This is a genomic window from Escherichia sp. KTE159 (assembly GCF_000408805.1).
In the GTDB taxonomy this organism is placed as follows: Bacteria; Pseudomonadota; Gammaproteobacteria; order Enterobacterales; family Enterobacteriaceae; genus Escherichia; species Escherichia marmotae.
This window is the reverse complement of the sequence record NZ_KE137295.1, coordinates 417,055-474,725: the sequence shown is the minus strand read 5'-3', so window position 1 is coordinate 474,725 and position 57,671 is coordinate 417,055. Positions and strand designations below refer to the sequence as shown.

General features: G+C 51.9%; 52 protein-coding genes, 3 pseudogenes and 1 other annotated feature (2 of these 56 only partly in view). Of the genes and pseudogenes, 17 read left to right on the top strand and 38 right to left on the bottom strand.

What is annotated here, in order from left to right; all coding sequences use genetic code 11:
- Both caiD and caiE read left to right on the top strand, forming a co-directional pair.
- Positions 1–782 carry the 3' portion of a crotonobetainyl-CoA hydratase gene (gene caiD / locus A31E_RS00860; protein WP_016249597.1) on the top strand. It extends 4 nt beyond the left edge of the window, so only the last 782 of its 786 coding nucleotides appear in the window; its start codon lies off the left edge, out of view; the stop codon is at positions 780–782.
- A 5-nt stretch (positions 783–787) separates the two neighbouring features.
- Positions 788–1,378, top strand: coding sequence for a carnitine operon protein CaiE (caiE, locus tag A31E_RS00865; protein WP_016249596.1), 591 nt, complete (start codon positions 788–790; stop codon positions 1,376–1,378).
- Positions 1,379–1,496: 118 nt separating this feature from the next.
- Here caiE and caiF read toward each other — a convergent pair whose 3' ends face one another.
- The 11 genes and pseudogenes from caiF to A31E_RS25985 all read right to left on the bottom strand — a co-directional run bounded on the left by caiF (position 1,497) and on the right by A31E_RS25985 (position 14,991).
- Positions 1,497–1,892: a carnitine metabolism transcriptional regulator CaiF gene (gene caiF, locus A31E_RS00870; protein WP_000333133.1), complete on the bottom strand. Its 396-nt coding sequence runs from the start codon at positions 1,890–1,892 to the stop codon at positions 1,497–1,499.
- 260 nt (positions 1,893–2,152) lie between these two features.
- Positions 2,153–5,371 (bottom strand): carbamoyl-phosphate synthase large subunit, encoded by a 3,219-nt coding sequence (gene carB, locus A31E_RS00875; RefSeq protein WP_001126327.1) that lies wholly within the window; start codon positions 5,369–5,371, stop codon positions 2,153–2,155.
- Positions 5,372–5,388: 17 nt separating this feature from the next.
- Positions 5,389–6,537 carry a glutamine-hydrolyzing carbamoyl-phosphate synthase small subunit gene (carA, locus tag A31E_RS00880; RefSeq protein ID WP_001517722.1) on the bottom strand — a complete coding sequence of 383 codons (1,149 nt, stop codon included), beginning with the start codon at positions 6,535–6,537 and terminating at the stop codon, positions 5,389–5,391.
- Positions 6,538–6,993: 456 nt separating this feature from the next.
- Complete coding sequence (gene dapB / locus A31E_RS00885) at positions 6,994–7,815, bottom strand: 4-hydroxy-tetrahydrodipicolinate reductase (protein ID WP_016249595.1); 822 nt, start codon at positions 7,813–7,815, stop codon at positions 6,994–6,996.
- A gap of 166 nt (positions 7,816–7,981) precedes the next feature.
- Positions 7,982–8,896: a ribonucleoside hydrolase RihC gene (gene rihC / locus A31E_RS00890; RefSeq protein WP_016249594.1), complete on the bottom strand. Its 915-nt coding sequence runs from the start codon at positions 8,894–8,896 to the stop codon at positions 7,982–7,984.
- A 65-nt stretch (positions 8,897–8,961) separates the two neighbouring features.
- Positions 8,962–9,912, bottom strand: coding sequence for a 4-hydroxy-3-methylbut-2-enyl diphosphate reductase (ispH, locus tag A31E_RS00895; protein WP_016249593.1), 951 nt, complete (start codon positions 9,910–9,912; stop codon positions 8,962–8,964).
- Position 9,913: 1 nt separating this feature from the next.
- A complete protein-coding gene (fkpB, locus tag A31E_RS00900; protein ID WP_000004655.1) occupies positions 9,914–10,363 on the bottom strand; it encodes an FKBP-type peptidyl-prolyl cis-trans isomerase in 450 nt (149 codons plus the stop codon).
- A 107-nt stretch (positions 10,364–10,470) separates the two neighbouring features.
- Positions 10,471–10,965 (bottom strand): signal peptidase II, encoded by a 495-nt coding sequence (gene lspA, locus A31E_RS00905; RefSeq protein WP_000083379.1) that lies wholly within the window; start codon positions 10,963–10,965, stop codon positions 10,471–10,473.
- Positions 10,965–13,781, bottom strand: coding sequence for an isoleucine--tRNA ligase (ileS, locus tag A31E_RS00910; RefSeq protein WP_001286811.1), 2,817 nt, complete (start codon positions 13,779–13,781; stop codon positions 10,965–10,967). Before ileS ends, lspA begins: the two co-directional genes overlap by 1 nt.
- Before the next feature lie 42 nt (positions 13,782–13,823).
- Entirely contained in the window at positions 13,824–14,765 is a 942-nt protein-coding gene (gene ribF, locus A31E_RS00915) for a bifunctional riboflavin kinase/FAD synthetase (RefSeq protein WP_000767344.1), read from the bottom strand.
- Positions 14,766–14,772: 7 nt separating this feature from the next.
- Positions 14,773–14,991 (bottom strand): annotated as a pseudogene (locus tag A31E_RS25985) (DUF2575 domain-containing protein).
- Between the two features lie 102 nt (positions 14,992–15,093).
- Between A31E_RS25985 and rpsT the strand changes: the two are divergent.
- Positions 15,094–15,357 (top strand): 30S ribosomal protein S20, encoded by a 264-nt coding sequence (gene rpsT, locus A31E_RS00920; RefSeq protein ID WP_001274018.1) that lies wholly within the window; start codon positions 15,094–15,096, stop codon positions 15,355–15,357.
- Between the two features lie 102 nt (positions 15,358–15,459).
- Here rpsT and nhaR read toward each other — a convergent pair whose 3' ends face one another.
- Both nhaR and nhaA read right to left on the bottom strand, forming a co-directional pair.
- Positions 15,460–16,365 (bottom strand): transcriptional activator NhaR, encoded by a 906-nt coding sequence (gene nhaR / locus A31E_RS00925; RefSeq protein WP_000062876.1) that lies wholly within the window; start codon positions 16,363–16,365, stop codon positions 15,460–15,462.
- Positions 16,366–16,424: 59 nt separating this feature from the next.
- Positions 16,425–17,591 carry a Na+/H+ antiporter NhaA gene (gene nhaA / locus A31E_RS00930; protein ID WP_000681378.1) on the bottom strand — a complete coding sequence of 389 codons (1,167 nt, stop codon included), beginning with the start codon at positions 17,589–17,591 and terminating at the stop codon, positions 16,425–16,427.
- A gap of 583 nt (positions 17,592–18,174) precedes the next feature.
- Between nhaA and mokC the strand changes: the two genes are divergently transcribed.
- Positions 18,175–18,327: a type I toxin-antitoxin system toxin MokC gene (gene mokC / locus A31E_RS0123420; RefSeq protein WP_000809168.1), complete on the top strand. Its 153-nt coding sequence runs from the start codon at positions 18,175–18,177 to the stop codon at positions 18,325–18,327.
- A 104-nt stretch (positions 18,328–18,431) separates the two neighbouring features.
- On the opposite strand, the gene dnaJ is transcribed toward mokC, so the two are convergent.
- Together dnaJ and dnaK are read right to left on the bottom strand one after the other, a co-directional pair.
- Positions 18,432–19,562: a molecular chaperone DnaJ gene (dnaJ, locus tag A31E_RS00935; RefSeq protein WP_016249592.1), complete on the bottom strand. Its 1,131-nt coding sequence runs from the start codon at positions 19,560–19,562 to the stop codon at positions 18,432–18,434.
- A gap of 88 nt (positions 19,563–19,650) precedes the next feature.
- The gene (gene dnaK / locus A31E_RS00940) at positions 19,651–21,567 is read right to left on the bottom strand and encodes a molecular chaperone DnaK (protein ID WP_000516135.1); all 1,917 of its coding nucleotides are present in this window, start codon (positions 21,565–21,567) and stop codon (positions 19,651–19,653) included.
- 376 nt (positions 21,568–21,943) lie between these two features.
- On the opposite strand from dnaK, the pseudogene A31E_RS00950 reads away from it, so the two are divergent.
- The 3 genes and pseudogenes from A31E_RS00950 to satP form a co-directional block, all read left to right on the top strand.
- Positions 21,944–22,144 (top strand): annotated as a pseudogene (locus A31E_RS00950) (DUF2541 family protein); the annotation flags it as partial.
- A gap of 29 nt (positions 22,145–22,173) precedes the next feature.
- A pseudogene (locus A31E_RS26520) lies at positions 22,174–22,287 on the top strand (hypothetical protein); the annotation flags it as partial.
- Between the two features lie 148 nt (positions 22,288–22,435).
- Positions 22,436–23,002, top strand: coding sequence for an acetate uptake transporter (gene satP / locus A31E_RS00955; RefSeq protein WP_000528538.1), 567 nt, complete (start codon positions 22,436–22,438; stop codon positions 23,000–23,002).
- 194 nt (positions 23,003–23,196) lie between these two features.
- On the opposite strand, the gene mog is transcribed toward satP, so the two are convergent.
- Positions 23,197–23,784, bottom strand: coding sequence for a molybdopterin adenylyltransferase (mog, locus tag A31E_RS00960; protein ID WP_001517716.1), 588 nt, complete (start codon positions 23,782–23,784; stop codon positions 23,197–23,199).
- A 114-nt stretch (positions 23,785–23,898) separates the two neighbouring features.
- A complete protein-coding gene (tal, locus tag A31E_RS00965; RefSeq protein WP_000130186.1) occupies positions 23,899–24,852 on the bottom strand; it encodes a transaldolase in 954 nt (317 codons plus the stop codon).
- Positions 24,853–25,131: 279 nt separating this feature from the next.
- Here tal and A31E_RS00970 point away from each other — a divergent pair, with 279 nt between their 5' ends.
- Both A31E_RS00970 and yaaA read left to right on the top strand, forming a co-directional pair.
- On the top strand, positions 25,132–26,562 hold the full coding sequence (locus A31E_RS00970) for an alanine/glycine:cation symporter family protein (RefSeq protein WP_016249591.1): 1,431 nt from the start codon (positions 25,132–25,134) through the stop codon (positions 26,560–26,562).
- Between the two features lie 69 nt (positions 26,563–26,631).
- Positions 26,632–27,408, top strand: coding sequence for a peroxide stress protein YaaA (gene yaaA, locus A31E_RS00975; RefSeq protein WP_000906159.1), 777 nt, complete (start codon positions 26,632–26,634; stop codon positions 27,406–27,408).
- 164 nt (positions 27,409–27,572) lie between these two features.
- On the opposite strand, the gene A31E_RS0123415 is transcribed toward yaaA, so the two are convergent.
- The 7 genes from A31E_RS0123415 to yjjY all read right to left on the bottom strand — a co-directional run bounded on the left by A31E_RS0123415 (position 27,573) and on the right by yjjY (position 34,382).
- Positions 27,573–27,899 (bottom strand): DUF2502 domain-containing protein, encoded by a 327-nt coding sequence (locus A31E_RS0123415; protein WP_032159450.1) that lies wholly within the window; start codon positions 27,897–27,899, stop codon positions 27,573–27,575.
- A gap of 213 nt (positions 27,900–28,112) precedes the next feature.
- Positions 28,113–29,399 (bottom strand): threonine synthase, encoded by a 1,287-nt coding sequence (gene thrC / locus A31E_RS00980; protein WP_000781035.1) that lies wholly within the window; start codon positions 29,397–29,399, stop codon positions 28,113–28,115.
- Positions 29,400–30,332 carry a homoserine kinase gene (thrB, locus tag A31E_RS00985; protein WP_016249590.1) on the bottom strand — a complete coding sequence of 311 codons (933 nt, stop codon included), beginning with the start codon at positions 30,330–30,332 and terminating at the stop codon, positions 29,400–29,402. It abuts the gene before it with no gap.
- Position 30,333: 1 nt separating this feature from the next.
- Entirely contained in the window at positions 30,334–32,796 is a 2,463-nt protein-coding gene (gene thrA / locus A31E_RS00990; RefSeq protein WP_010378218.1) for a bifunctional aspartate kinase/homoserine dehydrogenase I, read from the bottom strand.
- Positions 32,797–32,821: 25 nt separating this feature from the next.
- Positions 32,822–32,941: a sequence feature (Thr leader region), on the bottom strand.
- Positions 32,877–32,942 (bottom strand): thr operon leader peptide, encoded by a 66-nt coding sequence (gene thrL, locus A31E_RS0123405; protein ID WP_001386572.1) that lies wholly within the window; start codon positions 32,940–32,942, stop codon positions 32,877–32,879. Its footprint overlaps the feature before it by 65 nt.
- Before the next feature lie 213 nt (positions 32,943–33,155).
- Positions 33,156–33,842, bottom strand: a complete 687-nt coding sequence (locus A31E_RS00995; protein ID WP_001223170.1) for a tRNA/rRNA methyltransferase — start codon at positions 33,840–33,842, stop codon at positions 33,156–33,158.
- Between the two features lie 399 nt (positions 33,843–34,241).
- Positions 34,242–34,382 carry a YjjY family protein gene (yjjY, locus tag A31E_RS0123400; protein WP_001303782.1) on the bottom strand — a complete coding sequence of 47 codons (141 nt, stop codon included), beginning with the start codon at positions 34,380–34,382 and terminating at the stop codon, positions 34,242–34,244.
- 95 nt (positions 34,383–34,477) lie between these two features.
- On the opposite strand from yjjY, the gene arcA reads away from it, so the two are divergent.
- Positions 34,478–35,194, top strand: a complete 717-nt coding sequence (gene arcA / locus A31E_RS01000; protein ID WP_001194358.1) for a two-component system response regulator ArcA — start codon at positions 34,478–34,480, stop codon at positions 35,192–35,194.
- A gap of 58 nt (positions 35,195–35,252) precedes the next feature.
- Here the strand turns inward: arcA and creD are convergent, their stop codons facing one another.
- From creD to creA, 4 genes are read right to left on the bottom strand one after another with little or no spacing between them, the layout of a single operon-like run.
- Positions 35,253–36,605: a cell envelope integrity protein CreD gene (gene creD, locus A31E_RS01005; protein ID WP_016249589.1), complete on the bottom strand. Its 1,353-nt coding sequence runs from the start codon at positions 36,603–36,605 to the stop codon at positions 35,253–35,255.
- 57 nt (positions 36,606–36,662) lie between these two features.
- A complete protein-coding gene (gene creC, locus A31E_RS01010; protein ID WP_016249588.1) occupies positions 36,663–38,087 on the bottom strand; it encodes a two-component system sensor histidine kinase CreC in 1,425 nt (474 codons plus the stop codon).
- Positions 38,087–38,776: a two-component system response regulator CreB gene (gene creB / locus A31E_RS01015; protein WP_001188652.1), complete on the bottom strand. Its 690-nt coding sequence runs from the start codon at positions 38,774–38,776 to the stop codon at positions 38,087–38,089. Before creB ends, creC begins: the two co-directional genes overlap by 1 nt.
- A 12-nt stretch (positions 38,777–38,788) precedes the next feature.
- On the bottom strand, positions 38,789–39,262 hold the full coding sequence (gene creA / locus A31E_RS01020; protein ID WP_000875488.1) for a protein CreA: 474 nt from the start codon (positions 39,260–39,262) through the stop codon (positions 38,789–38,791).
- A 211-nt stretch (positions 39,263–39,473) separates the two neighbouring features.
- On the opposite strand from creA, the gene robA reads away from it, so the two are divergent.
- Positions 39,474–40,343: an MDR efflux pump AcrAB transcriptional activator RobA gene (gene robA / locus A31E_RS01025; protein WP_000371670.1), complete on the top strand. Its 870-nt coding sequence runs from the start codon at positions 39,474–39,476 to the stop codon at positions 40,341–40,343.
- Here robA and gpmB read toward each other — a convergent pair.
- A complete protein-coding gene (gpmB, locus tag A31E_RS01030) occupies positions 40,340–40,987 on the bottom strand; it encodes a 2,3-diphosphoglycerate-dependent phosphoglycerate mutase GpmB (RefSeq protein WP_016249587.1) in 648 nt (215 codons plus the stop codon). The genes robA and gpmB overlap by 4 nt on opposite strands.
- Before the next feature lie 51 nt (positions 40,988–41,038).
- Here gpmB and yjjX point away from each other — a divergent pair, with 51 nt between their 5' ends.
- Complete coding sequence (gene yjjX / locus A31E_RS01035; RefSeq protein ID WP_016249586.1) at positions 41,039–41,569, top strand: inosine/xanthosine triphosphatase; 531 nt, start codon at positions 41,039–41,041, stop codon at positions 41,567–41,569.
- A gap of 75 nt (positions 41,570–41,644) precedes the next feature.
- On the opposite strand, the gene trpR is transcribed toward yjjX, so the two are convergent.
- Both trpR and sltY read right to left on the bottom strand, forming a co-directional pair.
- On the bottom strand, positions 41,645–41,971 hold the full coding sequence (gene trpR, locus A31E_RS01040) for a trp operon repressor (RefSeq protein ID WP_000068671.1): 327 nt from the start codon (positions 41,969–41,971) through the stop codon (positions 41,645–41,647).
- Between the two features lie 94 nt (positions 41,972–42,065).
- Positions 42,066–44,003 (bottom strand): murein transglycosylase, encoded by a 1,938-nt coding sequence (gene sltY / locus A31E_RS01045; protein ID WP_000409422.1) that lies wholly within the window; start codon positions 44,001–44,003, stop codon positions 42,066–42,068.
- Between the two features lie 210 nt (positions 44,004–44,213).
- Between sltY and ettA the strand changes: the two genes are divergently transcribed.
- Positions 44,214–45,881, top strand: a complete 1,668-nt coding sequence (gene ettA, locus A31E_RS01050; protein WP_000046765.1) for an energy-dependent translational throttle protein EttA — start codon at positions 44,214–44,216, stop codon at positions 45,879–45,881.
- A gap of 120 nt (positions 45,882–46,001) precedes the next feature.
- Here the strand turns inward: ettA and nadR are convergent, their stop codons facing one another.
- From nadR to serB, 3 genes are read right to left on the bottom strand one after another with little or no spacing between them, the layout of a single operon-like run.
- On the bottom strand, positions 46,002–47,234 hold the full coding sequence (gene nadR, locus A31E_RS01055; protein ID WP_000093824.1) for a multifunctional transcriptional regulator/nicotinamide-nucleotide adenylyltransferase/ribosylnicotinamide kinase NadR: 1,233 nt from the start codon (positions 47,232–47,234) through the stop codon (positions 46,002–46,004).
- A 20-nt stretch (positions 47,235–47,254) separates the two neighbouring features.
- A complete protein-coding gene (radA, locus tag A31E_RS01060; protein WP_016249585.1) occupies positions 47,255–48,637 on the bottom strand; it encodes a DNA repair protein RadA in 1,383 nt (460 codons plus the stop codon).
- 48 nt (positions 48,638–48,685) lie between these two features.
- On the bottom strand, positions 48,686–49,654 hold the full coding sequence (serB, locus tag A31E_RS01065) for a phosphoserine phosphatase (protein WP_001132950.1): 969 nt from the start codon (positions 49,652–49,654) through the stop codon (positions 48,686–48,688).
- Between the two features lie 105 nt (positions 49,655–49,759).
- On the opposite strand from serB, the gene A31E_RS25980 reads away from it, so the two are divergent.
- The 3 genes from A31E_RS25980 to A31E_RS01080 are packed head-to-tail and all read left to right on the top strand — an operon-like array spanning position 49,760 to position 51,743.
- Positions 49,760–50,404 (top strand): YtjB family periplasmic protein, encoded by a 645-nt coding sequence (locus tag A31E_RS25980; RefSeq protein ID WP_000124620.1) that lies wholly within the window; start codon positions 49,760–49,762, stop codon positions 50,402–50,404.
- Positions 50,405–50,431: 27 nt separating this feature from the next.
- The gene (gene lplA, locus A31E_RS25975; RefSeq protein WP_016249584.1) at positions 50,432–51,448 is read left to right on the top strand and encodes a lipoate--protein ligase; all 1,017 of its coding nucleotides are present in this window, start codon (positions 50,432–50,434) and stop codon (positions 51,446–51,448) included.
- A 31-nt stretch (positions 51,449–51,479) separates the two neighbouring features.
- A complete protein-coding gene (locus tag A31E_RS01080) occupies positions 51,480–51,743 on the top strand; it encodes a helix-turn-helix domain-containing protein (RefSeq protein ID WP_016249583.1) in 264 nt (87 codons plus the stop codon).
- A gap of 160 nt (positions 51,744–51,903) precedes the next feature.
- Here the strand turns inward: A31E_RS01080 and deoD are convergent, their stop codons facing one another.
- From deoD to deoC, 4 genes are all read right to left on the bottom strand, one after another.
- On the bottom strand, positions 51,904–52,623 hold the full coding sequence (deoD, locus tag A31E_RS01085) for a purine-nucleoside phosphorylase (RefSeq protein ID WP_000224878.1): 720 nt from the start codon (positions 52,621–52,623) through the stop codon (positions 51,904–51,906).
- A gap of 56 nt (positions 52,624–52,679) precedes the next feature.
- The gene (deoB, locus tag A31E_RS01090) at positions 52,680–53,903 is read right to left on the bottom strand and encodes a phosphopentomutase (protein WP_000816460.1); all 1,224 of its coding nucleotides are present in this window, start codon (positions 53,901–53,903) and stop codon (positions 52,680–52,682) included.
- A gap of 51 nt (positions 53,904–53,954) precedes the next feature.
- Entirely contained in the window at positions 53,955–55,277 is a 1,323-nt protein-coding gene (gene deoA / locus A31E_RS01095) for a thymidine phosphorylase (RefSeq protein WP_000477830.1), read from the bottom strand.
- A gap of 225 nt (positions 55,278–55,502) precedes the next feature.
- On the bottom strand, positions 55,503–56,282 hold the full coding sequence (deoC, locus tag A31E_RS01100; protein ID WP_001295412.1) for a deoxyribose-phosphate aldolase: 780 nt from the start codon (positions 56,280–56,282) through the stop codon (positions 55,503–55,505).
- A gap of 257 nt (positions 56,283–56,539) precedes the next feature.
- On the opposite strand from deoC, the gene A31E_RS01105 reads away from it, so the two are divergent.
- Positions 56,540–57,671: the 5' portion of a YjjI family glycine radical enzyme gene (locus A31E_RS01105; RefSeq protein ID WP_001143195.1), read on the top strand. Its footprint extends 419 nt past the window's final position; the window shows 1,132 of its 1,551 coding nt (coding positions 1–1,132); its start codon is at positions 56,540–56,542; its stop codon lies beyond the right edge, outside the window.

Genomic DNA, 57,671 nt, shown 5'->3' with positions numbered 1-57,671 from the left:
GTGAATCATTACATCTGACCCGCAATGGATCAATTCTGGAAATTACCCTTGACCGTCCAAAAGCTAATGCAATTGATGCTAAAACCAGCTTTGAAATGGGCGAAGCATTTCTTAATTTCCGTGACGATCCGCAATTACGCGTCGCCATTATTACCGGTGCCGGAGAAAAATTCTTTTCCGCTGGCTGGGATTTAAAAGCGGCAGCAGAAGGCGAAGCACCAGATGCTGACTTTGGCCCAGGCGGTTTTGCCGGATTAACTGAAATTTTCAATCTCGATAAACCGGTCATCGCAGCCGTGAACGGCTACGCCTTTGGCGGTGGCTTTGAACTGGCGCTGGCAGCAGATTTTATTGTTTGTGCCAATAACGCCAGTTTTGCCCTACCGGAAGCTAAACTGGGCATCGTTCCGGACAGCGGCGGCGTGCTGCGTCTGCCGAAGATCCTGCCGCCTGCTATCGTCAATGAAATGGTGATGACTGGCAGACGGATGGGCGCAGAAGAGGCGCTGCGTTGGGGGATTGTCAACCGCGTGGTTAGCCAGGCGGAGCTAATGGATAACGCCCGCGAACTGGCACAGCAACTGGTTAATAGCGCCCCGCTGGCGATTGCGGCGCTAAAAGAGATCTACCGCACCACCAGCGAAATGCCGGTCGAAGAGGCGTATCGTTTTATTCGCAGCGGCGTGTTGCAACATTACCCTGCAGTGCTGCATTCGGAAGATGCCATTGAAGGGCCACTGGCGTTTGCTGAGAAGCGCGATCCAGTGTGGAAAGGGCGTTAACAACCGTGAGCTATTACGCCTTTGAAGGGTTAATTCCAGTGGTTCACCCGACGGCGTTTGTTCATCCCTGTGCAGTATTGATTGGCGATGTAATTGTGGGAGCCGGCGTTTACATCGGCCCCCTCTCCTCGCTACGCGGTGATTACGGACGGCTGATTGTACAAGCAGGAGCCAATATTCAGGATGGCTGCATCATGCACGGCTACTGCGACACTGACACCATTGTGGGGGAAAACGGTCATATCGGTCATGGTGCTATCCTGCATGGCTGTATGATTGGCCGTGATGCCCTGGTCGGGATGAACAGCGTGATTATGGATGGCGCGGTCATTGGCGAAGAAAGCATTGTTGCCGCCATGAGTTTTGTCAAAGCGGGCTTTAGCGGCGAGAAACGTCAGTTGTTGATGGGCACGCCAGCCCGTGCGGTGCGCAGCGTCAGCGATGAAGAGTTGCACTGGAAGCGGTTGAATACCAAAGAATATCAGGATTTGGTCGGGCGCTGCCATGCATCGTTACGAGAAACACAGCCGCTGAGGCAAATGGAGGAAAATCGCCCCCGTTTACAGGGGACGACGAATGTGACGCCAAAGCGGTAACATCGTCGGACGTGGCGTAAATGCCTTATCCGACCTGGCCGGAGAGCCCCCGTAGGCCAGATAAGATGCACCAGCATCGCATCCGGCAACCAGGTCTCGCGATATCCACAAGATTAAATTAACGACGCATACTCTTTGATAACATCATCTGCCACTTCTGCTCGCGGTTAAGCTCCGTGAGCGGAACGGTCGGAATACGCGGCGTCTTTCTTACGCCGACTAATTTTTCCCGGCTATTATTCCGCAGACGCGCATAAATTTGTGCATCAATCTCAACCACTTTTACTAACCGCTGACACTGACATCCCCGCCCTTCCAGCTTATTAGGGATCATCTTAACTTCGCAGCTTATTTCTGCGACCTCCGACAGAATATAAGTCAGGGTATTAATCGCCTTGCTGTGTTCAATATCGAAATGAATAGAGATCTCTCTTGCCGTCACCCACCGGTTTTCAACCATCATCCATTCGGCAATTAACAAATAGAGTGGTTTTTCAACATATCCTTCACACATACAAACTCCAGTTTCACAAATTAAAAATCTGGCTATGACTCGTTTTAAGCAATTAAACAAGGCCATATTAAAATTGTAGTTATATCGATAATATGCAACTTCACTGTTGATAAGTGTGAGCTAAATCCTGCTTACATCATCAAAAATATAGATTTCAGGAAAGATTTTCCTTATTGGTAAAAAAAAACGGTTCTCATCAGAGAACCGTATTAGATATTTGATCAAAATGGCGGATAAAACATATCCGCCATGACACTCCATTATTTGATCTGCGCGTGCATTTCTTGTACCGAAATCACTTTTTCGGTCGCATCGGCATTCAGCGCCATTGCGGTAGCGAAACCGCCATTCAGGGTGGTGTCGTAATGCACTTTATATTGCAGCGCACTGCGACGAATCACGCGGGAGTCTTCAATCGCGCGACGGCCTGAAGTGGTGTTGATGATATAGGTATATTCGCCATTCTTAATACGATCCTGAATGTGCGGACGACCTTCATGCACCTTGTTAACCAGACGCGGGTTGATGCCCGCTTCACCCAGCACAATCGCTGTACCGTGGGTTGCATCCAGCTCGAAGCCCTGCTTCAGCAGTTTTGCTGCCAGGTCCACTACACGCTCTTTGTCGCCTTCGCGCACGGAGAGCAGCGCACGGCCCTGTTTCTTCATCGTGGAGTTGCTGCCCAACTGTGCTTTAGCAAACGCTTCAGCGAAGGTGCGACCAACACCCATCACTTCCCCGGTAGAGCGCATTTCTGGCCCTAACAGCGGGTCAACGCCCGGGAATTTGTTGAACGGCAGTACCACTTCTTTCACCGAGTAGTACGGCGGGATAACTTCTTTAGTCACGCCCTGCTCAGCCAGCGATTTACCTGCCATCACGCGTGCCGCCACTTTCGCCAACGGAACACCGGTGGCTTTGGAGACGAACGGAACGGTACGCGCCGCACGCGGGTTAACTTCAATCAGGTAGACTTCGTTGTTTTTCACTGCAAACTGCACGTTCATCAGGCCGCGCACCTGCAATTCGAAGGCCAGTTTCTGCACCTGCTGGCGCATTACATCCTGAATTTCCTGACTTAACGTGTATGCAGGCAGAGAACACGCTGAGTCACCGGAGTGCACACCAGCCTGCTCAATATGTTCCATAATGCCGCCAATCAGCACCATTTCGCCGTCGCAGATAGCGTCCACATCGACTTCTACCGCATCATCGAGGAAGTGATCCAGCAGCACGGGGGCATCGTTGGACACGCTCACCGCGGTCTGGAAGTAACGACGCAGGTCGGCTTCGTCGTAGACGATCTCCATCGCCCGACCGCCAAGAACATAAGACGGACGCACCACCAGCGGGTAACCAATCTCTTTCGCCTTCTCAACTGCCATCTCAATAGCAGTAACGGTGGCGTTCGCCGGTTGCTTCAGTTTCAGACGGTCAACCGCGTGCTGGAAGCGTTCACGGTCTTCCGCGCGGTCGATGGCATCCGGACTGGTGCCAATAACCGGTACACCAGCGGCTTCCAGCGCGCGCGCCAGTTTCAGCGGGGTCTGACCGCCGTACTGGACGATAACGCCTTTCGGTTTCTCGATGCGCACAATTTCCAGCACATCTTCCAGGGTTACCGGCTCAAAATAGAGACGGTCGGAAGTGTCGTAGTCGGTGGAGACGGTTTCCGGGTTACAGTTAACCATAATGGTCTCAAAACCGTCTTCGCGTAGCGCCAGCGAGGCGTGTACGCAGCAGTAGTCAAACTCGATACCCTGGCCGATACGGTTCGGGCCGCCGCCGAGCACCATGATTTTGTCACGCGTGGACGGATTCGCTTCGCACTCATCTTCATAGGTGGAGTACATGTACGCAGTGTCAGTCGCAAATTCTGCGGCACAGGTATCAACGCGTTTGTAGACCGGGTGCAGGTTGTACTGGTCGCGCAGTTTGCGGATTTCCGCTTCGCGCACACCTGCCAGTTTAGCCAGACGCGCATCGGCAAAACCTTTGCGTTTCAACTGGCGCAGGAAGTCAGCGTTCAGGCCAGTGATACCCACTTCTGCCACTTTCTCTTCCAGACGCACCAGCTCTTCAATTTGTACCAGGAACCAGCGGTCAATGTTGGTCAGGTTAAAGACGCCGTCTACAGACAGGCCCGCACGGAAGGCATCTGCGATGTACCAGATACGCTCTGCGCCTGCATCTTTCAGTTCACGGCGGATTTTAGTCAGGGCTTCCGGATCATCGAGGCTCACTTTCGGATCGAAACCGGTCGCGCCCACTTCCAGGCCGCGCAGGGCTTTTTGCAGCGATTCCTGCTGCGTGCGACCAATCGCCATCACTTCACCAACCGATTTCATCTGGGTGGTCAAACGGTCGTTAGCCCCGGCAAATTTCTCGAAGTTAAAGCGAGGAATTTTGGTGACCACGTAGTCAATGGACGGCTCGAAAGAGGCCGGAGTACGACCGCCGGTGATGTCGTTCATCAGTTCGTCGAGGGTGTAACCGACTGCCAGTTTCGCCGCCACTTTGGCAATCGGGAAGCCAGTGGCTTTCGACGCCAGCGCCGAAGAGCGGGATACACGCGGGTTCATTTCGATAACAATCAGACGACCGTTTTTCGGGTTAACCGCAAACTGGACGTTGGAACCGCCCGTTTCAACACCGATTTCACGCAGTACCGCCATCGAGGCGTTACGCATGATTTGATATTCTTTGTCGGTCAGCGTCTGGGCTGGCGCTACGGTAATGGAGTCACCGGTGTGGATGCCCATCGCATCGAAGTTTTCGATAGAGCAGACGATGATGCAGTTGTCGTTTTTATCACGCACCACTTCCATCTCGTACTCTTTCCAGCCAATCAGCGACTCGTCAATCAGCAGCTCTTTGGTTGGGGAGAGATCCAGACCGCGAGCGCAAATTTCTTCAAACTCTTCGCGGTTATAAGCGATACCGCCACCACTACCGCCCATAGTGAAGCTGGGGCGAATGATGCACGGGAAGCCCACGTCAGCAGCAACCGCCAGTGCTTCTTCCATTGAGTGCGCGATACCGGAACGCGCGGTTTCCAGACCGATTTTCTTCATCGCCACGTCGAAACGGCGACGGTCTTCTGCTTTATCAATCGCGTCGGCGGTGGCACCAATCATGGTTACGCCGAACTCTTCCAGTACGCCCTGGCGCTCCAGTTCCAGTGCACAGTTCAGCGCTGTCTGGCCGCCCATCGTTGGCAGAACTGCATCCGGGCGCTCTTTTTCGATAATTTTGCGTACTACTTCCCAGTGAATCGGCTCAATGTAGGTCGCATCGGCCATTTCCGGATCGGTCATAATGGTCGCCGGGTTGGAGTTCACCAGAATGACGCGGTAACCCTCTTCACGCAGGGCTTTACATGCTTGCGCGCCAGAGTAGTCAAACTCACACGCCTGGCCGATAACAATCGGGCCAGCACCCAGAATCAGGATACTTTTTATATCTGTACGTTTTGGCATGGCTCTTTTACTCCTGATTACTTAGCGGTTTTACGGTACTGCTCAATTAACTCGATAAAGTGGTCGAACAACATAGCTGCGTCGTGCGGCCCCGGGCTGGCTTCAGGGTGCCCCTGGAAGCTGAATGCCGGTTTATCGGTGCGATGAATGCCCTGTAACGTACCGTCGAACAGGGATTTATGCGTCACGCGCAGATTTGCAGGTAATGTTGCTTCGTCCACCGCAAAACCGTGGTTCTGGGCGGTAATCATCACCACATTTTTCTCAATATCTTTAACCGGATGGTTGCCGCCATGATGACCAAATTTCATTTTGACCGTCTTCGCGCCACTGGCCAGCGCCAGCAACTGATGACCGAGGCAGATGCCAAATACCGGGATGTCAGTTTCGAGGAATTTCTGGATGGCGGTAATAGCGTAATCGCATGGAGCCGGGTCGCCAGGACCGTTCGAGAGGAAGATGCCGTCCGGATTCATTTTCAGCACGTCTTCAGCAGACGTTTGCGCCGGAACGATAGTCAGGCGGCAGCCTCTGTCCACCAGCATCCGCAGGATGTTGCGCTTAGCACCGAAATCGTAGGCCACCACATGGAACGGCAGCTCGTCTTCTTTTTTCGCTTCCGGCAGGCCGCCAGCCAGCGTCCAGCTCCCTTGTGTCCAGCTATAGGCTTCAGCGGTAGTCACTTCTTTTGCCAGATCCATGCCGTTCAGCCCAGGGAACGCGCGGGCTTTTTCTAACGCCAGCGCCGCATCCGGGTTATCGCCCGCGATGATGCAACCATTCTGTGCGCCTTTCTCACGCAGTAAACGCGTCAGCTTACGGGTATCGATATCGGCAATCGCCACAATGTTATGGCGTTTCAGGTAAGAAGAGAGGTCTTCGGTATTACGAAAGTTGCTGGCAATCAGCGGCAGGTCGCGAATCACCAGACCTTGTGCATGTACCTGGGAGGATTCTTCATCGGCGTCATTAGTGCCGACATTACCAATATGGGGATAAGTAAGAGTAACGATTTGGCGAGAATAGGAAGGATCAGTGAGGATTTCTTGATAACCGGTCATTGAAGTATTGAAAACGACTTCCCCAACCGCCGAACCTGTTGCCCCTATGGCCCGACCGTGAAACTGGGTTCCGTCTTCCAGAACCAATAGCGCTGACTTAATCAAAACACCCTCCAGAGAATATTCACTCACTTTATTTGCATATTAATTCACAATGATGACATGAATCAATGCAAATCTGCTTACCGACGAATTTCTGGCAAACGGCGGCATTCTGGAGATATGGAAGCTAAAAGTCAACTCAATCGCGGTATTTATTATATGATTTTATGCATCACACATATTTTGATGGCATTAAGCGGCAAAAATATCATCTAACATAGTCTGGAAAACGCTTGCGCAGAGAGAAGAATGTATAAAACCAATTTCGTCAGATAAAAAGTGGACCAAACGGTCAAAATTTACATTAAAACAACAAAAATCACCAACAAAACATGATATTTTTAGCAACTCACACCAATTAACAATAAGAACAATCAAAATAAAAGGGCTAAAATTTAAAGCCCTTTATAATTATAAAGTTAGATGTGTTATTTTTGCATCAACACTAATGTTTTGTTGTTATAACGCATTGAGATTAAGCACATCTCGCATGTCAAAAATCCCACTTTCTTTGCCATTCAGCCACAAAGCCGATCTTACCGCGCCGTTAGCAAAGGTCATGCGGCTGGAAGCCTTATGCGTAATCTCCAGACGTTCGCCAATATCGGCAAACATGGCGGTATGTTCGCCAACGATGTCGCCGGCACGGACGGTGGCAAAACCAATGGTGCCTGGCACTCGTTCACCGGTATGACCTTCACGGCTGTAAACTGCGCAATCTTTCAGATCTTTGTTCAGTGCATGGGCAATCGCCTCTCCCATCGCCAGCGCAGTGCCCGACGGCGCATCCACTTTATGCCTGTGATGTGCTTCAATAATCTCGATATCCGTGTAGTCACCCATTACCTGAGCGGCTTTCTCCAGCAGCTTAAGCATCACATTAACGCCGACACTAAAGTTGGCGGCAAAGACAATCGCAATATCCCCGGCGGCATCACGAATCGCCTGCTTGCCTGCGTCATCAAAACCCGTCGTGCCAATCACCATCCCTTTGCCATGCTGGCGACAAAATGCCAGATGGTTCAGCGTGCCTTCCGGACGGGTAAAATCAATAAACACATCAAAATCATCTTTTACCGCATCCAGGCTGCTTTGTACGGTAACGCCGGTTTTTCCGGCTCCAGCCAGTTCACCGGCGTCACTGCCCAGTAAAGAAGATCCTTCACGCTCCAGCGCCGCGCCAAGCTGCACGCCCTCTAACGCCAGCGCCGCCTGAATCAACTGGCGGCCCATACGCCCACCGGCTCCCGCGATGGCAACGCGGATGTTTGCATCATGCATAGCTATTCTCTTTTGTTAATTTGCATAGACCGTTTTCAGAGTAACCAGCGCATCGCTACGCCGCCAGCCAAAAACGCCGATAATTAGAAATTAATGATAAACAGGGAGGGATATCAGTGAAAGGCATGAGTCAGTAAATGACTACATGCCGATAATATGTGACAGGTTATGGTGCCAGGGCCAGCACCTCAGCCACCCACTGTTGGAAACCTTTCACATCCAGATCCAGCGCCACCTGTACATTGGCAGGTTTACCCAGGCAACCGTCAATATCAACGACCGTAGTGCCCGAAGTAAATTCCCCCTGAGTTTCCACCGCCACAAAACAGGGTTTGAGGGTGAACAAATCCGGACGCACCAGCCAGGCGATAGCGCAGAGATCGTGCATACGCAGACCGCTTTGCATACTGCCGCTGCGATAGTGGCTAAACAAGGCGTGAAGCATTTTCCCGGTACGATTCAACTCCGGCAACGTGGCGAGATAGTCTGGGGTTAATATCGCCTGATTGGTGACATCCAGACCACACATGACAATTTCAATGTCACTACGGAAGACACATGCCGCTGCTTCCGGATCGACTGCGATATTAAACTCGGCGTTTGGCGTACAGTTGCCGCGTCCGGCGGAACCGCCCATGATCACCAGACGGCGAATATGCGGTTTGCATTCCGGGCATTGTGAAAGTAACAGCGCGATATTGGTCAACGGGCCGATAGCCACCAGAGTAACGGGTTCTGGCGCACGTATCAGAGCATCACGAATAGCCAGAAATGCCGGTTTATCCAGCGGGCTTCTGTTGTGTTCAACAAAGTCGTAGCCAGCCATTCCCGATTCGCCGTGCACAGATGCCGCATTACGCGGCGCGCGTACCAGCGGTACAGCAGCGCCCTGGGCGAGCGGAATATCCACATTCCAGAAATGCAGCAGTTGCAGGGCGTTACGCGTGGTTTTCTCAACTGAGACATTACCCGCAACGGTGGTCATCAGTTGCAGGTCGAGTTCGGGAGCAAAAATCGCGGCGGCAATGGCAACGGCATCATCGATGCCGGGATCAGTATCGAGGAAAATAGGTAATCGCATGTTTTCTCCATAAAAAATGCCGGTAACAAGACCGGCATTTTCGCATAACTTAGGCTGCTAATGACTTAATCAACTTCACGAATATCCACACGCAACTCTTTCGGCACTTCGAAAACAATGTTTTCTTCGCGGCCTTCCAGCGGAATGGCTTCGCCGCCGCCAAGCTGCTGTAAACGTGCAACCACATTCTGCACCAGAATATCCGGAGCCGATGCCCCCGCAGTCACGCCGACACATTTAACGTCTTTCACCCACTCTTCCTGGATATCTGTCGCATCATCAATCAAAAACGCGCGTTTGCCCATACGCTGTGCCAGTTCCGCCAGACGATTGGAGTTGGATGAGTTTTTCGAACCAACGACCAGTACCACTTCCGCCTGCTCTGCCAGAGCGCGTACCGCTTCCTGGCGGTTGGTGGTGGCGTAACAGATGTCATCTTTGCGCGGCCCGACAATCTTCGGAAAACGTTTACGCAGCGCATCGATAACATCCGAAGTGTCATCCACCGACAGCGTGGTCTGGGTCATAAAGGAGAGTTTATCTTCGTTTTTGACCGTCAGTTTCCACACGTCGTCCGGTGACTCGACCAGATACATTCCCCCTTCCGGGTTACTGTACTGCCCCATCGTACCTTCCACTTCCGGGTGCCCGGCATGGCCAATGAGAATAGATTCTTCGCCACGACGGCTGGCGCGGGCGACTTCCATATGCACTTTGGTCACCAGCGGACAAGTTGCATCGAATACCGTCAGATCGCGGCTTTTCGCTTCGTTGCGTACAGCCTGGGAAACACCGTGCGCGGAGAAAATCAGGATTGCGCCATCCGGCACTTCGCTGATCTGCTCAATAAAGATAGCGCCACGCTCGCGCAGGCTATCGACCACGTAGCGGTTATGCACCACTTCGTGGCGGACATAAATCGGTGCGCCGTAAATGGCCAGCGCGTTTTCAACAATGCTGATAGCGCGGTCTACCCCGGCACAAAAACCACGTGGGTTGGCCAACAGGATCTGCATGTTACGCCTCCAGTGCCGGATCGATTTCCAGCACTTCAATATCAAAATGAACGGTCTGCCCGGCCAGCGGATGGTTGAAATCAACGGTAATAGAGTCGCCGTTAATCTCGCGGATCACGCCAGGCATCTCACTGCCATCCATTGCGGTAAAAAGCATTATTGCGCCAATTTCTGGCTCGCCTGCATCCATAAACTCACGGCGGGAGAAGTACTGAATCAGGTCCGGTGACGGTACGCCAAACGCCGCATCAGGCTCCAGCGAGAAGGTGGTTTTATCGCCCACTTTCAGCCCCAGCAGGTGTTGCTCCAGCCCTTCGGAAAGAGAAGCGTCACCAAGGCGGAACAGCGCCGGTTTACCGTTGTTGCGGGTAGACTCAGCGGTGGTGCCATCGTCGAGTTTTAGCGTGAAGTGCACCAGGACGGCGCTATTGCTCTGTACAGATTCAGACATGCAGGTTTGCTCTTGTATTTTGAGGATGTTTGCCGGATGCGGCCTACGATTTCGCAGCAATCTGTAGGCCGGATAAGATGCGTCAGCATCGCATCCGGCAGGGTTTATTATTGTTTTTTCGCTTTCGAAGGCAAAAAACCTTCCAGCACAATCAGTGCCGCGCCGACACAGATGGCAGTATCAGCGAGGTTGAAGGTGGCGAAGTGCCAGTCGCCAACGTAGAAGTCGATCATATCGACCACAAAGCCGTGCCACAGGCGGTCGAACAGGTTGCCCAGCGCACCGCCAATAATCAGCGCGTAAGCAATGTTGTTCAGTTTCTGCGTGGCCTTCGAGCGATACATCATCACCGTCAGGATCACGCTAATACCAATTGCAATACCGGCAAAGAACCAACGCTGCCAGCCGCCGCTATCGGCAAGGAAACTAAACGCCGCGCCATAGTTACGCGCATAATGCAGATTAAGCGACGGGAACAGCGGAACCGTATCCCCCAGAGCAAAATTCTGGAGGATAAGGTATTTGCTGCCCAGATCGATAATCAGCACGACTACTACCAGCCACAGCCAGCGTAGCCCTGTTGAACAGATCGATTGACTCATCAGGCAAACTTACGTTTTTCACCGTCACCGGCGACGTTGCTGACACAGCGGCCGCAGATTTCTGCATGCTCCGCCACCTTGCCGACATCCTGGGTGTAATGCCAGCAGCGTGGGCACTTCTCACCTTCGGCTTTACTCAACGCGACTTTCAGCCCTTTGAGTACTTCGCTCTGCTGAGCATCAGCAGGTGCGTTGTTATAGTCTGCAACGGTAGCGCCGGAGGTCAACAGGACAAATCGTAATTCATCGCCCAACGCGTTCAGTTTCGCTGCCAGTTCCGGTTCTGCGTACAAGGTTACTGCCGCTTCCAGCGAGCCACCCACTTTCTTGTCAGCACGCGCTTGCTCAATGACTTTGTTCACTTCGCCACGCACTTGCAGCAACTCGTCCCAGAACGCATCGTTCATCGCTTCGCTGTCAGCCAGACCAAACAGACCTTCGTACCACTCACCGGTAAAGACGTATTTTTCACGTTCGCCCGGCAGGTAACCCCACACTTCATCCGCAGTGAAGGAGAGGATCGGTGCCATCCAGCGAACCAGCGCTTCTGCGATGTGATACAGCGCAGTCTGGCAGCTACGACGCGCCACGCTATCTGCTTTGGCGGTGTACTGACGGTCTTTGATGATGTCGAGGTAGAAAGAGCCCATCTCAACGGAGCAGAAGCGCATCAGACGCTGTACCACTTCGTGGAAATCGTATGCTTCGTAAGCCTTGATGATGTCTTCCTGAGCCGCTTTCGCACAACCCACGGCCCATCTGTCCAGTACCACCATCTCTTCCGGTTTCACCATATCTTTTGCCGGATCGAAACCATTGAGGTTTGCCAGCAGGAAGCGTGCGGTGTTACGGATACGACGATAGCTGTCAGCAGCACGTTTCAGGATCTCGTCAGAAACGGCCATTTCGCCGGTGTAGTCAGTTGATGCCACCCACAGACGCAGAATATCCGCGCCAAGCTTGTTCATCACATCCTGCGGCGAAACGGTGTTGCCGATGGATTTAGACATCTTGCGACCCTGACCATCCACGGTAAAGCCGTGAGTCAGTACCTGACGATATGGCGCTTTGCCTTTCATCGCAGTGGAGATCATCAGGGAAGACATGAACCAACCACGGTGTTGGTCAGAACCTTCCAGATACATGTCCGCAGCGTGACCGGCAAATTCCGGACGCACGTCAACAACGGAAGAGTGCGTAGATCCGGAGTCAAACCATACGTCCAGCGTATCCGGCACTTTCACGTACTGGTCAGCGTCGTCACCGAGGATCTCTTTTGCATCGAGATCCCACCACGCCTGGATGCCGTCAACTTCAACGCGTTTTGCCACTTCTTCCATCAGTTCAAGGGTACGCGGATGCAGCTCTTCAGTGTCTTTGTGCACGAACAGTGACATCGGTACGCCCCAGGTACGCTGACGGGAGATACACCAGTCAGGACGGTTAGCGACCATCGACTCAATACGCGCCTGGCCCCAGTCCGGGATCCACTGCACGCCTTTGATCTCTTTCAGTGACTGCGCACGCAGACCTTTCTGATCCATGCTGACGAACCACTGTGGCGTCGCACGGAAGATGATTGGGGTTTTGTGACGCCAGCAGCACGGATAGCTGTGCTGCAGCTTCTCAACATGCAGCAGCGCGCCTTTTTCCTGCAACAGTGCAACGACAATATCATTCGCTTTGAAAACGTTCACACCGTCTAACGTCGGGTAAGTTCCCGGCAGATAAGTACCGTCCGGGCCAACCGGGTTAGCGGTTTCCAGACCGTATTTCTGACCGATAACATAGTCGTCAGGGCCGTGGCCAGGCGCAGTGTGAACAGCACCAGTACCGGCATCCAGCGTGACGTGATCGCCAAGAATTGCCGGAACATCGAAGCCCATAAACGGATGGGTAAAGCGCAGCAGTTCCAGCTCCGCACCTTTCACCGTGCCGAGGATGGTGTATTCGGTAACGCCGATACGCTGCATCACGCTTTCAACCAAATCTTTCGCAAGGATCACAGCCTGACCGTCGATCTGCACCAGCGCATAGTCGAAATCCGGTGCAATAGAGATTGCGCGGTTCGCAGGCAGGGTCCACGGCGTTGTGGTCCAGATAACCAGAGAGATCGGGCCATTAACGTCAGAAACGCCAAATTTCGCTTTCAGCGCATCCTGATCGGCGGCGTGGAACGCGACGTCGATGGACGGGGAGGTTTTGTCGTAATACTCAACTTCCGCTTCCGCCAGCGCGGAACGACAGTCTACGCACCAGTGCACCGGTTTAGCACCTTTGTGCAGATGGCCGTTGCCGATAATTTTGCCCAGCGCACGGATGATGTTGGCTTCGGTTTTGAAGTCCATAGTCAGGTACGGATGTGACCAGTCGCCCAGCACCCCCAGACGGATAAAGTCTTTGCGCTGACCATCAACCTGGGTCGCTGCATATTCGCGACACTTGGCGCGAAACTCGGCTGCGGTGAATTTCTCACCCGGCTTACCGAACTCTTGCTCTACTTTCAGCTCGATCGGCAGACCGTGACAGTCCCAACCAGGCACATACGGCGAGTCATATCCAGAAAGCCCTTTGGACTTGATGATTATGTCTTTCAGAATCTTGTTAACCGAGTGACCAATATGAATGCTGCCATTCGCATAAGGAGGGCCATCATGCAGAATGAAGGTTTTTTTGCCTTTTTTAGCCGCACGGATGATGCCGTACAGATCATCATCAGTCCAACGCGCCAGCATTCCCGGTTCGCGCTTGGCGAGGTCGCCACGCATCGGGAACCCTGTTTCCGGCAAATTCAGGGTTGATTTATAGTCACTCATCAGATTCTCGGTTCCGTATTTCGGTTTGATTACATAACAGGCTTAAGCCGGTTTTGTTAGCCCAAAAAATTCGCGGGCGGTTAATTCATCACGCGCAATCTGCGCTTTCAGTTCGTCCAGCGACGCAAATCGCTGCTCACTGCGTATTTTTTTACGCAGCACTACTTGTATATGGCGACCGTAAAGGTCCATTGCAACATCCAGAACATGCACTTCCAGTTGCTGGCGAATGCCTGCTACCGTTGGGCGCGTGCCGATGTTCGCGACGCCAGGCAACGGTTTTTCACCGAGGCCCAGCACTTCCACCGCATAAACCCCTTTCACCGGGGAAACCTGACGACGCAGCGGTACATTCGCCGTCGGGAAACCAATAGTGCGCCCTAACTCATCACCGTGGACAACACGCCCGGAGATGGCAAACGGGTGCCCCAGTAAACTTTCAGCCAGAGCCAGGTTGTCATCCGCCAGGGCCTGACGCACGGCAGTACTACTGATACGCACGCCACCTTCACAGAAAGTTTGCGTACTGGTGATGTCGAAGCCGTATTCTGCGCCAGCTTTCTGTAATAACAAGAAATCGCCTTCACGACCAGCGCCAAAGCGGAAATCATCACCCACAGCAAGAAATTTTACCCGCAACTGCTTCACCAGTAGATCGCTGATAAAATTTTGCGCCGTCAGCGCCGCAAAGCGCCTGTCAAAACGCACGCACAGCACGTAATCTACGCCGCACTCGGCAAGATAACGCAGTTTTTCCCGCAGCCGGGTCAGGCGTGCCGGGGCTTTGTCGGTGGCAAACAGTTCCAGTGGTTGAGGCTCAAAAATCATCACCATCACCGGTAAGTTGCGCCTGCGCCCTTCTTCCTGCAAGCCCTGCAACAGCGCGCGATGACCGCGATGCACGCCGTCGAAATTACCAATAGTCAGCACACACCCTTCTTGCGGGGCCTGGCTGAGATTATGTATGCCGCGTATCAGCTTCATGTCTGGCTCAAAACAGTGAAAATCGTCCGAGTATACCTTGTACAGCGGTCAAGGTTAACCGGCGATTGAGTACTGAAATTAGAAAGAAGTGGCTTTTCATTGCCATGGCGCAAATCACGGTAAGAAACTAACGGCCTGCTGCAATTTTTCTCGCGGAAAAGCTGTATTCACACCCTGCAAGCTGGTAGAATCCTGCGCCATCACTACGCAACGAGCGCTGCCATATTAACGGCGCTTATTTGCACAAATCCATTGACAAAAGAAGGCTAAAAGGGCATATTCCTCGGCCTTTGAATTGTCCATATAGAACACATTTGGGAGTTGGACCTTGGCTAATATCAAATCAGCTAAGAAGCGCGCCATTCAGTCTGAAAAGGCTCGTAAGCACAACGCAAGCCGTCGCTCTATGATGCGTACTTTCATCAAGAAAGTATACGCAGCTATCGAAGCTGGCGACAAAGCTGCTGCACTGAAAGCATTTAACGAAATGCAACCGATCGTGGACCGTCAGGCTGCTAAAGGTCTGATCCACAAAAACAAAGCTGCACGTCATAAGGCTAACCTGGCTGCACAGATCAACAAACTGGCTTAATCGCCTTTTGTTGTCAGCTTTGTAAAAAAACCCGCGCAAGCGGGTTTTTTTATGCCAACGAGCAAAAGCAGGCCAACACTGTAGCCTGCAAAGTACGAATGGCTATTTCGCGGCTGAAGTAAACAGCGCAGAGTAATCTGTATTGCAAATACGCTGTACCGCAGGGTGCTGGATCATCCTTTCGGCAAAAATCGCATGGTACTCTTCCATGACGTTCTCAACGCGACCAATCTCCACAACCGAGTTATCGGTATAAAAATCATTGGCGTAAAGTGAAGGTGCAACAAAAATAGCATTGTGCGTCGCACCAAAGGCTTTCATCAACGCCGCATCATCAAACTCCCCCAGAATTTCAACATTCAATCCCTGGGAGTTAAACCAGTTTAATAGCTTGCGTCCCAACATTGAGCGCCGCCCCGGTATAAGTAAGCGACGTTGCTCCAGACAGGCTGGAAACGGTTTTTCTGGCAGCGGGTTAGTGCACCAGAAACTGACACCACACTCGCCAATTTTTATGGAAAATAGCCCCTCCTGCTGGGTGGAGTCGATCGGACAGTCAGAGATGATCATATCCAACTTATGCTGACTCAGTTGCTCCAACAGCATCTCGTGCGTCGATTCAAAGCAGCGTAGATGGATCTGCTCGTCTTCTACAACTGCGGCATCCAGAACACTGCTGACCAGGCGTTTCGAAAGTGCATCTGCAACGCCAACATCAAACAATAAGTTAGACTCTTTGCGATAGTTGACGATATCCAGCATTTCCTGGCTTAACGTGAACATTTTATCGGCATAGCGATAAACCAGTTCCCCCAGTTCACTGGGTTCCAGGCCACGTCCTTTGCGCTTAAATAGTTTCCCTTGCAGACGCTCTTCCAGCGCCCTGATCTGCCCGGTAATCGTTTGTGGTGTTAAATAAAGCGCCTCCGCTGCGCCAACCACAGAACCTTCTTTGTAGACATGCCAGAAGTAATACAAGTGGTTGTAATTGATATGAGACATGCTCATTTCTCTCCCTGATAACAATGAAAAGGGAGCCATTTATGGCTCCCCGGTACATCGCCCGATCAAACAGATGGACGTAGACGAATGCGTAGCCAGCTATATCCAATTACCGCCGAAGAGATTGAACCGACCAGAATGCCTAATTTCGCCCAGTTAATCAGTTCTGGATCTACGCTACCAAAGGCCAGGCTGGCGATAAAAATAGACATAGTAAAACCGATACCGCACAGGATCCCAACAGCCATAATTTGCTGATAAGTCGTTCCCTCTGGCAGATGTGCCAGCTTCAAACGCAGCGCCAGCCAGCAGAACAGACTAATACCCAGCGGCTTGCCAATCAGCAAACCGGCGATGATCCCTAATGGCAGAATGGAGGTCAGGCCATCCAGCGTCACGCCTTGCAGAGAAACACCAGCATTGGCAAAAGCAAATAGCGGCAAGATCAGATAAGCCACCCACGGATGCAATACATGCTCCAGGCGCTTCGCCGGAGAACGCCCATGTTTCTCTTTTAACGGAATAAAGAAGCCAACAATAACCCCAGCCAGCGTTGCATGGACGCCTGATTTCAGCACGGCCGTCCACAGCACCACACCAACCAGAATATAAACCCCTGTACGGCGCACGCCACACATGTTCAACACAGCGAGTACAGCAATCGCCACTGCAGCAACGCCAAGAGAAGCCATCGACAAGTCATTGGTGTAAAACAAGGCGATGATAATGATGGCACCAAGATCATCGATAATAGCCAGCGCCATCAAAAAGATCTTCAGCGCTAACGGCACACGGCTTCCCAATAACGCCAGTACACCAAGCGCAAAGGCAATGTCAGTAGCCGCCGGGATCGCCCACCCTTCACGAGTGATAGGATCAGCATAGTTAAAAGCCAGATAGAGCAATGCCGGGACAATCATCCCGCCGATAGCGGCAATGACCGGAAACGCAGCCTGCCGCAGGCTGGCCAGCGATCCTTGCATCAGTTCGCGTTTAACTTCCAGACCAACTAACAGGAAAAATATCGCCATCAGTGCGTCATTTATCCATAACAGCATGTTTTTGTTGATCTCAAGTGAACCAACCCGAAGCTGAACCGGCGTTTCAAGAAAGTCGTGATACCATCCACTGGTTGCGCCGCTGTTGGCCATAATCATCGCCAGAACAGCGGCAATAATGAGAATAATGCCTCCCGAGGCATCACTACTAAAGAATCGATGCAGATGTTTCACTTTTTATTTCTCTTTCAGGTGAATAGATCGTTTTTACTATTTTACCCCGCAAGAATCATCGTTAAAATCAGATTATAATGTAGGAATAGTTCGCTTTTTACGATCTATAAAGGAGGTTGCTTCACCAGCGGAGGAAGATTTTTTGACGCCCGAAAGCGGTGGCTGATGACCTCAAAACTCAATAATCATAGCTTAAGGTCACGATTTCTGAAGGATTTATTCGGAAAAGTAATAATTAATTTGTGGTAAGCCAGAGCTGTTTGTTAGGGCGATATTTCAAATATATCCAACTTGTCCTCAATAATTGCAATAAAGGGACAAATCAACGTTAACTAATTGAATCCTTAAAAAATTACGCCATAAAAATGCGAGGCGTCTTCAGGATTGGGGTTGATATAATCAAATGGATTAAAGTGAATAGTATAATAGCGGCGGGTGCTTGAGGCTGTCTGTCTCAGGCATTAGCTGGATGGCAGATAGAGAAAAGCCCCGAGTGATATTTTACCATCAACCCGAGGCCCCCTATATGCTGAACACATGTAGAGTGCCTCTTACTGACCGTAAGGTCAAGGAGAAGAGAGCAATGAAGCAGCATAAGGCGATGATTGTCGCCCTGATCGTCATCTGTATCACCGCCGTAGTGGCGGCGCTGGTAACGAGAAAAGACCTCTGTGAGGTTCACATCCGAACTGGCCAGACGGAGGTTGCTGTTTTCACGGCTTACGAATCCGAGTAAGAGCAACGGCGGGGAGTAATCCCCGCCACTTTACAGGTGCTCGCATATCTTCAACGCACCCTTGTTTTTACCCAAGCCTGCCCACGGGTAGGCTTTTCAGGAAATTAGCGAGTCAGGTCGTCAAAAAACTTCTTCACGCCGTCGAAGAAACTCTTCGAACGCGGGCTGTTGTGCTCGCCGGTTGGGCCTCCGAAGCTTTCTTGCAGATCTTGCAGCAGTTGTTTCTGCTTCTCGTTCAGACCTACCGGTGTTTCGACCACGACGCGGCACAGTAAATCCCCCTGCGCACCGCCGCGGACAGACTTCACGCCTTTACCACGCATGCGGAACAGCTTACCGGTCTGGGTTTCTCCAGGCACTTTCAGTTTGACGCGACCATCGAGGGTCGGCACTTCGATTTCACCACCAAGTGCGGCCATCGCGAAGTTGATCGGCACTTCGCAATACAGGTTGTTACCTTCACGTTCGAAAATCGGGTGCTGTTTAACCTGAACCTGGACGTACAGATCGCCTGCTGGTGCGCCGTGCTCGCCCGCTTCACCTTCGCCCGCAAGACGGATGCGGTCTCCAGTGTCCACCCCTGCCGGGATTTTAACGGACAGCGTTTTGCTACGCTCAACACGACCATGACCATGACATTTGTTGCACGGATCTTTGATCAGCGTACCTCGGCCCTGACAGTGTGGACAGGTCTGCTGTACGGCAAAGAACCCCTGGCGCATCTGCACTTGACCAGAACCATGACAGGTCGGACAGGTCTGCGGTTGCGTACCCGGTTTTGCACCGCTACCGTGGCAAACGTCACACTCTTCCAGAGTCGGAATGCGGATCTCTTTGGTCACGCCACGTACAGCTTCTTCGAGGGTGAGCTCCATGTTATAGCGTAAATCAGCACCACGCGCCGCACGTTGACGACCACGTCCGCCGCCAAAAATATCGCCAAAAACGTCACCAAAAATATCGCTGAAGTCTGCGCCGCCGCCAAAACCGCCGCCGCCCATGCCGCCTTGCTCAAACGCCGCATGACCATACTGATCGTATGCCGCGCGTTTTTGCGAATCGGTCAGAACTTCATAAGCTTCCTTGATCTCTTTAAATTTCACCTCGGCCTCTTTGTCACCCTGGTTACGGTCCGGGTGATATTTCATGGCCAGGCGTTTATAGGCCTTTTTGATTTCACGCTCTTCCGCAGTTTTGGAAACGCCTAAAATCTCGTAATAATCTTGCTTAGCCATCTTTTTTAATTTGCCCCTAGATGAATGCACGGGCGGAGAGGAAAATCCCCTTCGCCCGTGTCAGTATAATTACCCGTTTATAGGGCGATTATTTTTTGTCTTTGACTTCTTCGAATTCAGCGTCGACAACATCGTCATCTTTCGCGTTGTTTGCAGAAGCATCAGCACCGGCAGTCTGCTGCTGGGCATGTTGCTGTTGGGCGATTTCCATCAGTTTCTGGGAAACCTGTGCCAGTTCCTGCATTTTCGCTTCGATAGCGGCTTTGTCTTCACCTTTCAGAGCAGTTTCCAGCGCAGTCAGCGCAGACTCGATGGCAGTTTTGTCGTCAGCCGGCAGTTTGTCGCCTGCTTCTTCAACCTGCTTACGGGTGCTGTGCAGCAGATGGTCGCCCTGGTTGCGAGTCTGTACCAGCTCTTCAAACTTACGGTCTGCTTCGGCGTTAGCTTCAGCGTCGCGTACCATTTTCTGGATTTCATCTTCGTTCAGACCAGAAGAAGCCTTAATGGTGATCTTCTGCTCTTTACCGCTGTTTTTGTCTTTCGCAGAAACGTGCAGGATACCGTCAGCATCGATATCGAAGGTAACTTCGATCTGCGGCATACCGCGCGGTGCCGGGTTGATACCATCCAGGTTGAACTGACCCAGAGATTTGTTATCAGCCGCACGTTTACGTTCACCCTGCAGCACGTGGATGGTTACTGCAGACTGGTTGTCTTCAGCGGTAGAGAACACCTGGCTGTGCTTGGTCGGGATAGTGGTGTTTTTCGCGATCAGCGTCGTCATCACACCGCCCATGGTTTCGATACCCAGAGACAGCGGGGTAACGTCCAGCAGCAGTACGTCTTTCACGTCGCCAGTCAGTACACCACCCTGAACGGCAGCACCGATTGCCACAGCTTCGTCCGGGTTAACGTCTTTACGCGGCTCTTTACCAAAGAATTCAGCAACTTTCTTCTGAACCATTGGCATACGAGTCTGACCACCAACGAGGATAACATCGTCGATATCAGATACGGACAGGCCAGCGTCCTGCAGAGCAACTTTCAGCGGCTCGATGGAACGGTTCACCAGGTCTTCTACCAGGCTTTCCAGTTTTGCACGAGTCACTTTGATGTTCATGTGTTTCGGACCGGTCGCGTCTGCAGTGATGTACGGCAGGTTAACGTCGGTCTGCTGAGCAGAAGACAGCTCGATTTTCGCTTTTTCTGCCGCTTCTTTCAGACGCTGCATTGCCAGCGGATCGTTACGCAGGTCAATGCCCTGATCTTTCTTGAATTCTTCAACCAGGTAGTTGATCAGGCGGCTGTCGAAGTCTTCACCACCCAGGTGGGTATCACCGTTGGTTGCCAGAACTTCGAAGGTTTTTTCACCGTCAACTTCGTCGATTTCGATAATGGAAATATCGAAAGTACCACCACCAAGGTCATAAACAGCGATAGTACGGTTGCCTGTACCTTTGTCCAGACCGTAAGCCAGTGCAGCGGCGGTCGGTTCGTTGATGATACGTTTTACTTCCAGACCAGCGATACGGCCTGCGTCTTTCGTTGCCTGACGCTGAGCATCGTTAAAGTATGCCGGTACGGTGATAACTGCTTCAGTTACCGGTTCACCCAGGTAATCTTCTGCAGTTTTCTTCATTTTTTTCAGCACTTCGGCAGAAATCTGCGGCGGTGCCATTTTCTGGCCTTTAACTTCGACCCATGCGTCGCCGTTATCAGCAGCAATAATTTTGAACGGCATGATGGAAACATCACGCTGTACTTCTTCGTCCTGGAAGCGGCGGCCAATCAGGCGTTTAATCGCAAACAGGGTGTTTTGCGGGTTCGTCACTGCCTGACGTTTAGCCGGCTGACCAACCAGAGTTTCACCATCCTGGGTATAGGCAATGATAGAAGGCGTGGTGCGATCGCCTTCGGCGTTCTCCAGCACACGAGGAGTGGTGCCATCCATAATCGCTACACAAGAGTTGGTAGTACCCAGGTCGATACCAATTATTTTACCCATCTAAACGTCTCCACTATATATTCGGTCATCATGTGGTTGTGAGTCTGTAATAGGGGCGAAACGTCTGGTTTCAACTGCCCAATTTCATTTTTTTGCAGACTCACTCACTGCGGTTGACTACTAAATGGGGTCGTAACCCACGTCATCAAGGGGGAGATGCAAAAATTTTTTGTGCTTTTGCGCAGAAATTTCGCGATATGGCGGAAGAAGACGAGAAACGGACTGGAATTTAATTCCTATAAAGGATGAATTCAACACAAAACTATCACCAAAAAATTGTAATAAAAATAACATATTACGTTCATGCGTCATGTTTTCTCTGCCAACAAACCAGTCGCTATTTGTCCTCCTGGTGCTCCCCACAAGGAGAATCCTTATGAAATCTGTTTTTACGATTTCTGTCAGCCTGGCTATTGGCCTTATGTTGTGCTGTGCCGCGCAGGCTAACGACCATAAAATCCTCGACGTCATTGCCATGACGCGTAATGAAACTAACGATCCCGCACTGCAATGCCCCGTTTGCCGCGTTGTAAAACACATACAACTCACCGCCGATCATGGCGATTTACAGTTAAGCGACTTTTAAAGCGAGTCAGGGAAGCCTGTGGCGCAGCATTAAATGGGGTTAAAGCCGTCAGCGGTAGCGTCCTTCGCGTCACGATCCCGGCACTACTACAAATCGCCTTCCTGCGGCGAATAGTTAACACCACTCAAGTGTGATACCTGATACCGGGGAAAATTTTCATTTTCCCATCAAAAGATCATAGACACTGCCCCACTGGCTGATTATTATGCCGCGCCCCGAAAACACTACAGTTATTCAGGGAAATTATTTCACCATTCATTCGATGATGATTTTTGAGGAATTATGGGCAACACTAAGTTGGCTAATCCGGCACCGCTGGGCCTGATGGGCTTCGGCATGACCACCATTCTGCTTAACCTGCACAACGTGGGTTATTTCGCTCTGGACGGTATTATTCTCGCCATGGGCATCTTCTACGGCGGTATCGCGCAAATTTTTGCCGGTCTGCTGGAGTATAAAAAAGGCAACACTTTCGGCTTAACTGCCTTCACTTCTTACGGCTCTTTTTGGCTGACGCTGGTTGCGATTCTGCTGATGCCGAAACTGGGTCTGACCGACGCGCCGAATGCGCAGTTCCTCGGTGTTTATCTGGGGCTGTGGGGCGTGTTTACGCTGTTTATGTTCTTCGGCACGCTAAAAGGTGCACGCGTTCTGCAATTCGTTTTCTTCAGCCTGACCGTGCTGTTTGCCCTACTGGCTATCGGTAACATTGCCGGTAACGCTGCGATCATCCACTTCGCGGGCTGGATAGGTCTGATCTGCGGTGCCAGCGCGATCTACCTGGCAATGGGTGAAGTGCTGAACGAGCAGTTTGGTCGCACCGTTCTGCCAATTGGTGAATCCCACTAATTGCTTGATATCCCCCGCACGGGGGATATCAGCGTGCGCTTTATTCATGCCGGATGCGGCGTGAACGCCTTATCCGGCCTACATAATCATGCAAATTCAATATATTGCAGGAAGATCGTAGGCCTGATAAGCGTAGCGCATCAGGCAGTTTTGCGTTTGTCATCAGTCTGATCCCCCCGCCTGGGGGGATTTTTTTATTCGCTAACTTCACGTCTTGCACTCTTCGGTCTGAATGCCGCTACCACTTCAGGTGCCGTTTCAACGTATGGTCCTTCCAGCAACTGAATGCAGTACGGCACACTGGCAAAAATACCGTGCACCACGACATTGCCCTCGCCATCCTTCACGCCTTCCAGCGTCTCTTTGATGGACTTCGGCTGACCAGGCAAATTAAGAATCAATGCCTGTTTACGAATCACGCCCACCTGCCGCGAAAGGATCGCGGTTGGTACAAAATGCAGGCTAATCTGGCGCATCTGTTCGCCAAAACCCGGCATCTCGCGATCGGCTACTGCCAACGTTGCATCGGGTGTCACGTCACGGCGCGCGGGGCCAGTACCGCCGGTTGTCAGCACCAGATGGCAACTCATTTCGTCCACCAGCTCACACAAGGTTTGCTCAATGATCGCCTGCTCATCAGGGATTAAACGGGTTTCCAGCTCAAATGGCGTCGTCAGCGCCGATGCCAGCCACTCTTCCAGTGCAGGAATGCCTTTATCCTGATAAACGCCGCTGGACGCGCGATCAGAAATGGAAACTAAGCCGATACGTAAAGTATTCATCAAGATTTTTCCGTTTAAACAGTCTCGTTAAACAGAATGATACACTGCGAAGGGAGTGACAGACAGGCTTCAGAAGAGGTAGCGTGACCGACTTCCCGGCCACGCTAAGAATGATTACAGCAGAGCGCCGATCATTTTTTCCAGTTTTTCCTGGTCAACAGCAAACTTACGGATACCTTCCGCCAGTTTATCTACAGCCATTGGATCCTGGTTGTGCTGCCACAGGAACTCGGACTCAGTGATACGTGCCGGACGCGCTTTCACTTCGCCAGTGTAGGACAGTTTACGTTCAATAGCCCCTTCGCTCTCTGCCAGTTCTTTCAGCAGTGCCGGAGCAATGGTCAGGCGGTCGCAACCTGCCAGTTCCAGAATTTCACCGATGTTACGGAAGCTTGCGCCCATAACCACGGTTTCATAACCATGCTCTTTGTAGTACTGGTAGATTTCCGATACAGAAACCACGCCAGGATCTTCTGCCGGAGCGTACTCTTTCTTGTCGGTATTGGCTTTGTACCAGTCAAGAATACGGCCAACAAACGGAGAGATCAGGAATACGCCAGCTTCTGCACAAGCACGCGCCTGGGCGAAGGAAAACAGCAGAGTCAGGTTACAGTTGATACCTTCTTTTTCTAGCTGTTCAGCAGCACGGATACCCTGCCAGGTAGACGCCAGTTTGATCAGAATACGATCGTTGCTGATACCCGCATCGTTGTAGAGCTTGATCAGACGTTTTGCTTTTGCAATTGACGCTTCGGTGTCATAGGAAAGACGTGCATCAACTTCAGTTGAGATACGGCCAGGAACCAGTTTCAGGATTTCCAGACCAATGTTTACTGCCAGTTTGTCAGTCGCGTCCACGATTTGCTGTGCGCGATCGTTGCTCTGCTGTTTCGCCCATGCGACAGCATCATCAATCAACTTGCGGTATTCCGGAATCTGCGCTGCGTTAAGAATGAGAGAAGGGTTGGTTGTGGCATCCTGCGGTTGATACAGCTTCATTGCCGCGATGTCCCCAGTGTCGGCCACTACAGTGGTGTACTGACGAAGGGAGGTCAATTTGTCCGTCATGATAGTATTTCTCTTTAAACAGCTTGTTAGGGGGATGTAACCGGTCTGCCCTGATGATATCACGACGCAACGACAGCGCAACCGCAGACGAGAGGGTTATCGCCAGGCGAGACTGTTTAGGTTTTCTGACACTGCGTTGATATCGCTCGCCATTTTTAAGCAAAAACTCAAGTATGCTACACAAGCGTTATCTACCAATGCACATCGTATATAATTCTTAATCAATTGGTAACGTTTACACAGGAATGTAACCGCGTGCCGGCGACAAGAGGGATACGAATGCCTGACTTTTTCTCTTTTATTAACAGTGTTCTATGGGGATCAGTGATGATCTACCTGCTCTTCGGCGCAGGTTGCTGGTTCACTTTTCGCACCAGATTCGTTCAGTTTCGCTACATTCGCCAGTTTGGCAAAAGTCTCAAAAATAGCGTTCATCCACAACCGGGGGGCTTAACGTCTTTTCAGTCACTGTGTACCAGTCTTGCCGCGCGCGTCGGCAGCGGTAACCTCGCCGGTGTTGCGCTGGCCATTACTGCCGGTGGACCCGGTGCCATCTTCTGGATGTGGATTGCCGCGTTTATCGGCATGGCGACCTCTTTTGCCGAATGTTCCCTTGCCCAACTTTATAAAGAACGTGACGCTAATGGGCAGTTTCGCGGTGGTCCGGCATGGTATATGGCGCGTGGATTGGGGATGCGCTGGATGGGCGTGCTATTCGCTATCTTTTTGCTCATCGCCTACGGATTGATTTTCAGCGGTGTTCAGGCAAACGCCGTCGCCCGCGCGATGCATTTTGCGTTTGATGTCCCACCATTAGTAACCGGCATCATACTCGCTGTCTTTGCCCTGTTGGCGATAACCCACGGTATTTATGGTGTCGCCCGACTGATGCAATGGTTTGTCCCTGTAATGGCATTAATTTGGGTACTCGCCAGTCTGATTATTTGTGCGATGAATATCGAGCAACTTCCTCACATCATTTGGTCTATTTTTGACAGCGCCTTTGGCTGGCAGGAAGCGGCAGGCGGCACCGCGGGTTACACCCTGAGCCAGGCAGTTACGAACGGCTTTCAGCGCAGTATGTTTTCTAATGAGGCGGGAATGGGGTCGACACCAAATGCAGCGGCGGCGGCGGCATCCTGGCCGCCGCATCCGGCAGCACAAGGTATTGTTCAGATGATCGGCATTTTTATCGACACCCTGGTCATCTGCACGGCAAGCGCCATGCTAATATTGCTGGCCGGAAACGGTACAACCTATATGCCGCTGGAGGGTATTCAGCTTCTCCAGAAAGCGATGCGAGCACTAATGGGTTCCTGGGGGGCAGAGTTTGTCACAATAGTGGTGATTCTGTTTGCCTTCAGCTCTATCGTCGCCAATTACATTTATGCGGAAAATAACCTTTTCTTTTTACGTATGAACAACACTAAAGCGATCTGGTGTCTGCGTATCTGCATCTTTGCCACCGTGATTGGTGGCACGCTACTTAGCCTCCCCATGATGTGGCAACTGGCTGATATTATTATGGCGTGTATGGCGATCACTAATCTGACCGCTATTTTGCTGCTCTCTCCGGTAGTGCATACCATTGCCAGTGATTATCTGCGCCAGCGTAAACTCGGCATACGCCCGATGTTTGATCCGCTGCGCTACCCGGACATCGGCCAGCAACTCGCACCTGATACGTGGGATGATGTTTCGCAGGACTAATCACAACTATCGATCAATTCATCCGCATTTTTTGCTACAGTCGCTGTAAATTTCCTGCAAGGACTGGATATGCTGATTCTGATTTCACCTGCGAAAACGCTTGATTATCAAAGCCCGTTGGCTACCACGCGCTATACGTTGCCGGAGCTGTTAGATCACTCACAGCAGCTTATTCACGAAGCGCGGAAGCTGACACCCCCGCAGATTAGCACGCTGATGCATATCAGCGACAAACTGGCGGGTATCAACGCCGCTCGCTTTCATGACTGGCAGCCAGATTTCACGCCGGAGAATGCCCGGCAGGCGATTCTGGCGTTCAAAGGCGATGTCTACACCGGTTTGCAGGCCGAAACCTTCAGCGAAGAAGATTTCGCTTTTGCCCAGCAGCATCTGCGTATGCTTTCCGGTTTGTATGGCGTACTGCGTCCACTCGATTTAATGCAGCCATACCGTCTGGAAATGGGGATCCGTCTTGAGAACGCCCGGGGCAAAGATCTGTACCAATTCTGGGGTGATGTGATCACCAACAAGCTGAACGAGGCGCTCGAAGCGCAAGGCGATCAGGTAGTAATTAACCTGGCGTCAGATGAGTATTTTAAATCAGTGAAACCGAAGAAACTGAATGCTGAGATTATCAAGCCGGTGTTCCTCGATGAGAAGAACGGCAAGTTTAAGGTTATTAGTTTCTACGCTAAGAAAGCACGCGGCCTGATGAGTCGTTTTATTATTGAGAATCGCCTGACCAAACCAGAACAACTGACTGGCTTTAATCGTGAAGGTTACTTCTTTGATGAAGCCACCTCCAGCAATAGCGAACTGGTGTTTAAACGCTACGAGCTGCGTTAAGTTTGCGGTAAATGCCGGATACGGCGTAAACGCCTTATCCGGCCTACAAAAGCATGCAGATTCAATATATTGTAGAGATCACGTAGGCCTGATAAGTGTAGCGCATCAGGCAATTTTGCGTTTGCCATCAGGCTCAAATGCCGGAGGTCATCCGGCAGTTATGTTTACCGATGGTGTCTGTCCGGACCTGGACGATGATCGCCGCCGTGATCGTTTCGATGATCTCCGCGGTGATCATTTCGATGATCATTATACCAATTATGGTGCGGCTGCGATCCGTGTGGGTGCCAGCGATTATCTCGCCATTCGTAATTTCTATACCACCAGTTATGGTCACGCCAGTAACCGCCATCCCAGTAGTAACCGCGATGATCGCGATCGCCAATCTGTAATTTCACTGATGGTACTAGCATTATTTCCTCTGCCTGCGCTGCCATAGGAGCGACCAGAATCAGGGAAAGTGCGAGCAGGATAGATTGCATCTTTTTCACAGGTGACTCCTTTTATCATTGCCAGTTATGGGCCGATATCCGGAGCTTACGGTAAAAGAATCCCCGTTGTCATTCTCTACAATTAAAAGAGCTAAGTTACCGCATTTATTGAAAATTTCTCCTTTTTTTCTGTCGATTTTTCTCATATTTTCTCCACAAAAAAGCCGAACTGCATAAACGCAAGCCCGGCCATTTTCAGGAAATTAATGGATACTACTTATGATTCATCATCAGCTTGCGCAGCGCGGCAAAATCAGCGGGCAGATTATGAGAAAGCAGCGGTAAATCAGCACGTTCTGCCAGCTCTTTTGGCAGCTCCAGCGTTTCACCAAGAATTACCTCCACGCTCTCTTTAAATTTCGCCGGATGCGCGGTGCCGAGGAACAGACCATATTCGCCTGGGTGAAGCTGGTCACGCAGCGCACGGTAAGCCACGGCAGCATGCGGTTCTGAGGTATATCCCAGATCTTTTAATTCGCGCATCGTCTGCCGGGTCGATTCATCATCCACCGCCGCATAGCCCAACTCCTTCAATTGCCAAATTTTGCGGCGGAACAACTCTTCCACACGCGGCCAGTTATTCGGCTGGCTAACATCCATCGCATTGGATAATGTCGCCTGGGTGGCTTTTGGCGACCACTGCCCGTCGTGCAGGAAACGCGGCACTGTATCGTTAACGTTAGTGGCAGCGATAAAACGCTTCACCGGCAGACCGAGAGATTTTGCCAGCAGACCTGCAGTTAAATCACCGAAGTTACCGCTTGGCACCGAGACAACCAACTGGTTCCGCGCCTCCTGCGGCAACTGCGCCACAGCCTCAAAGTAGTAGCAAATCTGCGCCAGCAACCGGCTGATATTAATGGAGTTAGCTGAGTTCAGCCCAAGCGCCACTTTCAGCTCTTCATCATCAAACGCCTGCTTCACCAGTGCCTGACAGGCATCGAAATCGCCGTCGATAGCGACAGTTTCAATGTTGCCGCCTAATGTACAGAACAGTTTTTCTTGCAGTGGGCTGATTTTGCCGCGCGGATAGAGGATAACCACTTTTACATTCGGTAAACCATAGAACGCGTGAGCCACTGCCGCCCCGGTATCGCCGGAGGTCGCGGTCAGAATAGTCACCGGTTTATCGCCCGCAATATGAGTCAGCATTTGCGCCATAAAGCGACCGCCGAAATCTTTAAATGCCAGCGTTGGCCCGTGGAACAGTTCCAGGCAACCGACATCGCTTGTAACTTTGGCAACCGGAGCCGGGAATGCAAACGCTGCACGCACGCGCTCTTCCAGTGCGTCCTGCGGGATCTCATCACCAATAAACGCTGAGAGGATCTTCGCGCTGCGGGTAACGAAATCCAGCTTCAGCATCTCATCAATTTCGGTCAGACTAAATTCCGGTAGATCGTGCGGAAAAAATAGCCCCTGATTTTTACCCAACCCCTGCGTTACGGCTTGCGCAAAGCTGACCTGTTCGTTGTGATCTTTCAGATTGTAGAGTTTCATTTAGTTTTCCAGTACTCGTGCGCCCGCCGTATCCAGCCGGCAAATATGAACAAAACCTTCCTGATTTTGCAGGTAGTTCTTACCCAACCAGTCAGCAACGCGTTGGGCGGTATCCGGCTTGTCACACAGAGCGAACAAGGTCGGGCCAGAGCCGGAGATACCGCTCGCTACTGCGCCGATTTCCGCTACCGCCTGCCGTGCCTGCCTGAAGCCCGGCAGTAAACGTTCACGGTAGGGTTCAGCGATAACATCTTTCATCAGCTTCGCGGCAAGCTCAGGCTGACGGGAATAGCAGGCGTGAATGAAGCCCGCCAGATGCCGCCCGTGAGCAATGCAATCCTGACGGCGGTACTGCGCCGGTAAAATAGCCCGAGCTTCTGCCGTCGAGACTTTAATCCCCGGATACGCCAGCACCCACAACCACTCATCAAACCCCGGCACCTGCTGGCTGATGATGCCGTTTTCTTCGATCATCAACTGCATACCGCCAAGAAAGCACGGAGCCACATTGTCGTAATGAATGCTGCCAGAAATACGCCCTTCCAGCTCGCCCATCAAGGCCAACAGGCGGGTATCGTTGAGCGGCTTGCCACAGTGCTCATTCATCGCGACCAGTGCCGCGACCACTGAACAGGCGCTGGAACCTAAGCCAGAACCGATCGGCATATTCTTTTCCAGGGTCATCGCCACTGGAATTTGCTTGCCCAGTTCCTGGCAAAAACGCTCCCAGCACTGATAAACGATATTTTCTCGCGGTTCTGACGGTAGTTTGTCGGCAAACTGTCCGAGGTTGTTGAGACTGAATGCCTCTGCCGCCTCAACCGTCACCACATCCCCAAGCAATTCGCCATCAACAGGCGTTACCGCCGCGCCGAGTACATCAAACCCGACGCTCATATTGGCACTGGAAGCCGGAGCATAAACTTTAACCATTTCAGACTCCTAACTTCCATGAGAGGGTGCGTAGCAGATCGGCAAAGACACCGGCAGCCGTAACATCATTGCCCGCGCCGTAACCGCGCAAAACCAGCGGCAGCGGCTGATAATAGTGGCTATAGAAGGCTAATGCGTTTTCGCCGTTTTTCACTTTGAACAGCGGATCGTTACCATCCACTTCAGCAATCTTCACGCGGCAGACACCATCTTCATCAATGTTGCCAACATAGCGCAAAACTTTGCCTTCATCACGAGCCTTCGCCACGCGTGCGGCAAAGAGATCGTCAAGCTGTGACAGGTTCGCCATAAAAGCCGCAACATCACCCTCAGCGTTAAACCCGGCTGGCAGCACAGGTTCGATTTCAATATCCGCCAGTTCCAGTTCACGCCCGGTTTCACGGGCGAGAATCAACAGCTTACGCGCCACATCCATACCGGACAGGTCATCTCGCGGATCCGGTTCGGTATAACCCATTTCCCGCGCCAGCGTGGTCGCTTCAGAGAAGCTCATACCTTCATCTAACTTGCCGAAGATAAACGAGAGCGAGCCAGAAAGAATGCCGGAGAATTTCATCAATTCATCGCCAGCGCTGAGCAAGTTTTGCAGGTTCTCAATAACCGGCAGTCCCGCACCGACATTGGTGTCGTAGAGGAATTTACGCCGTGATTTTTCCGCCGCGTAACGCAACTGATGGTAGTAATCCATCGACGAGGTGTTGGCCTTTTTATTCGGCGTCACCACGTGGAAACCTTCACGCAGGAAGTCGGCATATTGATCCGCCACCGCCTGGCTGGAGGTGCAGTCGACAATCACCGGGTTCAACAGATGATATTCTTTCACCAGGCGAATTAAACGCCCGAGATTAAACGGCTCTTTGGCTTGCGCCAGTTCTTCCTGCCAGTTTTCCAGGTTAAGGCCATGCACATTGGTCAGCAACGCCTTCGAGTTGGCAACGCCGCAGACACGTAAGTCGATATGTTTGTTCTTCAGCCAGCTTTGCTGACGCTTCAGTTGCTCCAGCAGCGCACCGCCAACGCCACCGACGCCAATCACAAAGACTTCGATAACCTGATCGGTATTGAACAGCATCTGGTGGGTTACACGCACCCCCGTCGTCGCGTCATCGTTATTTACCACCACGGAGATTGAGCGTTCAGAAGACCCCTGGGCAATGGCGACAATATTGATATTGGCTCGAGCCAGCGCGGCAAAGAATTTCGCTGAGATCCCGCGCAAAGTGCGCATACCATCACCCACCACCGAAATTATTGCCAGTCGTTCAGTGACCGCCAGCGGCTCCAGTAAACCTTCTTTTAGTTCAAGGTAGAACTCTTCCTGCATCGCCCGTTCAGCGCGTGCACAGTCGCTTTGTGGAACGCAGAAACTGATACTGTATTCGGAAGACGATTGGGTAATCAGCACCACCGAAATTCTGGCACGTGACATTGCAGCAAACACACGCGCCGCCATGCCAACCATCCCCTTCATTCCTGGACCGGAAACGCTGAACATCGCCATATTATTCAGATTGGAAATCCCTTTTACCGGTAGTTCGTCTTCGTCACGGCTGGCGCCAATAAGCGTACCGGGCGCTTGTGGGTTTCCGGTGTTTTTAATCAGGCAAGGGATCTGGAACTGGGCGATAGGGGTAATGGTGCGAGGATGAAGAACTTTAGCGCCGAAGTAAGAAAGCTCCATCGCTTCCTGATAGGACATCGACTTCAACAACCTCGCATCGGGCACCTGACGCGGGTCGCAGGTATAAACACCGTCAACGTCCGTCCAGATCTCGCAGCAATCGGCGCGTAAACAAGCAGCCAGTACCGCAGCGGAGTAGTCGGAACCATTGCGCCCCAGCACCACCAGTTCGCCTTTTTCATTACCGGCGGTGAAACCAGCCATCAGCACCATGTGGTCAGCCGGAATGCGGCTTGCAGCAATACGGCGGGTAGATTCGGCAATATCGACGGTAGATTCGAGGTAATGACCGACTGCCAGCAGTTTTTCGACCGGATCGATAACGGTAACGTTGTGACCGCGCGCTTCCAGTACACCGGCCATAATAGCGATCGACATTTTTTCACCACGGCAGATAAGCGCAGCGTTGATGCTGTCCGGACATTGTCCCAGCAGGCTAATACCGTGCAGGACATGCTTAATTTGGGCAAATTCTTGATCGACAAACGTTTTCAGTTGCGCCAGCGGGAATCCCGGCTGGGCGGCGGCGAGTCCAGTCAGAAGTTCGGCAAAAATACGTTCGGCATCGCTGATATTGGGTAAAGCATCCTGGCCGCTAATGGTTTTTTCAATCATCGCCACCAGATGGTTGGTAATTTTGGCGGGGGCAGAGAGGACGGTAGCCACCTGCCCCTGCCTGGCATTGCTCTCCAGAATATCGGCAACCCGCAGAAAACGTTCTGCATTTGCCACTGATGTACCGCCGAACTTCAACACTCGCATGGTTGTTACCTCGTTACCTTTGGTCGAAAAAAAAGCCCGCACTGTCAGGTGCGGGCTTTTTTCTGTGTTTCCTGTACGCGTCAGCCCGCACCGTTACCTGTGGTAATGGTGATGGTGGTGGTAATGGTGGTGCTGATGCGTTTCATGGATGTTGTGTACTCTGTAATTTTTATCTGTCTGTGCGCTATGCCTATATTGGTTAAAGTATTTAGTGACCTAAGTCAATAAAATTTTAATTTACTCACGGAAGGCTACCCGTCCATAAGCTGCTGGCAAGTGCTCTTTTTTTAATCCACACTGAGACATATTTCCCGTTGCAGTCAGAATTAAAACCTAAAGATAACATTCCCTACAGTTTTTTATTTGGTGATATTTTTTTCAATATCATGCAGCAAACGGTGCAACATTGCGGTGTCTCGTTGCTCTAAAAGTCCCAGGCGTTGTTGTAACCAGTCGATCAGTTTTGTGTCATCTGCCACCGCTAACGTCGTTAACAACGACATGACTCGTTCGCGTAAAGCACGCAGTTGATGTTGGTCTGCCGTTGCGTCACTTTTCGTCGGTTGTTGTATTAATGTTGCTAATTGATAGCAATAAACCATCACCGCCTGCCCCAGATTAAGCGAAGGGTAATCTGCCACCATCGGCACGCCAGTAAGAATATCAGCCAGCGCCAGTTCTTCGTTTGTCAGACCGGAATCTTCCCGGCCAAATACCAACGCCACATGATTCATCCACGTCGATTTTTCCTCCAACAACGGCACCAGTTCCACCGGCGTCGCATAGTAATGATATTTCGCCCGGCTACGCGCAGTGGTGGCGACAGTAAAGTCGACATCGTGTAAAGATTCAGCCAGTGTTGGAAAAACTTTAATATTATCAATAATATCACCGGAGCCATGTGCAACCCAGCGGGTGGCGGGCTCCAGATGGGCCTGGCTATCGACAATGCGCAGTTCGCTAAATCCCATTGTTTTCATTGCCCGCGCCGCTGCACCTATATTTTCTGCTCTGGCGGGTGCGACCAGAATAATCGTTATACGCATGTTGCTACTCTTCTTGACCAAATAACCGCGAACAGGGTGATGAATGTCAACTTACTGCGCGGAGAGAATTTACAAAATATTAACGCAAGTCGCAGAAAAAGCCCTTTACTTAGCTTAAAAAAAGCTAAACTATTTCCTGACTGTACTAACCGTTTAATTGTTAAAAAACGCTACATATCTTTCTGTTTACTTAGGATAATTTTATAAAAAATAAATCTCGACAATTGGATTCACCACGTTTATTAGTTGTATGATGCAACTAGTTGGATTATTAAAATAATGTGACGAAAGCTAGCATTTGGATACGATGATTTCATCAAACTGTTAACGTGCTACAATTGAACTTGATATATGTCAACGAAGCGTAGTTTTATTGGGTGTCCGGCACGTCTTAGCCTGTTATGTCGCTGTTAAAATGGTTAGGATGACAGCCGTTTTTGACACTGTCGGGTCCTGAGGGAAAGTACCCACGACCAAGCTAATGATGTTGTTGACGTTGATGGAAAGTGCATCAAGAACGCAATTACGTACTTTAGTCATGTTACGCCGATCATGTTAATTTGCAGCATGTATCAGGCAGGTCAGGGACTTTTGTACTTCCTGTTTCGATTTAGTTGGCAATTTAGGTAGCAAACATGCAGACCCCGCACATTCTTATCGTTGAAGACGAGTTGGTAACACGCAACACGTTGAAAAGTATTTTCGAAGCGGAAGGCTATGATGTTTTCGAAGCGACAGATGGCGCGGAAATGCATCAGATCCTCTCTGAATATGACATCAACCTGGTGATCATGGATATCAATCTGCCGGGTAAGAACGGTCTTCTGTTAGCGCGTGAACTGCGCGAGCAGGCGAATGTTGCGTTGATGTTCCTGACTGGCCGTGACAACGAAGTCGATAAAATTCTCGGCCTCGAAATCGGTGCAGATGACTACATCACCAAACCGTTTAACCCGCGTGAACTGACTATCCGTGCACGCAACCTGCTGTCTCGTACCATGAATCTGGGTACTGTCAGCGAAGAACGCCGTAGCGTTGAAAGCTACAAGTTCAATGGTTGGGAACTGGACATCAACAGCCGTTCGTTGATCGGCCCTGATGGCGAGCAGTACAAACTGCCGCGCAGCGAGTTCCGCGCCATGCTTCACTTCTGTGAAAACCCTGGCAAAATTCAGTCCCGTGCTGAACTGCTGAAGAAAATGACCGGCCGTGAGCTGAAACCACACGACCGTACTGTAGACGTGACGATCCGTCGTATTCGTAAACATTTCGAATCTACGCCGGATACGCCGGAAATCATCGCCACCATTCACGGTGAAGGTTATCGCTTCTGCGGTGATCTGGAAGATTAATCGGCTTTACCACCGTCAAAAAAACGGCGCTTTTTAGCGCCGTTTTTATTAGCCAATATTATTTCCAGATACGTAACTCATCGTCCGTTGTGACTTCTTTACTGATTTTCATTTTCGGCATTGAAAACGCATACCAGTCGATATTGCGAGTCACAAACATCATACCTGCCAGCGCCACCACCAGCACACTCGTCCCCAACAACAGCGCGCTATCGGCAGAATTCAGCAGTCCCCACATCACGCCATCCAGCAACAACAAAGCCAGGGTAAACAACATGCTGTTGCGCCAACCTTTTAATACCGCCTGCAAGTAAACACCGTTCATTAACGCCCCTATCAGGCTGGCGATTATCCAGGCCACGGTAAAACCGGTATGTTCAGAAAACGCCAGCAAGAGTAAATAAAACATCACCAATGACAGCCCCACCAGCAAATATTGCATTGGGTGTAAACGTTGTGCGGTTAGCATTTCAAAAACAAAGAAGGCCATAAAAGTCAGCGCAATGAGCAAAATGGCGTATTTGGTCGCCCGGTCCGTTAATTGATACTGATCGGCTGGCGTAGTGACTGCGACGCTAAACGCCGGGAAATTGTCCCAACGGGTATTATTGCCTGAAGCAAAACGCTCACCGAGGTTATTGGCAAACCAACTACTTTGCCATTGCGCCTGAAAACCGGTCTCGCTGACCTCCCGTTTTGCGGGCAAAAAATCACCTAAAAAACTGGGGTGCGGCCAGTTACTGGTTAAGGTCAATTCGCTATTACGCCCCGTCGGCACCACGGAAAGGCTCCCTGTTCCGCTTAAATTCAGCGCCATATTCAGCTTCAGGTTCTGCTTCAGCCAGTTCCCTTCGGTTAAAGGAATATGCACGCCCTGCCCGCCTTGCTCTAACCCTGTTCCGGGTTCAATGGTCAGCGTCGTTCCGTTAAGTTCAGGTGCTTTCACCACCCCAATACCACGCGCATCACCTACACTAATCACAATAAACGGCTTGCCTAAGGTGATATTGGGCGCGTTGAGTTCGCTAAGACGCGAAACGTCAAAATCGGCTTTTAGCGTTAAATCACTGTGCCAGACCTGACCGGTATAAATGCCTATCTTCCGTTCTTCCACGTTCTGATTGCCATCAACCATCAACGACTCAGGTAACCAGAAATGGATAAAACTTCGTTTCCGCTCCACGGTTTTTTCTTCTTCCTGCACCGTATAAAGCTCAGTTACAGGGATAGCGATGAGCGGCCCGACCAACTTTTGCGACCCACTGGTGCTTTGACGAATTGCATCCTCAACATCACTACGGTAATCGGCACGTTCGACAATCACCTGCCGAATCAACATTAATGGAATTAACAGCAGCAACACGGCACCAAACAAAGTGGCCATTTTCCAGAACAGGGGGGATTTCAACATAGTCTTCTCCTTTGCAATGGCTGCAGTGTATGAAGGCTATGTGGGAAGAATTTGAAGTTATGTGAAGTGCAGGTGAAGTCGGAGCGAGGCCAGCACGCCGCCTTGCGGCACGTTGCGCAGTGTGACTTCACCATTAAGCAAACGGGCAACTTCGCTGACAAACGCCAGTCCCAACCCACTGCTTTTTTGTCCATTCTCGCGCGGCAAAGAGTAAAAGCGTTCAAAAATACGCGACAGCGCGTAGTCAGGAATGCCGCTACCGGTATCCTGCACGTTAAGCGTAACTTGCTCCTGATCCACCTCAGCACTAAGCGTTATACAGCCATGCTCGGGGGTAAAATCGATGGCGTTATCCAGTAAATTCCCCAGCGCCTGTTCCAGCAACGCCGGTTCAGCAACAACGTTAACCTCGATGGGCATAACATTCAGAGTGATATTTTTTTCTGCCAACTGTACGGTGCGCGCTTCGCTGACGCGGAGAAATAATGCCGCCACATCAACCGCAGAAAGAACGACCTCCTGACGATTTTCCAGTCTTGCCTGGCGTAGTAGCGTTTCAACCAGCGCCTGCATTCTCGCGTTTTGTGTCAAAATATTGTCGGTAAAACGGGCTACCACTTCCGGTGGCGGTCCTTCGCGTAAGATTTCCGCCGCGCCACGAATTGCCGCCAACGGACTTTTCAGCTCATGGGTTAACGCGTAGACATACTGCTCAATATAGTTTTTCCCTTCCAGCTTCACGCGCATACTTTCCAACGCCTGCGCTAACTTACGCAACTCGCTACTGCCAAGATCAGGGAGCGGAACGGGTTTATTATCGGTGACGGAATCAGCATAACGGGTGAGTCGGGCAATGGAACGGTTGATCCACCAAACCATTCCGGCACCAATCACCAGTGCAATTCCCAGCAAAATGCCGCTCGCCCATAATATTCGCCGCTCGCTGCGTTTAATCACCGGCGCCATCGCCGCGTTCGGTTTGCCTACGCTCAAAACACCAATAAGCCGCGAGCCGTCCATAATGGGGGCAGCAACATACATCACAGAACTTTCGGGATCGGCGGGATTTTGCAACGTACTGCGCGCGCCATACTGACCGCGCAACGTTAGCCAGACATCATTCCAGCGTGAGTAATCCTGCCCAACGGCTTTATTTGCCGAGTCGAACAAAACTTTGCCCTGTGCATCAGTCATATAAACATGGTATTCGTTGCGCACTTTGTGAATGCCGCCGATATTGGCGCGAAACGGGCGATTTTGTAGTTGGTCAAACGCCTGTGCCAATTGCCCATGCGCAGGATCGCCAGAGAGCAAATCAGGGCGCGCCAGCTCCGCCAGCAACGTTGCGGTGTCGATCAACGTCCCTTCCGTCGCCCTTCGCACGCCCGGTTTAACTTCTTTGACAAAAATAGCCAGCACGAACCAGGCAGCCACTGCTACCAGTAAAAAATAGCCCAGTAACAGTCGCATGCCGATGCGCATTACAGACTCCTCAGGCTGTATCCCATGCCGCGGTGGGTATTAATCGGTGAAAGCTCGGGATTGATGCAGCGCAGCTTGGCACGCAGCGTTTTAATGTGGGTATCGACGGTGCGATCGTAAGTGTCCTGCGCGTCTTCCCAGACACTATCCATCAATTGCTGGCGTGACCAGACGCGGCCTGGCGACTTGAGTAACGTTTTCAGCAATAAAAACTCGTATCGCGTCAGCGTTAATGGCGTGTCAAACCAGCTTATCTGCGCCGCAGGTTCATTCAGTTCAAAATGACCAATACGGATGACGGGAGGCGGCGTAGAAAATTTCTTCACCCGACGCAGCAAGGTGCGCACTCTGGCGCACACTTCGCGAGGTGAAAACGGTTTAGCCACGTAGTCGTCAGCACCAATTTCCAGCCCAAGCAGACGATCGACCTCTTCACTACGGGCCGTCAGGAACAGCACAGGCAACGCCGGATGGATCGCCAGCAACTGGCGGCATAATTCAAAGCCGCTGATATCAGGCAGACCAACATCGAGAATAATAACGTCGGGAACCCGCTGGCGCGCTTTATCGAGCACCGGCAAGCCCCGCTCAAAAACGTCGACGGCAAAACCTTCCTGCTGCAACATGTAGACCAGCGTGTCGGCTATCCCTTGCTCGTCTTCTACTAACCAGACCGTTTCCCGTTGCATAAATCGCCTCTGTTATTGTCGCCACGGCATGACAGGGACGGCGCTGATGGCATTTTTCGGTGAACCATCGACAACTTTGTCGGAGTAAGCCAGATAGGCGAGCGCATTGCGTTTGGCATCATAGAAGCGCACGACCTGTAACGACTTAAAGACCAGCGATGTACGTTTCTTGAATACCACTTCGCCCTGGGCTTTGCCGTTTTTAATGCGTTCTGACAGTTCAATCGGTCCGACTTGCTGGCAGGAAATAGCCGCGTCGGAAGTATCTTCCGCCAGCCCCAATCCGCCTTTAATACCGCCCGTTTTCGCCCGGCTCACATAGCAGGTGACATTTTTTACATCGGGATCGTCGAAGGCTTCTACGACAATTTTGTGATCCGGGCCGATCATTTTAAATACGGTATCAACCGAACCAATTTCTTCCGCATGTGCCAACGGCCCCAGCATTATCAGGCTTAAAGATAGGATCAAATGCTTGTATTTCATATTGTTACCATTTTTATAAGTTACATTAAGCAATTAGTTCGTCACGGTAAATAACATATTGATTAAGAACAAAATCTCAATACTTTTATTCCCGTAAAGACCTGAAACATACTCTACTAAGAAAAAAACACTGAATGCTAAAACAACAAAAAATGCTATTATCCAATTACCTGATGTCAGGTGCTCGTTGTTGAAAGGATGAGGAAATTTTATGGATCAGGCCGGCATTATTCGCGACCTTTTAATCTGGCTGGAAGGTCATCTGGATCAGCCCCTGTCGCTCGACAATGTAGCGGCGAAAGCAGGTTATTCCAAGTGGCACTTACAGAGAATGTTTAAAGATGTCACTGGCCATGCTATTGGCGCGTATATTCGTGCTCGTCGTTTGTCGAAATCAGCGGTAGCACTACGCCTGACCGCGCGCCCGATTCTGGATATTGCGCTGCAGTACCGCTTCGACTCTCAACAGACATTTACCCGCGCATTTAAAAAGCAATTTGCTCAAACACCTGCGCTGTACCGTCGTTCCCCGGAATGGAGTGCTTTTGGCATTCGCCCACCGCTACGTCTGGGTGAATTCACTATGCCAGAACACAAATTTGTCACCCTGGAAGATACGCCGCTGATTGGTGTTACCCAGAGCTACTCCTGCTCGCTGGAGCAAATCTCTGATTTCCGCCACGAAATGCGCTACCAGTTCTGGCATGATTTTCTCGGCAACTCGCCTTCTATTCCGCCAGTACTTTACGGTCTGAATGAAACGCGCCCAAGCCAGGATAAAGACGATGAACAAGAGGTGTTCTACACCACTGCGTTAGCCCAGGATCAGGCTGACGGCTATGTATTAACCGGGCATCCAGTGATGTTGCAAGGCGGCGAATATGTGATGTTTACCTACGAAGGTCTGGGAACAGGCGTGCAGGAGTTTATCCTGACGGTATACGGAACATGCATGCCAATGCTCAACCTGACACGCCGTAAAGGTCAGGATATTGAGCGATACTACCCGGCAGAAGATGCCAAAGCGGGAGATCGCCCAATTAATCTGCGCTGCGAACTGCTGATTCCAGTGCGTCGTTAACGCTGTAACTCATCTAATGCAGGGGCGTCCAGATGCGAGATGTCCCCTGCAGTTTCAACAACCCAGCCAGACGCCAGCCACAGGCTTTCCTGATAATCCACGCGCGAAATAGAACAGTTACGCAGGCGTAAACGGCGTTCTGCCCACGCCGGTAAGCCCAGAATGGTACTCACCAGACACCCCAGCGCGATACCGTGACTCACCAGCAGCGGTCGACTTCCCTGCGGTAAATCCCGACAAGATTCCAGTGCGGCATTGACGCGATCGCTCAGTTCCTGCATTGACTCGCCTTCAGGAATACGCCCGTCAACGGTGCCATTCACTAACTGGCGACGCCAGTTCTCTTCTTCTTCGGTCAGAGAATCAATATGTCTTTTTTCCAGCACCCCCATATTTAACTCACGCAGGCGGGGATCAAGGATGATGTCACAACCGCAAGCCTGGGCGATGATTTCCGCTGTACGCCGGGTGCGACCTAAATCGCTACTGATAATGTGGGTGATGCCAAGTTCTTTGGCACGGTTCGCCACCTGCATTGCCTGTTGCTCACCTTTTGCGGTTAGCGGGCTGTCAGACTGGCCCTGAATACGCCGCTCGGCGTTCCACTGCGTTTCGCCGTGGCGGACAAGGTATACCTGTAACATGCTTTTTTTCCGTATACTGCTTTAACGTTAATTTTTTGAGTAATCCTGATTATGCACCATGTTGTCTGTGCGACCACTAACCCCGCTAAGATTCAGGCCATTTTGCAGGCATTTCACGAGATCTTCGACGAAGGATCCTGCCATATTGAATCCGTTGTCGTCGAGAGCGGCGTACCGGAACAGCCTTTTGGTAGTGAGGAAACGCGCGCTGGCGCACGAAATCGGGTAGCAAATGCCCGCCGTTTACGTCCAGAGGCTGATTTTTGGGTGGCCATTGAAGCGGGTATAGATGGTGACAGCACCTTCAGTTGGGTGGTAATTGAAAACGCCAGCCAGCGTGGTGAAGCACGTTCGGCAACCTTGCCGTTGCCTGAGGTGATTCTGGAAAAAGTGCGTGAGGGCGAGGCGCTTGGGCCAGTAATGTCGCGCTATACCGGCATTGATGAGATTGGTCGTAAAGAAGGGGCGATCGGCGTGTTTACCGCCGGGAAACTCACCCGCGCCAGTGTCTATCACCAGGCGGTGATCCTGGCGCTAAGTCCGTTTCATAATGCCGTGTATCAGCCATTGCGGGACGGATAAGGCGTTCACGCCGCATCCGGCATTCGGTGCACGATGCCTGATGCGACGCTGATGCGTCTTATCAGGCCTACAAAATCAATCGCTTTTCAGCAACACGCCTTCCAGCCACTGACGTAGCTCGACGGGTGCCGCTTTCAGGCTGTTAGATCCACGCGTAATCGTCGCGATGCCCGCACCGAGTTCATTTTTTAACTCGCGCTGACTCATTTCACCGCGCAATAACTCTTCGACAATACGCACACGAGTCCCTAACGCTTCGCGCTCATCCGGCGTCAGCATCAGGTTTAACAACGGTAAATGGAGATCGTTTTCGTAGGCATTCTTAAGCAGGTCGACAAAACGTAACCACTCCTGGTGACGCTGTTCTGCCATCGCTGCTGAATAGGGTGATTGTTGGGCCATAGTGTGTCGCCATTGTTAGCGGGGGAAGCCTGATGCCTCCCCCGGTTGTACTCGCTAAAGAGTACGATAGCATATCATAAACGTGCAGATCAGTTCAGTAACGACGCCCCCATTCCGTGGCGCTCATCAACGTCGGTTTATCGCCCATGAAATAGCGATAGTACGCGTCATAAGCCAATACGTTCTTCACATAACCACGCGTCTCGGAGAATGGGATACTCTCGACAAATGCCACCGCATCGATACGCCCGGCGCTGTTACCAAGCCAGGTGCGCACCCGCCCCGGCCCGGCGTTGTATGCTGCGGATGAGAAAATACGGTTATTGCCGAACTGTTGATAAACATATTGCAGATAGCTGGTGCCAATGTTGATGTTCGTTTCCGGATCAAGCAATTGTGCCGGGCTGCTGTAACCAGGAATAGAGAACATCTTCACCGTATGAGTCGCCGTACCAGGCATAATCTGCATCAGCCCGCTGGCCCCTACCGGTGATTTCACTTTCGGATTCCAGGCACTCTCCTGACGGGCAATCGCCATTGCATAGCTTTGCGGGATATCTTTGTCGTTAGTGTAACGTGCGAAGAGATCGTTATAGGCCAGTGGGAATCGTTCTTCCAGATGATCCCAAAGTTTCCCGGCAATCGTCGCCTGAACGCTGAGATCCCACCAGTGGTTGTTAAAAGCATAACGCGCCAGTTGCGCTTGCTCTGCTTTCGACTTGCTCTTCACCAGATTGGCCCACTCGCTACGGGCGGTATTATCGAGGTTCCAGTACATCAACTCGCGCACGCGCGCCATTTCCGCCCCCTGAGTCAGGGCGCTATCGACGTTCTGCGGCACTTTATCAATCTTCAGTTGATACTCTTCGCCTATGCGCTGCGCAGCAACCATTGGGTAGAAGCCACGCTGTTGCATGAGTTGATGCAAAATCTCTTTTGCTTCAGCTTCACGCCCACGTTCCAGCAGCAAATCCGCCTGCCAGTAGCGCCATTCATCTTTCTCTTTCGCTTCCATCGGCAAGCGCGCCAGCCATGTATTCAGCCCCGAACGGTCGCCGGTGCCAAGCGCCATCCTTATACGGCGTTCAATCAACGACGTGGATTGCGAACGCATAATTGCATCATCACGCCACTTCGCCTGTTCGTCGGTGACATCGTTGCCCATCAAACGCCAGGCAACGATATCACGTAGCTCCTGAATCTGATCTTCATTAAGCTGTTGTGCCTGGGCAAGTGAAGGGATCATCAGTCGTGCGTTTTCTACATCCTGCCGCGCCACACTGGCAAACGCCACCGCGGCCATCTGACGGGTAAAATCAGTCGCGCCGGTCGTTCGTGCAAAAGTCAGCACCGTATTGGGATTGTTTGCCAGTGAAATAATTGCCGTAGAAATAGTCTGGTAATCGGCGGGCATCTGCCCTGCCAGCACCGTCACCAGGCCGGTATTACCCGCCTTCATCGCCAGGCGGATACGCTCTAAATACGCCCGCGGATCTTGTTTGCCGGACGCGCGCCAGACGCTAAATAACTTGTCACAAGCGTTAGGCTGGCTCTTTCCTGTCAGCCACAGCTCTTTCGCCCCTTGCCAGGCTTCTTCGCTCTGCCCGGTATTCCATTTTGCATAGTAGTAATTACATTGCGCTTCGGTTGTGCCTGGCTTTTCCGGACTAAAAGCTAACAGGCCGCGCCAGTCTTCACGTCGCGCCAGTTCATTGACAAAACGAGATTGCAGCGTGCGAGCCGGAGGAAGCGTGGGGTTAGCGCGAACAAAGTTAGTGACCGTGACCGCCGGTTGATTCATCAGGTCATCGGTAATCTGGCGGTATTCCAGGTAGGGATAAAGAGGATAATCCTTCAGGGATGGCATCATCTGCTCAACCACATCCATTTGTCGATTATCCCAGGCCTGCTTGATTTGCGCGTAGCGGCTACGCTGCTCATCCAGTGAGTCGGCTCGCGCCACGCTGCTGACCGTCAGCAGACAGACACCGGCAGCCAACAGCCGCCAGGTAACGTGTTTGGCTTTTTCCACAAGCGCTTCCTCTAAGTGTAAATACATCAATGCAGCGTCATGCCGCGTAATAGATTTATGCTAACCAGTCATTGCCGTTTCCGCCACGTTATGGACACTTTTTTACTTTTACTGCGAGGGTGATCGACCGGCTGGGATTAGGCAGGGAAACAGGCTACACTTCGCCTTTGAAAACTCATCATCACGATAAACATAGAGGCGAAGTCCAACGTGGCTCAATTCGTTTATACCATGCATCGTGTCGGCAAAGTTGTTCCGCCGAAACGTCATATTTTGAAAAACATCTCTCTGAGTTTCTTCCCCGGGGCAAAAATCGGCGTTCTGGGTCTGAACGGCGCGGGTAAGTCTACCCTGCTACGCATTATGGCGGGCATTGATAAAGACATCGAAGGTGAAGCGCGTCCACAACCAGATATCAAGATTGGCTATCTGCCGCAGGAACCGCAGCTAAACCCGGAACACACTGTACGTGAGTCCGTTGAAGAAGCGGTTTCCGAAGTAGTTAATGCCCTGAAACGTCTGGACGAAGTGTATGCGCTGTACGCCGATCCAGATGCAGACTTTGACAAGCTGGCCGCAGAGCAAGGTCGTCTGGAAGAGATCATCCAGGCTCACGACGGTCACAACCTGAATGTTCAGTTGGAGCGTGCGGCGGATGCGCTGCGTCTGCCGGACTGGGACGCGAAAATTGCTAACCTCTCCGGTGGTGAGCGTCGTCGCGTAGCGTTGTGCCGCCTGCTGCTGGAAAAACCAGACATGCTGCTGCTCGACGAACCGACCAACCACCTGGATGCGGAATCCGTAGCGTGGCTGGAACGCTTCCTGCATGACTTCGAAGGGACCGTTGTGGCGATTACCCACGACCGTTACTTCCTCGATAACGTCGCGGGCTGGATCCTCGAACTTGACCGCGGTGAAGGTATTCCGTGGGAAGGTAACTACTCCTCCTGGCTGGAGCAAAAAGATCAGCGTCTGGCGCAGGAAGCTTCGCAAGAAGCGGCGCGTCGTAAGTCGATTGAAAAAGAGCTGGAGTGGGTACGTCAGGGCACGAAAGGCCGTCAGTCGAAAGGTAAAGCACGTCTGGCACGCTTTGAAGAGCTGAACAGCACCGAATACCAGAAACGTAACGAAACCAACGAACTGTTTATTCCACCTGGACCACGTCTGGGCGATAAAGTGTTGGAAGTCAGCAATCTGCGTAAATCCTACGGCGATCGCCTGCTGATTGATGATCTGACCTTCTCGATCCCGAAAGGGGCGATCGTCGGGATCATCGGGCCGAACGGCGCGGGTAAATCGACCCTGTTCCGCATGATCTCCGGTCAGGAACAGCCGGACAGCGGCACCATCACTTTAGGTGAAACGGTGAAACTGGCGTCGGTTGATCAGTTCCGTGACTCAATGGATAACAGCAAAACCGTTTGGGAAGAAGTTTCCGGCGGGCTGGATATCATGAAGATCGGTAACACCGAGATGCCAAGCCGCGCCTACGTTGGCCGCTTTAACTTTAAAGGGGTTGATCAGGGTAAACGTGTTGGCGAACTCTCCGGCGGTGAGCGTGGTCGTCTGCATCTGGCGAAGCTGCTGCAGGTTGGCGGCAATATGTTGCTGCTCGACGAACCGACCAACGATCTGGATATCGAAACCCTGCGCGCGCTGGAAAACGCCCTGCTGGAGTTCCCTGGCTGCGCGATGGTTATCTCGCACGACCGTTGGTTCCTCGACCGTATTGCCACGCACATTCTGGATTACCAGGATGAAGGTAAGGTTGAGTTCTTCGAAGGTAACTTTACCGAGTACGAAGAGTACAAGAAACGCACGCTGGGCGCAGACGCGCTGGAGCCGAAGCGTATCAAGTACAAGCGTATTGCGAAGTAATGCGTAAAATGCCGGGTGCGGCGTGAACGCCTTATCCGGCCTACAAACACAGCGATTTCAATACGTTGTGAAACTCCAGGCCTGATAAGACGCGGTAAGCGTCTCATCAGGCATTGGGTCTTATCCCTGCTCCCCCATCATCTCCCGCACCAGCTCCACACAACGCAGGAAACGGCTGTCGTAATCGTCCTCTTCGACCCGCACGAATTCGATATTGTTCTCTTCGAGCATCTCCACCAGCAGGTTCTGGAACTCTTTGCGATCCACCGAACTGCCAAGGCTACGTAAACCATCCGCCACCCACGGGGTGTTATTCTCAAGCAGGATCACCAGATCAAAACGGTATTCATCAATCAGCGCCTGCACGAACGGATGCTCACGCCCTTCGTACTTTTTGCAGAACGCCTGAGTAGTGACAAAATCGGTGTCGATAAACGCCACTTTATTGGCGTATTTCACTGCAAAATCAATATATTGTGCGTGTCCCAGCGCGATTTTATCGTAGTCAGAATACTGTAACGCAATCTCGTCACCGCCAAGATGCGAAAAAACATAATCACGACCAAACTCCCACGCACTGGTGGTGTTGAAAATGTTAGCGAGTTTATTTACCAGAGTGGATTTACCGCTCGACTCGCCACCGAGGATCGCTACAGTACGCACAAAGAACGGCTTCACTTCGGTAGGAATATATTCCCAGTAGCGGAACGGGTTTTCGCGGATCTGCGCACCACTGATACTCATAAAGGTGCGTTTCGGATCGATCAGCACCGTTTCGATCCCCAGATGTTCCATATACTGCGGCGCGTCGGCTTCTTCCGAGGTGTAGATCAGATCCGGCTGAATGCCCTTTTCGGCCATAAACTTTTTGATGCCGTTGCTCCACACATCCCATCCGTGCGGATACGGTTCCATGCCCTCTTCATTGAAGGAATGAATGCGGATATTTTTCTGATATTTAAAAGTCTGCAATAACCAGCGCAGACGATCCGGCACCGTTGGTTGCTGCGACATGGCGCTATCTTCAAACAACGCGCGGTCACGGGTGTCGTCAAACCCCATAATGATATGCAGCTCATCAACCTGACTACAGGCACGCTGGATAAGATAGATATGTCCGGTATGTAGCGGATAAAATTTACCGAATACGACACCGATGGTTTTCTTCTGCCGGGGAAATTCCAGCCCGAGGAAACGGTGCAACGCCTCCAGCTTTTGCGCGCTGGGGCTTTTAATTTTGGCATTCAGTAACTGGCTTAAATACCCTTTGGTCATACCGCTGGCATCGGCCACCTGCTGTAGCGTGCAGCCCTGTTGCTTGATGGCAGTTTTCAGGTAATCAAATGACGACATATCTCCCTCCGTATCTCTCATTATAAGTCGTCGAACACGCTAAGCGCGTCGGAGAGTTTTTTAACGCCAAAAATCTGCATCCCTTCCGGCACTTTTTTCGGTACGTTGGCCGCCGGTACAATCGCCCGCCGAAAGCCGTGTTTCGCCGCTTCTGAAATTCGCTCCTGACCGCTGGGCACCGGGCGGATCTCTCCTGCCAGCCCAACTTCACCAAACACAACCAGATCCTGCGGCAGCGGTCTGTCACGCAGGCTGGAAACCATCGCCAGCAGTAACGCTAAGTCGGCGCTGGTTTCAGTCACCTTCACGCCGCCGACCACGTTTACAAACACATCCTGATCGGCCATTTGCAGACCACCGTGACGGTGCAGCACCGCCAGCAGGATTGCCAGACGGTTTTGTTCCAGCCCCACCGCCACGCGGCGTGGATTCGCCATCATCGAGTGATCGACCAGCGCCTGAATCTCCACCAGCAGCGGACGCGTTCCTTCCCACACAACCATCACTGAACTGCCGGACGTCACTTCATCGCCACGACTTAAGAAGATTGCTGAAGGGTTGCTGACTTCGCGTAGCCCCTGTTCAGTCATCGCGAATACGCCCAGCTCATTTACCGCGCCAAAGCGGTTTTTATGGCTGCGTAAGGTGCGAAAACGGGAATCAGCATCGCCGTCCAGCAGCACCGAACAGTCAATACAGTGTTCCAGCACTTTAGGGCCAGCCAGCGAACCATCTTTGGTTACGTGACCAACCATGACGATTGCCACCCCGCGCGTTTTGGCGAAGCGCGTCAGGTAAGCTGCCGTTTCACGCACCTGCGCCACGCTGCCAGGCGATGACTGTACATCCGCCATATGCATCACCTGGATGGAGTCAATTACCATCAGCTTCGGTTGCTCTTCTTCGGCAATCAGGCAGATCTGCTCGATGCTGGTTTCCGACAACATATTGAGATTGTCAGTCGGCAGGCCAAGGCGATGAGCGCGCATTGCCACCTGTTGCAGCGACTCTTCGCCGGTGACATACAGCGTTTTCATCTGCTGGGCCAGTTTGCACAGCGTTTGCAGCAACAGCGTGGATTTCCCGGCACCTGGGTTACCGCCAATCAGAATGGCGCTTCCCGGCACCACGCCGCCGCCTAATACGCGGTCAAACTCTTTAAATCCGGTTGAAAAACGCGGCAGCTCTTCAAGGCTGATATCGGAGAGTTTCTGGACTTTTGCCACCCCGGCGCTACCGGCATAGCCACTGAGACGCTCGTTACGCGCCACCGTTGGCGACGCAACAAGACGCACCTCGGTGATGGTGTTCCAGGCATGACAGGCACTGCACTGCCCCTGCCAGCGCGGATAATCGGCCCCGCATTCATTACAAACAAAGGCGCGTTTTGGAGCTTTTGCCACGGTGTACCTCGTTAATGCTGTGCCGCCCGCAGGATGACGGGCGGGCAATTACTTCTGATTCAGGCTGCCAGAGAGGATGCAGAACACTCCCATCAGATCAGCGTGACGGATGGTGACTTCCGTCTTTTCATTCACTTTTGGTTTGGCATGGTAGGCAATCCCCAGCCCTGCCGCTTTGATCATCGGCAGGTCGTTGGCACCATCGCCAATCGCCACGGTCTGCGCCAGTGGGATTTCATACTCCTGCGCCAGACGGGTCAGGGTTTTCGCTTTGTACTGTGCATCGACGATGTCACCGATCACATTGCCGGTAAATTTACCGTCCATGATCTCCAGTTCATTGGCTACCACGGCAGTGAGTCGCAGTTTGTCACGCAGATATTCGGCAAAGAAGGTAAAGCCACCGGAGGCAATTGCCACTTTCCAGCCCAGCGTTTCCAGCTTCAGCACCAGTTGCGTTAAGCCTGGCATCAACGGCAGATTTTCCCGTACCTGAAGCAAAATGTTCGCATCAGCGCCTTTCAGCGTCGCCACGCGGCTACGCAGGCTGGCGGTAAAATCGAGTTCTCCGCGCATCGCCCGTTCGGTCACTTCCGCCACCATCTCACCTGTCCCGGCCAGTTTGGCGATCTCATCAATACATTCAATCTGGATGGCTGTAGAGTCCATGTCCATTACCAGCAGCCCCGGCGTACGCAAATGTGGAATTTTCCCCAGTGGCGCGACATCCAGTTGTGCTTCATGGGCCAGGCGCGTAGCACGCGCGGTGAGCGAACCTGCCAGACGAATCACCTGATAATCTTCCACGCACCAGGCGGCAACAATCACCATCGCCGCGCCCAGTTTGCTCTGATACTGGGTCAGTCGTTGTTTATCCAGCCCACGACCATACAGCAGCCAGCCGCTACGACCTGCGTGGTAATCCAGTGGCATCACTTCATCACCACTTAATGAAAGAGGCAGACCTGGCCATAAAGAGACATCTTCAGGCAGGTCGCACCAGGTAATGTTAGGCATTAAGGCTCCTGTAAAATCGTTCGAAGCAGGGAAAATAACGCATGAGGCTACCTTGTATCCATTGCTTCTGGCAACATTAAGTCTCAAATTTTCAACGGGTGGAATATGGCTCGCACAAAACTAAAATTCCGGCTGCATCGGGCAGTGATTGTCCTGTTCTGTCTCGCTTTGTTGGTCGCGTTGATGCAAGGTGCTTCCTGGTTCAGTCAAAACCACCAGCGCCAGCGTAATCCGCAGCTTGAAGAGCTGGCCCGCACCCTGGCACGTCAGGTGACGCTGAACGTTGCGCCGCTGATGCGTACCGACTCGCCGGATGAAAAGCGCATTCAGTCAATACTCAACCAGTTAACAGATGAAAGCCGCATCCTTGACGCAGGCGTATATGACGAACAAGGCGATCTTATTGCCCGCGCAGGCGAAAGCGTAGAAGTACGCGACCGTCTGGCACTCGACGGTAAAAAAGCAGGTGGCTATTTTAACCAGCAAATTGTCGAACCCATTGCGGGGAAAAATGGTCCGCTCGGCTATCTGCGCCTGACGCTCGACACCCACACACTCGCCACCGAAGCCAAACAGGTGGATAACACCACCAACATTTTACGCCTGATGCTGCTGCTCTCGCTGGCAATCGGCGTGGTGCTGACCCGCACGCTATTACAGGGTAAACGCACCCGCTGGCAACAATCGCCCTTCCTGCTAACCGCCAGCAAACCGGTGCCGGAAGAGGAAGAAGGCGAGAAAAAAGAGTGACCCATTACAACAAGAAAGGAAATCGTTATGAATACATTACGCCTGCTTATCTCTGACTCTTACGACCCGTGGTTTAACCTGGCGGTGGAAGAGTGTATTTTTCGCCAGATGCCCGCCACGCAGCGCGTTCTGTTTCTCTGGCGTAACGCCGACACGGTAGTGATTGGCCGCGCACAAAACCCGTGGAAAGAGTGTAATACCCGGCGGATGGAAGAAGATAATGTCCGCCTGGCGCGGCGCAGTAGTGGCGGCGGCGCGGTGTTCCACGATCTCGGTAATACCTGCTTTACCTTTATGGCTGGCAAGCCGGAGTACGATAAAACCATCTCTACGTCAATTGTACTCAATGCACTGAACGCGCTCGGCGTCAGCGCCGAAGCCTCCGGACGTAACGATCTGGTGGTGAAAACAACCGAGGGAGACCGTAAAGTCTCTGGCTCGGCCTATCGCGAAACCAAAGATCGCGGCTTCCACCACGGCACTTTGCTGCTCAATGCCGACCTGAGTCGCCTGGCAAACTACCTCAACCCGGATAAAAAGAAACTGGCGGCGAAAGGCATCACATCGGTACGTTCCCGCGTGACCAATCTGACCGAATTGCTACCGGGAATTACCCATGAGCATGTTTGCGAGGCCATAACCGAGGCCTTTTTCGCCCATTATGGCGAGCGCGTAGCAGCGGAAATCATCTCCCCGGACAAAACGCCAGACTTGCCAAACTTCATCGAAACCTTTGCCCGCCAGAGTAGCTGGGAGTGGAACTTCGGTCAGGCTCCGGCATTCTCGCATCTGCTGGATGAACGCTTTACCTGGGGCGGCGTGGAACTGCATTTCGACGTTGAAAAAGGCCATATCACCCGCGCCCAGGTGTTTACCGACAGCCTCACCCCTGCGCCGCTGGAAGCCCTCGCCGGACGTCTGCAAGGCTGTCTGTACCGCGCGGACATGCTGCAACAGGAGTGCGAAGCGCTGCTGGTTGACTTCCCGGAACAGGAAAAAGAGCTACGGGAGTTGTCAGCGTGGATGGCAGGGGCGGTAAGGTAACTCGCTGATTAAAATATCCAGGGAAGGAAATATGATCGATCTGGAAAACCAGGAACGGGAGATTATCAATTTAATGTTCAGCCAGGGTATATCCTGGCTAACCGCCGTGCGTATCAGGCATAAATTATCGCTTGCTGAAGTAAGTAAAATGTTAGGTATCTCGATTAATACTCTAAAACGAATCGAAAAGACGGAACGGCTTAGCTCAAACATCAAAAGCAAAATGGCAAGAATTTATGGTTGTCCACCAGAGTTGCTGATATGTCCTTCCTGGATGACGGCTGAACATAAATGAATAGATTCGTGAATTGATACTTGAATGGATTTTATTTTCTATCCATATGAAAAATAATAGTAAATCTATAAATCAGTTGCTATTGATGAATAGATACTAAAAAACCGGAGCGGTCTCCCGTTCCGGCTTAACATGACAATCGCCTTTCAGCGAAACACCATTACTCTTTATCGCCCAGCAGAACAGATTCCAGTGCGATTTTGATCATGTCGTTGAAGGTGGTCTGACGCTCTTCGGCAGTGGTCTGCTCGTGAGTGCGGATGTGGTCAGACACGGTGCAGATAGCCAGTGCTTTCGCACCAAATTCTGCAGCCACACCGTAGATACCTGCCGCTTCCATTTCCACGCCGAGGATGCCGTATTTTTCCATCACGTCGAACATTTCGCCGTCCGGAGAGTAGAACAGGTCAGCGGAGAACAGGTTACCAACGCGAGCATCAACGCCCAGTGCTTTTGCCGCATCTACCGCGTTACGCACCATGTCGAAGTCAGCGATAGCGGCAAAGTCATGGTCTTTAAAACGGATGCGGTTAACTTTGGAATCGGTGCAGGCACCCATACCGATAACTACATCACGCAGTTTTACGTGCGGCAGAACTGCACCACAGGAACCTACGCGGATAATTTTCTTCACGCCGAAATCGGTGATCAGTTCTTTGGTGTAGATGGAGCAGGACGGGATACCCATACCGTGTCCCATTACGGAAATTTTGCGGCCTTTGTAAGTACCGGTGAAGCCCAGCATACCGCGAACGTTGTTCACTTCACGGGCATCTTCAAGGAAAGTTTCAGCAATATACTTCGCACGCAGCGGGTCGCCGGGCATCAAAACTACGTCAGCAAAATCGCCCATTTCTGCATTAATGTGTGGAGTAGCCATCGTTTTATCCTTTTTGTGACATATTAAAGGCGGAGTCACTGCTCCGCCCAAATCCATCAGAACATGGCTTTGCCATATTCCATATCAGAAGTACCAAAATATTTTGCCAGAGTCTGACCGATATCTGCGAAGGTTTCGCGGTGCCCCAGCGAACCCGGTTTCACTTTCGGGCCGTAAACCAGTACCGGAATGTGTTCACGCGTGTGGTCAGTACCAGTCCAGGTCGGGTCACAACCGTGGTCGGCGGTGAGGATCAGGATGTCGTCGTCGCGCAGCAGAGACATCAGTTCCGGCAGACGGCGGTCGAACAGTTCCAGACCCGCGGCATAGCCTGCGACGTCGCGACGGTGGCCCCAGGAAGAGTCAAAGTCAACAAAGTTGGTGAAGACGATGGTGTTATCACCCGCTTCCTTCATCTCTTTGATGGTGGCGTCAAACAGCGCATCCAGGCCGGTCGCTTTCACTTTCTTGGTGATACCGCAGTTAGCGTAGATGTCAGCAATTTTACCCACAGAAACAACCTGGCCGTGTTTTTCATCAACCAGTTTTTGCAGCACGGTCGGTGCTGGCGGTTCAACTGCCAGGTCGTGGCGGTTGCCAGTACGCTGGAAGTTACCGGCTTTGTCACCGATAAACGGACGGGCAATAACGCGACCGATGTTGTAGCCGCCGTTGGTCAGCTCTTCACGGGCGATTTCGCACAGTTCGTAGAGTTTATCCAGACCAAACGTTTCTTCGTGGCAGGCAATCTGGAACACTGAGTCAGCGGAGGTATAGAAAATCGGCTTGCCGGTTTTCATGTGCTCTTCGCCCAGTTGATCCAGAATGACCGTACCAGAAGAGTGGCAGTTACCGAGGTAACCCGGCAGGTTAGCGCGTTCAACCAGTTTATCCAGCAGTTCTTGCGGGAAGCTGTTTTCGTGATCGGAGAAGTATCCCCACTCAAACAGAACCGGTACACCGGCGATTTCCCAGTGCCCCGACGGGGTATCTTTACCGGATGACATTTCGTGCGCCCATGCATACGCGCCAATAACTTCAGCGTTGCCGTCCATTCCTGCCGGAATGAAACCGGTAGAACCTTCGTGTGCTTTCGCCAGCCCCAGACGGGTCAGATTTGGCAGATTGAGCGGACCTTTACGACCGTGGTCAGCTTCGCCTTTGGCACAAGCTTCTGCGATATGACCCAGGGTGTCAGCCCCGACGTCACCAAAGCGTTCTGCATCTTCTGTAGCGCCGATGCCGAATGAGTCCAGCACCATAATAAATGCACGTTTCATATGTTCTCCGTACTCAGTGCTTCAAATTTAAATGATCAGATCAGTATACCGTTATTCACTGATACGACGATAGACAGTTGGAGTGCTCTCCGGGGCTTTATCGGCAAGTTTAATTGCCGCTTTCACCGCTTTCGCCGCTTCCTGCCAGGTGGTTTCGTCTTTCGCGTGGATCACCGCCAGTGGGCGCTGACCGTCAACCTGGTCGCCCAGACGCGCCATATCAGTAAAGCCGACGCTGTAATCAATGGTGTCAGATGCCTGACGGCGGCCACCGCCCATCGCAACCACTGCCATCCCCAGCGCACGGGTATCCATTTCACTGACAAAACCTTCGGTATCAGCATAGACTGCTTTCGTCAGCATCGCTGTCGGCAGATACTTCGCGTAGTTCTCAACGAAGTCGGTCGGGCCTTTTTGTGCCGCTACCATACGTCCGAAGACTTCTGCCGCTTTACCGTTGTCCAGCACAGCCTGCAATTTCGCGCGCGCTTCGGCATCATCTTTCGCCAGTTTGCCGGAGGTAAGCATCTCCACGCACAGCGCCATTGTGACGTCAAACAGTCGCGGGTTACGGTATTCACCTGTCAGGAACTGTACCGCTTCACGCACTTCGACCGCGTTACCAGCGCTGGATGCCAGCACCTGGTTCATGTCGGTCAGCAGCGCGGTGGTGCGTACGCCTGCGCCATTTGCCACGCCAACAATCGCTTCGGCAAGGGCTTCAGAGAGTTCATAGGTCGGCATAAACGCGCCGCTACCCACTTTCACGTCCATCACCAGTGCGTCCAGACCTTCCGCCAGTTTCTTCGCCAGGATCGAGGCAGTGATCAGCGGGATTGAGTCAACAGTAGCGGTAATGTCGCGGGTCGCGTAGAAACGTTTATCCGCCGGAGCCAGTGAGCTGGTCTGGCCGATAATTGCTACGCCAACATCTTTAATGATTTCGCGGAAACGGTTGTCATCCGGGAAGATATCGAAGCCAGGGATTGACTCCAGTTTGTCGAGCGTGCCGCCAGTATGACCGAGGCCACGACCGGAGATCATCGGAATGTAGCCGCCGCAGGCAGCGACCATTGGCCCAAGCATCAGCGAAGTGACATCACCGACGCCACCGGTGGAGTGTTTATCAACAATCGGGCCATTCAGATGCAGGCTTTTCCAGTCGAGAACGGTTCCTGAATCTCGCATCGCCATGGTCAGCGAGACACGCTCCGGCATTGTCATATCGTGGAAGAAAATGGTCATCGCGAGGGCGGCAATCTGCCCTTCGGAGATAGTGTTGTCGCGAATGCCGTTGATAAAGAAACGAATTTCTTCATCGCTCAGCGCATGACCATCACGTTTTTTACGAATAATTTCTTGTGCGAGAAACAAGGTAACCTCCCGTGGAATAAGTTTGAAGGCGTTGTTGCCAGATGGCGGATGTTGTTATTGCCTGATGCTGGCAGCTTCTTATCAAGCCTGCATGGCACTCGCCCCGTAGGCCGGATAAGGCATTCACGCCGCATCCGGCATCACTGCTGACAGCCTGATGCGACGCTGACGCGTCTTATCAGGCCTACAGGGGCATCCGGCATCCACCCTCTGGCACAAGGCAGCTTAGTAGCTGCTGGCGCTCTTACCGTCGCCGTGACCCAGCGCTTTCAGCAGGCTTGCCAGCAGGCTGGAAGCGCCAAAGCGATAGTGACGCGCATCTGCCCAGTCAGCACCGAACAGTTCATCGGCAATCGCGAGATATTTCTGCGCATCTTCCGCAGTACGCACGCCGCCCGCCGGTTTGAAACCAACGGTTTTCTCTACGCCCATATCACGGATCACTTCCATCATGATGCGCGCGCTTTCCGGCGTCGCGTTCACTGCCACTTTACCGGTAGAGGTTTTGATGAAGTCAGCACCCGCTTTAATGGAGATTTCAGACGCTTTGCGGATCAGCGCTTCGTCTTTCAGTTCACCGGTTTCGATGATCACTTTCAGCAGCACATTCGCCGCTGCGCAAGCCTCTTTACAGGCTTTCACCAGGTCAAAACCAACCTGCTCGTTACCCGCCATCAGCGCGCGGTACGGGAACACCACGTCAACTTCATCGGCACCGTAAGCAATTGCCGCACGGGTTTCTGCCAGTGCGATTTCGATGTCGTCGTTACCGTGTGGAAAGTTGGTTACCGTAGCAATACGGATTTCCGGGGTACCCTGCTCTTTCAGCGTTTTGCGAGCAATTGGGATAAAGCGAGGATAGATACAGATAGCGGCGGTATTGCCGACCGGAGTTTTGGCCTGATGACACAGGGCGATCACTTTCTCGTCGGTGTCGTCGTCATTCAGGGTAGTCAGGTCCATCAATTTCAGTGCACGCAGGCTGCTTGCTTTCAGATCAGTCATTTCATTCTCCTGGCTTGTCGCCAATAAAATTCACCTTGCGAGTTTGTTAGTATTCTAACATCGACTTCGCAACGCACTTCGATATACATCACAATTAAGAAAATCTACTTACAAATTTGCATTACGGTAATGCGATCTGGTTCAAATAATTCACTTTCAAATGAATGCGTCAGTGGCGGCAAACGCATCAGGATCAAAGTGAACATCACGAAACTTCTTACAATGGCGCATCACCTTCGGCATAAAAGGAAAAGAAGATGCCCACTTCTCATGAAATTGCACTGCAACAACGTTGCCAGCAAATTGTCACCAGCCCGGTACTTAGCCCGGAGCAGAAGCGCCATTTTCTGGCGCTGGAAGCAGAAAACAATCTGCCTTACCCGGAGCTGCCTGCCGAAGCCCGCCGTGCGCTGGATGAAGGTATAATCTGCGATATGTTTGAAGGTCATGCGCCGTACAAACCGCGCTATGTCTTACCCGATTACGCCCGTTTTCTGGCCAACGGTTCTGAATGGCTGGAGCTGGAAGGCGCCAAAGATCTTGATGATGCGCTCTCCCTGCTGACCATTCTTTATCACCATGTCCCGTCAGTCACATCGATGCCGGTCTACCTTGGGCAATTGGATGCGTTGTTGCAACCATATGTGAAAATTCTAACACAGGACGAGATTGATATTCGAATAAAACGTTTCTGGCGTTATCTCGACAGAACCCTGCCAGACGCCTTTATGCACGCCAATATCGGCCCGTTCGATTCCCCCATCACTCGTGCAATACTGCGCGCAGATGCCGAGTTGAAGCAGGTTTCACCGAATCTGACCTTTATCTACGATCCCGAAATCACTCCTGATGACCTGCTGCTGGAAGTGGCGAAGAACATCTGTGAATGTAGCAAACCGCACATCGCCAATGGTCCGGTACATGATAAAATTTTCACAAAAGGGGGCTACGGGATTGTGAGCTGCTACAACTCACTGCCGCTGGCCGGTGGTGGCAGCACGCTGGTGCGCCTTAACCTGAAGGCCATTGCTGAACGTAGTGAGTCGCTGGATGACTTTTTTACGCGCACTCTACCGCACTACTGCCAGCAGCAGATCGCCATCATCGATGCGCGGTGTGAATTCCTCTATCAACAATCACACTTCTTTGAGAATAGCTTCCTGGTGAAAGAAGGGTTGATTGATCCTGAACGTTTTGTGCCGATGTTTGGCATGTACGGGCTGGCAGAAGCGGTTAACTTGCTGTGCGAGAAAGAAGGGATTGCCGCGCGCTACGGTAAAGAAGCCGCCGCAAATGAAGTGGGTTATCGCATCAGCGCGCAACTGGCGGAGTTTGTCGCCAATACTCCCGTAAAATATGGCTGGCAAAAACGCGCCATGTTACACGCAC

What these genes read in the sequence shown, in the direction of transcription:
- thrA (WP_010378218.1), bottom strand. Translation starts at nt 32,796, where the DNA reads ATGCGAGTGTTGAAGTTCGGCGGTACATCAGTGGCAAATGCAGAACGT.
- tal (WP_000130186.1), bottom strand. Translation starts at nt 24,852, where the DNA reads ATGACGGACAAATTGACCTCCCTTCGTCAGTACACCACTGTAGTGGCC.
- A31E_RS01080 (WP_016249583.1), top strand. Translation starts at nt 51,480, where the DNA reads ATGATCGATCTGGAAAACCAGGAACGGGAGATTATCAATTTAATGTTC.
- A31E_RS00970 (WP_016249591.1), top strand. Translation starts at nt 25,132, where the DNA reads ATGCCTGACTTTTTCTCTTTTATTAACAGTGTTCTATGGGGATCAGTG.
- yaaA (WP_000906159.1), top strand. Translation starts at nt 26,632, where the DNA reads ATGCTGATTCTGATTTCACCTGCGAAAACGCTTGATTATCAAAGCCCG.
- fkpB (WP_000004655.1), bottom strand. Translation starts at nt 10,363, where the DNA reads ATGTCTGAATCTGTACAGAGCAATAGCGCCGTCCTGGTGCACTTCACG.
- thrC (WP_000781035.1), bottom strand. Translation starts at nt 29,399, where the DNA reads ATGAAACTCTACAATCTGAAAGATCACAACGAACAGGTCAGCTTTGCG.
- satP (WP_000528538.1), top strand. Translation starts at nt 22,436, where the DNA reads ATGGGCAACACTAAGTTGGCTAATCCGGCACCGCTGGGCCTGATGGGC.
- trpR (WP_000068671.1), bottom strand. Translation starts at nt 41,971, where the DNA reads ATGGCCCAACAATCACCCTATTCAGCAGCGATGGCAGAACAGCGTCAC.
- gpmB (WP_016249587.1), bottom strand. Translation starts at nt 40,987, where the DNA reads ATGTTACAGGTATACCTTGTCCGCCACGGCGAAACGCAGTGGAACGCC.
- nadR (WP_000093824.1), bottom strand. Translation starts at nt 47,234, where the DNA reads ATGTCGTCATTTGATTACCTGAAAACTGCCATCAAGCAACAGGGCTGC.
- lspA (WP_000083379.1), bottom strand. Translation starts at nt 10,965, where the DNA reads ATGAGTCAATCGATCTGTTCAACAGGGCTACGCTGGCTGTGGCTGGTA.
- ileS (WP_001286811.1), bottom strand. Translation starts at nt 13,781, where the DNA reads ATGAGTGACTATAAATCAACCCTGAATTTGCCGGAAACAGGGTTCCCG.
- yjjY (WP_001303782.1), bottom strand. Translation starts at nt 34,382, where the DNA reads ATGACTAAAGTACGTAATTGCGTTCTTGATGCACTTTCCATCAACGTC.
- creA (WP_000875488.1), bottom strand. Translation starts at nt 39,262, where the DNA reads ATGAAATACAAGCATTTGATCCTATCTTTAAGCCTGATAATGCTGGGG.
- creD (WP_016249589.1), bottom strand. Translation starts at nt 36,605, where the DNA reads ATGTTGAAATCCCCCCTGTTCTGGAAAATGGCCACTTTGTTTGGTGCC.
- serB (WP_001132950.1), bottom strand. Translation starts at nt 49,654, where the DNA reads ATGCCTAACATTACCTGGTGCGACCTGCCTGAAGATGTCTCTTTATGG.
- thrB (WP_016249590.1), bottom strand. Translation starts at nt 30,332, where the DNA reads ATGGTTAAAGTTTATGCTCCGGCTTCCAGTGCCAATATGAGCGTCGGG.
- mokC (WP_000809168.1), top strand. Translation starts at nt 18,175, where the DNA reads ATGAAGCAGCATAAGGCGATGATTGTCGCCCTGATCGTCATCTGTATC.
- dapB (WP_016249595.1), bottom strand. Translation starts at nt 7,815, where the DNA reads ATGCATGATGCAAACATCCGCGTTGCCATCGCGGGAGCCGGTGGGCGT.
- ribF (WP_000767344.1), bottom strand. Translation starts at nt 14,765, where the DNA reads ATGAAGCTGATACGCGGCATACATAATCTCAGCCAGGCCCCGCAAGAA.
- A31E_RS00995 (WP_001223170.1), bottom strand. Translation starts at nt 33,842, where the DNA reads ATGCGTATAACGATTATTCTGGTCGCACCCGCCAGAGCAGAAAATATA.
- dnaJ (WP_016249592.1), bottom strand. Translation starts at nt 19,562, where the DNA reads ATGGCTAAGCAAGATTATTACGAGATTTTAGGCGTTTCCAAAACTGCG.
- deoD (WP_000224878.1), bottom strand. Translation starts at nt 52,623, where the DNA reads ATGGCTACTCCACACATTAATGCAGAAATGGGCGATTTTGCTGACGTA.
- creB (WP_001188652.1), bottom strand. Translation starts at nt 38,776, where the DNA reads ATGCAACGGGAAACGGTCTGGTTAGTAGAAGACGAGCAAGGGATAGCC.
- carB (WP_001126327.1), bottom strand. Translation starts at nt 5,371, where the DNA reads ATGCCAAAACGTACAGATATAAAAAGTATCCTGATTCTGGGTGCTGGC.
- creC (WP_016249588.1), bottom strand. Translation starts at nt 38,087, where the DNA reads ATGCGCATCGGCATGCGACTGTTACTGGGCTATTTTTTACTGGTAGCA.
- deoB (WP_000816460.1), bottom strand. Translation starts at nt 53,903, where the DNA reads ATGAAACGTGCATTTATTATGGTGCTGGACTCATTCGGCATCGGCGCT.
- robA (WP_000371670.1), top strand. Translation starts at nt 39,474, where the DNA reads ATGGATCAGGCCGGCATTATTCGCGACCTTTTAATCTGGCTGGAAGGT.
- ispH (WP_016249593.1), bottom strand. Translation starts at nt 9,912, where the DNA reads ATGCAGATCCTGTTGGCCAACCCACGTGGTTTTTGTGCCGGGGTAGAC.
- lplA (WP_016249584.1), top strand. Translation starts at nt 50,432, where the DNA reads ATGAATACATTACGCCTGCTTATCTCTGACTCTTACGACCCGTGGTTT.
- caiF (WP_000333133.1), bottom strand. Translation starts at nt 1,892, where the DNA reads ATGTGTGAAGGATATGTTGAAAAACCACTCTATTTGTTAATTGCCGAA.
- mog (WP_001517716.1), bottom strand. Translation starts at nt 23,784, where the DNA reads ATGAATACTTTACGTATCGGCTTAGTTTCCATTTCTGATCGCGCGTCC.
- arcA (WP_001194358.1), top strand. Translation starts at nt 34,478, where the DNA reads ATGCAGACCCCGCACATTCTTATCGTTGAAGACGAGTTGGTAACACGC.
- rihC (WP_016249594.1), bottom strand. Translation starts at nt 8,896, where the DNA reads ATGCGATTACCTATTTTCCTCGATACTGATCCCGGCATCGATGATGCC.
- A31E_RS25980 (WP_000124620.1), top strand. Translation starts at nt 49,760, where the DNA reads ATGGCTCGCACAAAACTAAAATTCCGGCTGCATCGGGCAGTGATTGTC.
- nhaR (WP_000062876.1), bottom strand. Translation starts at nt 16,365, where the DNA reads ATGAGCATGTCTCATATCAATTACAACCACTTGTATTACTTCTGGCAT.
- yjjX (WP_016249586.1), top strand. Translation starts at nt 41,039, where the DNA reads ATGCACCATGTTGTCTGTGCGACCACTAACCCCGCTAAGATTCAGGCC.
- dnaK (WP_000516135.1), bottom strand. Translation starts at nt 21,567, where the DNA reads ATGGGTAAAATAATTGGTATCGACCTGGGTACTACCAACTCTTGTGTA.
- deoC (WP_001295412.1), bottom strand. Translation starts at nt 56,282, where the DNA reads ATGACTGATCTGAAAGCAAGCAGCCTGCGTGCACTGAAATTGATGGAC.